This is a genomic window from Rhodococcus sp. NPDC058521, from assembly GCF_042719695.1.
Taxonomy (GTDB): Bacteria; Actinomycetota; Actinomycetes; order Mycobacteriales; family Mycobacteriaceae; genus Rhodococcus_F.
Genome location: NZ_JBHXNL010000002.1, coordinates 227731 through 283801 on the forward strand (window position 1 = coordinate 227731; position 56071 = coordinate 283801).

A 56071-nucleotide genomic window follows, 5' to 3' on the forward strand; every position below is an offset into this window, starting at 1 on the left:
GAAGTCCGTTCTTCTGGGCAGCCCCGATCGTTGCGGTCGGCTTCATCATGTCGCTCCTGGCCGGTCTGTACCTCGGGGGCATGCTCGACCCGGTGAACAATCTCAACAAGTTCCCGATCGCACTCATCAACCAGGACGAGGGCGATACGCTCCCCAATTCCGATCCGCCCGAACACCAGAACTTCGGTGACGAAATCGAAGCCGGACTACTCGACGGGCTGGACCCCGAGCAGTTCGACATCAGACAGATCGGCATCGCAGAAGCCCGATCGGAACTGAGCAAGGGCAACCTGTACGGGACGATCGTGATCCCCAGCGATTTCACCAAACGCACGATGATCCTCGCCCAGGGCGGTGTGATCCCCGGTGACATCGAGCAACCCATCATCACCGTGCAGACCAATCCGCGCGCGGGAACCGTCGCGGCCAACATCGTCGACCAGGTCGGCGAACGGGCGCTCGGCCAGGTGAACACCACGATGGGCGAAAAGCTCACCAAGATGGTGACGGACGAACTCGCCGCCACGGCGCCCGATCTCGAACTGTCCGGTGCGACGAGCATTCTGTTCGAGAATCCGATAGAGGTGCGCACCGTGCAGTACGACCCCCTGCCGGACGGCACCGGATTCGGTCTGTCCGCCTTCTACTACGCGCTACTCATCATTCTCGCCGGTTTCACCGGAGCCACGATCATCAATGTACTGGTGGACGGCATGCTCGGCTTCCTGCCCACCGAAGTGGGCCCGCTCTACATTCATCGAGAGCGGGCCGATTACACGCGCTTCCAGACTCTGCTCATCAAGTGGGCGATCATCACCGTCATGGCGCTCATTGTGTCCGCGCTGTATCTGTGGATCGGCACGGCTCTCGGTATGCCCGTGAGCAATCCGCTTGCGCTGTGGGAGTTCGGCGCGTTGGCGATCACGGCCGTCGGAGTCACGTCGATCTCCGTCATGGCCGTGTTCGGCAACCTCGGTCTGCTCATCAACCTCTTGGTGTTCATCGTGCTGGGTCTACCTTCGTCCGGCGGAACGATCCCGATCGAGGCATCTCCACCACTGTTCGGCTTCCTCGCCGAATTCGAGCCCATGCATCAGGTCTACATCGGGGCCCGCGCGATCCTGTTCTTCGGTGCGCAGGGCGACGCAGGGCTGATTCACGCCGTGTGGGTGACACTGCTCGGCCTACTCGTCGGACTGCTCGTCGGTGGTATCACCACGATGGTGTACGACCGTCGCGGACTGCACCGCAGAATCCTGACGAAGGAATCTGCCGACGCGTGAGAATCGTCGTCGTGCCCGCCAATGGGGAAGGCACCGAGGCGGTCACCGTCCGCTGCAAAGACGACGGCACGGCGGTCGAGGCACCGAGGCAGCACTCGGACCTCGCCGGCACGGTACGACGGTGGGAAGCGGCCGAAAGCCCTCGCTGGGTGTGGTCCTCGACCGGGTCGATCTACCCACGCCTGCTCGACCGAGGTGTGCGTGTACTGCGGTGTCACGACCTCGCATCCACGCGCTCGGTTCTGAACATGCGCGACGGCATCACCACCGAACCCACACCCGAACCGGTCGATCGACGCGAGGGGCTCTTCGACGCCACTCCCGAGGAGAACCCCGAGGACGTTCTCACCGAGTTCACTGCACAACGACGTACCATCGGTGCTCTTCCCGAATCCGACAGGCGCAGAATCGAACTGCTCCTCGCTGCGGAATCTGCAGGAGCCCTCGCTGCCGCCGAGATGAGTCACGACGGACTCCCGTTCTCGTCCGCAACGCATCTCGCCTTCCTCGAAGAGACGCTGGGACGTCGTCCGACCGGGTACGAACTGCCCTCACGAATCCAGAGCGCCGTCGATCGGATCGGGTCGGCGTTCGGCCGGCGGATCAATCCGGCGTCCCATGCGGAGGTCATCGACGCGTTCCGGCGGGAGGGCATCGAACTCGAGTCGACCCGCGCTCACCTTCTCCGCGAGATCGATCACCCGGCAGTCCCGCTGTTGCTCGAGCACCGGGACCTCTCGAAGCTGTACAGCACGAACGGTTGGAACTGGCTCGAGGATTGGGTGCGCGACAACCGGTTTCGGCCTGTCTACGTACCGAGCGGAGTTGTATCCGGACGGTGGGCGAGCCGTGGTGGTGGAGCATTGCAGATCCCGAAGGCCCTACGGAAGAGCGTTGTTGCCGACCCAGACCATACGTTCGTCATCGCCGATGCGGGGCAGCTCGAACCCCGCATCCTCGCAGCAATGTCCGGCGATCCCCGCATGGTGACGGCCGCCGGCGCAGACGATCTGTACGCACCGGTCGCCGCCGAAGCATTCGGTGGTGACCGCGCCAAGGCGAAAGTGGCCATCCTCGGCGTCCTCTACGGCGCCACGTCCGGCGACGCCAAGCACCTTCTCGCCTTGTTGCGCCGAAGGTTCCCGCAGGCAGTGCAGTACGTCGAACGTGCCGCGTCGGCGGGAGAGCGTGGCGAAGTCGTCCATTCGTGGCTCGGGCGTGCCTGCCCACCTGTGGCGGACTCGTGGTGGTCACACGGTGACGCCCGGGCCCGTGGCCGCTTCACCCGAAACTTCGTCGTGCAAGCCACCGCCTCCGAATGGGCCGGCTGCCTTCTCGCGGACCTGCGCCGAAGACTCGCAACCGAGTCCGACAGCGAACTCGTCTTCTTCCAGCACGACGAGGTCGTTGTGCACACCCGCAGTCCCGAAACTGCTGCCGTGCACGTGTCCGAGGCTGCGGAGAGCGCAACGAGACTATTGTTCGGCGAGACGAAAGTGCGGTTTCCCATGGAAACCATCGAGCGCGAGTGTTACGCCGAGCCGATCAGACCCGACGCCGAGCCGTCCACGTCCTGATCCAGATGAATCGAGTCCGCAGGACCAGCCTGGAGTAGCCACTCTCTTCTTGACTCAGCGCCCGGTCCATTTCGGCTCTCGCTTCTCCGCGAATGCGGTGGGTCCTTCGATTGCGTCCTGGCTGCCGAATACGATTCCAGCAGCGGACTTGTTGAGCTCTTCCCAGATCGGAGCGTCCCATTCGGATCCGTAAGCGGCCGAACGATGAATCACCCGCTTGCTCTGCTGCACCGACAGCGGAGCGTTCGCGGCGATGGTTTCGGCAAGTTGGACCGCCACATCCACCGACGTGCCGGAGGGTGCGACACGGTTGACCAAACCCCACTGCAACGCGGTGTCCGCCGACATGTGCTCGCCGGTCAGCGCCGCTTCGAGTGCGATCTTGAGCGGAACCTGACGAGGCAGTCGCATGACTCCACCCGCGGCGGCGAAGAGCCCCCGCTTGACCTCGGGCAGCCCGAGCTTCGCGTTCTCGTCGATCACGGCAAGGTCGCTCGCGAGCACCAGTTCGGTCCCGCCACCCAATGCGAATCCGTTGACCGCGGCGATCACCGGTGTGTCGACGTAGTGGCGCACCATCCCACCGAAGCCCCATTCCGGATGACCCACGGGGTTGATGTCCTGGCCGGCGGCGATCGCCTTGAGATCGGCGCCCGCGCAGAAGCCACGACCGCTGCCGGTCAGGACGATGGCGCGAACGTCGGGGTCCTGGTCGCATTCGTCCAGACGGTTGCCGAGCGCAGTTGCCAGGTCCGAGTTCATCGCGTTCATGGCCTGTGGGCGGTTGAGCGTGATGATCGCGATGTTGCCGTGTCGCTCGACCAACGTGACGTCGTTCTGATCTCCCATGACTGTTCCTTCTGTTTGCCGAATGTCGTTACCCCGCCATTCTGACCACGGTGGGGAGTCAGGGCTGGAAAACGATACGACCCACCGTCGAGCCTTCGCCGAGACGGCCGACGCCGTCCGGCAGATCGGCGAAGGCCAACCGTTCACTCACGAGCGGCTTCAGTCCTCCCGCGTCGGCAAGCCTCGTCAACTCGGCGTGGCAATCGTGGATGGCCTGCTGGTTGTACTGCTTGTACAGGCCCCAGTGCAGGCCGATGATCGAATAGTTCTTGATCAGCGCGTGATTGAGGCCGGGCGTAGGGATCGTTCCTCCCGCAAAACCGATCACCAGGATGCGTCCCTCGAACGCGACGCACTTGGTCGACTTCGCGTACGCGTCACCACCGACCGGGTCGTAGATCACGTCGGCGCCGCGACCCCCGGTGAACTCCTTGACGATCGGAACGAAATCCTCGCTGTGGCGGTCGATCACGAGGTCCGCGCCGAGCCTCTTGCAATACTCGGCCTTCTCGGGCCCACCGACGACACCGATCACCTTTGTGCCGGCAGCTTTGCCCAACTGCACGGCGGAACTTCCCACTCCGCCTGCAGCCGCATGTACCAGCAACGTCTCGCCCGGGAGCAGCTTCGTCCGGCGATGCAGCGCGAACCAGCTCGTCTGGTAGCCGATGCTCAGCGTCGACGCTTCCGCGTCGTCCAGGGAGGCCGGCGCATGAAATACGTTCTCCTCGTCGAGCACCGTCATCTCGGCGAACCCGCCGAGTGGCAGATTGGGATTACCGATCACCCTGTCACCCACCACGAACCGACGCCGTCACCGACCGCTAGTACCTCGCCGCACAGTTCGACTCCGGGAGTGAACGGCAGCGGCGGCGTGATCTGGTATTTGCCCCTGCACAGCAACACATCTGGGAAGTTGGCCGGCGTTGCCAACACCTTCACCAGAATTTGTCCCGCTTCCGGAGCCGGATCTGCAAGCTCTTCCAGGTGCAGTGCGGTGCGTGGTTCACCGAGTTCGTGGACGCGCCATGCCTTCACATTCATCAATCCTTCGGTCCACCGGCGACATATACGACCTGGCCGGACACGAAGCCCGCTCCTTCACTCGCGAAGAACGATGCGGTGTGGGCGATGTCCTCGGGCTGCCCGACCCTGTTGACCGGAATCTGCGACGCAGCCATGGCCTTGAAGTCCTCGAAATTCGCGCCCACACCTTCGGCAGTTGCCGCGGTCATCTCGGTTTCGATGAACCCCGGTGCAATGGCGTTGGCGGTCACGCCGAACTTGCCGAGCTCGAACGCGAGCGTCTTGGTGAATCCCTGCATTCCGGCCTTCGCAGCGGAGTAGTTGACCTGGCCACGGTTGCCGAGCGCAGAGGTGCTCGACATGTTGACGATGCGGCCGAACTTGGCGTCCACCATGTACTTCTGCACCGCCCGTGACATGAGGAAAGCGCCCCGCAGGTGCACACCGAGCACCTGGTCCCAGTCGTCCACGGACATCTTGAAGAGCAAATTGTCCCGCAGGATTCCGGCATTGTTGACCAGAATTGTCGGAGCTCCGAGTTCTGTGGCAACTCGTTCCACCGCAGCGGCGACGGACGTCTCGTCGGCAACGTTCGCGCCGACGGCGAGGGCTTCACCACCTGCCGTCTTGATTGCGTCCACTGTTGCCGCACAAGCGGCTTCGTCGAGGTCGAGTACGGCCACGGCATACCCGTCGGCAGCGAAGCGCTTCGCAACAGCCGCACCGATTCCGCGCGCCGATCCGGTCACGATCGCGGTCCTACGTTCCTGGCTCACAAGTCCTCCTGAAATGTTCTCGGTTGGAAATCGGTCTAGATTCCTGCTTCGTCGGCAATCTCTCGCGCCGTGCGAACCAGAGCGTCGATCCTCTCGACAGTCGGTGTGCCCGCTGCCGCCTTGTTCTGCGTTTCGTCCATGCCGCGGCGCAGGACGCCCTCGGCGATCACTGCGATCTTCCACAGTCCAAGCGCATGCCAATACTTCGATGCCTGTGGGTCTCGGCTCGTCTCGTCCAGATAGATCCGAGCCCGTTCGGCGCGGTCCGGCCGGTGAGATCCGAAACAGTCATGTCAGTTCACCGCAGGCTTCTGCCCGTTCTGCGAAGCCGACGTGTCTCGATACTTGCGCAACTCCTGACGTGCGATGGCGCGTTTGTGCACCTCGTCGGGACCGTCGGCCAGACGCAGCGTACGAATGTGTGCGTACGCCATAGCCAACGGGAAGTCGTCCGTGACACCGGCGCCACCGTGTACTTGGATCGCCCGGTCGATGATCCGCAAAGCTACGTTGGGGGCCGCAATCTTGATCGCAGCTATCTCTGTGCGGGCCTCCTTGTTGCCCACGGTGTCCATCATGTGCGCAGCCTTCAGAGTCAGCAGCCGCACCATTTCGATATCGATGCGCGCCTCGGCGATCCAGTCCTGAATGTTGGCACGCTCGCTGAGCGGGTGACCGAAAGTCACCCGCGAGCTCGCACGTCGGCACATCAACTCGAGCGCTCGCTCCGCCATGCCGATGATGCGCATGCAGTGGTGTATACGGCCCGGCCCGAGGCGTGCCTGACTGATCGCGAATCCTTCGCCCTCTCCTGCCAGCACATCCGTGGAGGGAACACGCACGTCCTCGAAGGTGATCTCGGCATGACCCTCACGGTCGACATACCCGAACACGGGTAGGTTACGAACGATCGTGACGCCGGGAGCATCGACCGGCACCACCATCATCGACTGCTGCCGGTGCGGTGCGGCCTCTGGATCCGTCTTCCCCATCACGATGAGGACTTTGCAGTTCTTGTGCAAAGCATTGGAAGCGAACCACTTACGACCGTTGAGTACGTAATCGTCGCCATCGCGGACCATCCGCAGTTCGATGTTCGTTGCGTCCGAGCTGGCGACGGCGGGCTCGGTCATCGCGAATGCCGAAGCCATCGTTCCTTCGAGGAGTGGCTCGAGGTACTTCTTCTTGTGCTCGTCGGTGCCGAACAGGGTCAGCACCTCCATGTTTCCGGTGTCGGGCGCATTGCAATTGCATGCCTCGGACGCAATGAAGCTACGGCCCATGATCTCGGCGAGAGGCGCGTAATCGAGGTTGCTCAGGCCCGGTCCCCATTCTTTGTGGGGGTGAAAGAGATTCCACAGTCCGCGCCGACGGGCCTCGGCCTTGAGATCCTCGAGAATCGGCGGATGGAAGTGTGGGTCGCCCGACTCGTGCATCTGCTGCTCGTACACGGCTTCCGCCGGGTAGACGTGAGTGTCCATGAAATCGAGCAGTTCCTTCTGGTACTGCAGTGCACGATCGGAGAATTCGAACTGAGACATCGTTACTCCCGGTGGCTAGTGAAGGAAAGTTCGGTCTTCAGATCGTCGAGGTCGACGCCCGCGCAGAAGCCTCGGCCAGCACCCGTCACGACGACGGCCTGCACCCGTGCATCGACGATATCGCCGGCTCCGCCCATCATGCGCCTGCCGTCAACGACGCCTGGTACCTCCGCATGCCCCGAATCCACCGGTCGTAGTCGGAGCCCTTCTGCCGGTTCATCTCCCGCACCTGCTCGTGCGGCAGAATCAGGAATTGCTCGGCATCCATTGCCGCCAACACGATCTCGGCGACTTCTGGCGGTTCGAGAACGGCGCCTGCAGTGGTGACCGCCCGCGTGGCGGCGGCTCCGAGTTCGTCGCCGGAGTCACGGCCTTCGTACAGCAACTTGGTGTTGACGCCCATGGGACACAGGCAACTGACCCGAATCCCGCGATCTCCGTAGGTGACGGACAGCCATTCTGCGAATCCCACGGCGGCATGCTTGGTGGTGGCGTAGGTAGCCGAGCCGATCTGCGTGAGCAGGCCGGCCGCGGATGCAGTGCTCACGAAGTAGCCCTCGCCACGCTCTTCCCACTGCGGTATCAGCAATTGTGCCGCCCGGATGTGTGCGCGGAGGTTCACGTCGATCGACCGGTCCCATGCGTCCTCGTCGGCATCGAGCCCTGGCTTTCCTCCGATGCCCGCATTGGCGAAATACAGGTCGACAGGCCCGAATTCGGACTCCGCCCGCTCGACCGCTGCACGAATGTGTTCGGAACTCGATGCGTCTCCACTCATTGCCACGGCAGCGCCGGGGTGTGCGGCGACGATCGCGGCAACGACGACCTCGGCCGCGGTGGCATCCAGATCCGTGACCACGACCTTCGCACCCTCCTCGGCGAGACGCCGGGCGATCGCCCCGCCGATTCCGCCGCCACCACCGGTGACCACGGCGACCCTTCCTTCAACCTTCACGGAGTTCCTTTCGGTGGTGATCCAGGTCTCACACTATGTATAGTTGAATCCGGCGTCAGATTCAATCGTTCCAGAAGCTCCGAACGTTCCAGAAGCTCCGAAACAGAGGAGAACCATGACCGACACCGCTACCGCAGCCCCCGCGACGTACGACGATCTGCGAGCACTGATCGGCAAGGTACTCGGCCCGACCGACTGGCACGACGTGACCCAGGAACGCATCGACGCGTTTGCCGATGCAACCGGCGATCACCAGTGGATTCACGTCGATCCGGCGCGTGCGGCCGCGACCGCGCTCGGCGGAACGATCGCCCACGGTCTCTACAGTTTGTCGCTCACACCGGCTCTTTCGGCAGAGCTTCTCAGGTTCGACGGATTCGCCCACAGCCTCAACTACGGCTACGGCAAGGTGCGGTTCCCCGCGCCGGTTCCGGTCGGTTCACGCATGCGCTTGCGGGCCACCGTCACGTCGGCGGACAAGCTGCCCGGCGGGATCCAGGTGACCATGTCCCAGGTGATCGAACGCGAAGGCGCGGACAAGCCTGTGATGGTCGCCGAATCGATGGTGCGAGTAGTCGAGCACGACTGAGCGTCAAACGATTTCCCGGACGGCACTCGGCGACTGCCCGGAGATCGTAGGCGTTGACTTTGGCGCAATCACCAGCAAGCTCGTGCTGCGGATGAACGACGAATCATACTGATTCACTTACTGATCGGTACGTCGATCCCGAATCGCTGCGCCGAAGTCCACCAGAACGGCAGTGCGCGTGGGATCCCCCGCATACCCCCGTGAGTGGTCTGCGAGTCCCTGCACTCGCAGACCACTCACGGGTGGAGCCTGAGGGCGTTGACCCAGAGTCGGGTGGCGGTGAAGACAAGATCCTCGAACGAGCTGGGCTCTTCACCTTCTCGCACACTCGGTTCGGTGACGAAGTACGAGAACCCGAGTCGGCTGATCATGCCGGACAGTGCCCTGGACGCAAGAAGCGGATCCAGTTGGGGATCCGCGAGACCGCTCCGCTGCAATTCCGCAATGCTTCGCGCGTTTCTTCGGACGAACGCGTCGGCCCGGTTCTGCCGGAGCTTCCGGAACCGAGGATCGATATTCGCGACCTGCTCGAGCAACCCCATCAACTTGGCGTTGCGCTGATACGCCGAGAAGTACGCGCGGTTGCTCGCTTCGATGACGGCCACCGGATCGTCGTCCGCAGCCACGTGCGGCATACCGGGATGCATCATGTCTTCCTGCGCGGTTTCGAGCACCGCCGCGAAGATCTCTTCCTTGCTCGCGAAGTACGTGTAGAACGTGCCTGCCGAGCAGCTCGCCTCCTTGGTGATGTCGATCAGCCTCGAGTCGAGGTAGCCGGACCGCTCGAACACGGTTCGCGCAGCTGCAACCAGGGCCGCCCTGGTCCGCAGGCCGCGCCCGGTTGTCGGCAGATCGCGCAGCAGCGAGGTATCCGCCATCGACGGCGGATCCTCGCTCGCCTCTCCTGGTGCGGAAGCAGACATGGGCTATTTATACGTGACCCGAGCTGCACCACGACAATTGCCGCCGCAATCAGTGCAGGTGCGTTCCAGGAACGGACGTCATCCGATGAGAAAGGTCGTCGCGCCCATCAGCATGAGACAGGTGACCGGCCTATCACCGTGAGGTCGGCAGAAATCGCAGCCGGATCCGTCACACGGTGCGCCAGGAAATCGACAACGATATAGATATATGCCGGTGGTATAGCCCAGACGGCGAATACACCGCAGCGGAACTCGAAAGTATCAACGCCGACCTCGTATTGCAGGTGCTGCGTGCAGATCGAACCTCCCGCAATCGGGGTATCGCGGTCACTTCACCGTGATCTACTGGACGCCGTTGGTGGGCCCATCACGGGACCGATGATGGGTTCGGCGTCGCGCGTCGGAGGAGTACCCATGAGCACGGTGGATTCACCCGAGAAGAATGAGCGTCCCACCCGTGCGCGCCGCGGATGGCCCGTCTTCACCATCATCGCGCTGGCGATCATCGCGTTCTTCGCGGGTGGCGTCGGTGGAACGTTTCAGGGCAAACTCACCGAGGTTCAGAAGAACGACAACGCCTCCTACCTGTCGAGTTCCGCCGAGTCCACCGTCGTCACCAACGAATCCGCACAGTTCATCCAGGTCGAGACGATCCCAGGATTCGTGCTGTTCCACCGCGACACGGCGCTCACCGACGAAGACAAAACAGCTATAGCCGGCGCCCGGACCGCCATAACGGGAGTCTCGGGTGTGGACGCCACGTCGGTCACCGAACCCGAGTACTCGAGCGATGGCACCACGGCCTCGATCTACGTGCCCCTGGTGTCTCAGACGGACGGTGAAGCGGTCACCGGCGACGTGATGGCCACGACCGAGCAGGAAGTGCTCGACGCGGCGAAGGGGGCGGTGTCCGATCTCGAAGTGCTACCCGCAGGACCCGGTGGCCTGCTCGTCGCATTCATCGATGCGTTCGAGGGTCTCGACGGCACACTGCTGGGTGCGGCACTCCTCGTCGTGGTGCTGATCCTCCTCGTCGTCTACCGCTCACCGGTCCTGTGGTTCTTCCCGCTGTTCTCTGCACTCCTCGCGCTCGGTCTGGCGTCCATGGTGATCTACCTGCTCGCCGACGCCGAACTTCTCACACTGACCGGACAGAGCCAGGGCATTCTGTTCGTTCTCGTCATCGGCGCCGGAACCGACTACGCCCTGTTGCTGATTGCTCGATATCGGGAAGAACTCCACTTCCACGAGAACCGGTTCGACGCGATGATCACCGCGTGGCGCGAATCCGCACCCGCGATCACGGCATCGGCCGTCACGGTCGTACTCGGGCTCCTGTGCCTGATGTTTTCGGAACTCAACTCGAACAAGAGCCTCGGCCCGGTCGCCGCCATCGGAATCGTCTGCACCTACCTCGTGATGATGACGTTCCTGCCCGTTGCACTGGCCGCTGCCGGACGCTGGGTGTTCTGGCCCCGCAAGCCGAAGGTCGACAATGCCGCCGACCTCACCACCCACGGCATGTGGGGCAAGATCGCCGCGGCCGTGGGCAGCAAGGACCGGCCGTTCTGGATCGGAGCCACCGCCCTTCTCGCGGTGCTCTTCCTCGTCGGGTTCGGCAGTCTGAAGACTGACGGACTTTCGTCCACCGAGAACTTCACCAACAAGCCGGACGCCGTTGCCGGGCAGGAACTCTACGACTCGAAGTTCGACCCCGGAGCCGGTGCACCGGCAGTAATCGTTACCAACGTCGACGCTCTCGATGCGGTCACGGAAGCGGTGAAGGGCGTCGAGGGTGTCTCGTCCGACGCCGGTGCCGTGTGCCCGCAAGTCGACGTCGCGAAGCTCGCCGAACTGATCAAGACCAATCCCGAGGCCGTCGCGACGGCATCCGGATCCGGTTGTGCACCAGGCCCTCTGACGGTTGCTCCCATCGACGGACGCACGATCCTGAACGTCACTCTCGCCGATTCGTACGATTCACCTGAGGCGCTGGACACCGTTCAACGACTGCGCGACGCCGCGCACGCTGTTCCCGGAGCCGACGCGCTGGTCGGTGGCACCACTGCGACGACGCTCGACGTGCAGCAGGCATCCGTGCACGACCGAAACCTGATCATCCCGATCGTTCTCGTGGTCATCTTCATCGTGCTGGCAGTGCTCCTGCGTGCGCTCCTCGCACCGGTCATCCTGATCGCCACCGTGGTGTTGTCCTTCGCCGCGACGCTCGGGGTATGCGGCCTGTTCTTCACGCACATCTTTCATTTCGCGAACGCAGATCCCGCATTCCCTCTGTACGCGTTCGTGTTCCTCGTCGCATTGGGCATCGACTACAACATCTTCCTCATGACGAGGGTGCGGGAGGAGACCGAGGAGCACGGCACGAGGTCCGGGGTCCTGCGCGGTCTCGCCGTGACGGGCGGGGTGATCACGTCGGCGGGCATCGTCCTGGCAGCGACGTTCGCGGTACTCGGCGTGCTGCCGCTGGTGTTCCTCGCCGAAGTCGGATTCGCGGTGTCCTTCGGCGTTCTCCTCGACACGATCATCGTGCGCAGCATCCTGGTTCCGGCGATGTCACACGACACCGGCAAGAAGATCTGGTGGCCATCGGCTCTTGCCCGAGCAAAAGACTGACTGCTCTCGGGGTCCAGTACGAACGACGACTACCCGTAGACCGCTTCGGTCCACAGATGAAAGAGGGCGTAGGCGCGCCACGGTCGCCAGCTCTCCGCGAGGTCGGCGGCTTCGCCGGCGCTGTCGACGTTCAACGCGCGCTTCAATACCAGATCACCCGGCACGAATGCATCAGCGTCGCCCAGAATCCGAACGGTCAGGTAATCGACCGTCCACGGCCCGATCCCCGGCACCGAAAGCAGTTCGCTTCGAAATTGTTCCGGCACAGCACGATGATCCAGCGACAAGCCTTCGGAGACCGCCGTGGCCAGAGCGGTGACGGTGCGGGCACGGGCGTTTGTCAGCCCGACAACCGCACGCAGCCGATCGGTGGACTCCGCAGCGAGATCACCGGGCTGCGGGAACAGTCGAAACCGTCCGTGATCACCACCGTATTCGGAGACCAGACGTGATCCGAAAGTCCTTGCTGCTCCCAGAGATACCTGCTGACCCAAGATTGTGAGAACGGCCGTCTCGAACCCGTCGACCGAGCCGAGTCGGCGCAAACCCGGCCGCTTCGACACGAGCGGGGCCATGATCGAGTCACGCGCCAACGCTGCGTCGACGACTGTGGGGTCCGCTTCGAGGTCGAGCCAGCGTCTCACCACCTCGACGACATCGTCCATATCCGCCGCAGAGGCCGGCTCGATATCGACTTCCATATGTTCTTCGCCCGGCCGCACCCGCACGGTGACCGTCGCCGGCCCGGTCGGGCCGGCGATCGTCCTGCTGTGTGCGCCGGTGGTCGGGTTTCGTTCGTCGAGTCCGGGAACCGAATGTGCGGCAAGCGAATTCCACAGCGGTCCGTACGTGAAGGGCGGTCTGTAGGGCAAGCGTACGATCATGCAGGCCGCTGTTCTCGATCGAGCAGGAACTGCTTACGTTCGAGTCCACCCGCATACCCGGTGAGTGAGCCGTCCGACCCGATCACGCGGTGGCACGGGACGACGATGCTGATCGGGTTCTTACCGTTGGCGGCCGCAACGGCCCGCACCGCCGTCGGCTGCCCGACTGCTGCCGCCAGGTCCCGGTACGTCCAGGTCTGTCCATACGGAATCGTTCGCAGTGACTCCCACACGCGGCGTTGAAACGGGGTTCCCCGCAGTGCCAACGGCACGGTGAACTCGGTTCGCCGACCTGCGAAGTACTCGCCCAACTGCACGATCACGTCGTCGAGACTCTGCGAGCTCTGCGGACCGAACGTGGCCGGGTCCGGCCGGTGCCGATGTTGCGCCATGTAGACGCCACCGAGCGCACCGCCACGATCGACCAAGGTGAGCGGGCCGATCGGCGATTCGATCACACGATGGGTATTTCTCTCGACGTTCACTGTCTCCATCCTTCCACCAGGACCACGAGGCATCTTGCCTCGCTGAGAAGTAGACGCCGAGACACCCGACAATGTGAGGTACCGAACCGCTGGACCCGAAGTAGGAAACAATTACCCCGGCAGCATAAGTACACCTTCTTTCACGCGGATTGCGGGCGCACAACCGAGCCGGGACATGAGACTCCTCACGATCCAACCGAAACCCTGCGTGTGTTCGCGGTCGAAGGGCCGTATCCGTGATGATGGAACGCATGGAACTCTTGCCGATGGCACCACGCGACCTCGTCCGCACCACGGCGGGTGTTGCACGCTGGTCGGTCGGCACTGCCGTATTCGTAGCCGGCCTACCTGCACGAATAGACGCGCTACTCCTTCGGACAGAGCTGCTGATAGCCCGAGTCGAGGAGGTCACCGAGGGTGCCGCCGTCGTAGCTGCCAGAGCGAACGCCGTCGCGGACGGCGCTGGAGCCGTCGTCACCAACGCCGGCGAGACCTCGGAGACTGCGCAGAACCTCCTCGCCGTGTACGAGCCGATGGCGCTGCATGCGGCGCCGTTGGCGCGCACGTTCCTGGACGAGCTCAGCGGGGAGGAGATCCATGCCGCGATCCGTCTGGTGAACAACCTCCCCGAACTTGCCGACCGGCTGACGTCACTGATGCCCATCCTGGCCACCCTCGACACCGTGTCGCCCGAGATTCACGAACTGCTCGAGGTCGTCAAGGACGTGCGGCAGGCGATACAGGGCGTGCCGGGTTTCAAGTTCCTCCGCAAGCGTGGCGAGTCGAAGGAAAACGGGGAGGACTGAGCGTCACACTGCGCGTTCTCTGCCCTTGATCGCGGACAGACCCGCAGCGACGAACTCGGGCACGGCATCGCCCGACTTGTCGAACCCCTCGCCCACCGTCGCACCGGCGCGGTATCGATGGTCGATTCCTGCGGCGATCACGGCGAGCTTGAAGTTGGCGAGCGCCATGTAGAAGTTCCAATGCGCCAGTTCCCGACCGGAAGCCACCGCATATCGCTGAGCGAGATCGTCCGCAGAGGGCAGGCGCGGGCTGGTCCACGCCGCGTCCTCGCCCAGTACGAGGTCGAGGGCAGGGTTGCGGTACACGCCCATGAGCGCAACATCGGTCAGAGGATCACCGAGAGTAGAGAGCTCCCAATCCACCACTGCAGCAACACTTCCAGCGTCGGAGGCGCTCAGGATCGTGTTGTCGATTCGGTAGTCGCCGTGAACGATGGTGGAGTCGTGCTCACTTGGAATCGCCACCCGAAGAGCCACGTACAGTCTGTCGACGTCCGACAGATCGTCCGACTTCACTCGTTCCCACTGGCCGGCCCACAGCCGCACCTGCCGGTTCAAATACCCTTCGGGTCGCCCGAATTCACCGAGCCCCTTTGCCTCGTAATCCACCGAGTGCAACGCAGCCAGCACGCGGACCAACTCGTCGACACACCGGTCCATGTCGTTGTCCGACAAGGCATCCAAGTCCCGCGACGACCTGATCACGCGACCGTCGACGTGCTCCACGACAGCGAACGGGGCGCCCATCACGGAGGCGTCCTCACACAATGCGACCGTACGTGCGACGGGAACTCCACTACCTTGCAGGGCGTCGACCACCCGATATTCGCGGGCGACGTCGTGCGCCGAAGGTGTGAGCCCCCCGGTGGGCGGCCTTCGCAGCACCCACCGGGAGGAGTCGTCGAGGATCCGGTAGGTGAGATTCGATTTGCCACCGGAGATCAGTTCGGCGCGGAGTTCGCCCGCGGTGTCGATCCCGTTCGCATCGAGAAACTGCCGCAGGGCCGCGAGATCGAGCCCCTCGCGCTGCTTCACCATGACCTCCTCGAGATACCAACCGATCGATCGCTCGGTTCGAGATTCTCACATGCGAATGAGCAGGTCAACAGTCAAGCATCGACCGCGCTCCGGGCGATGGAGAGATAGCGTTCGACCAGCTCCTGGGGCGAGAGTGCCCCATCGGGCCGGTACCACGTCGACACCGCCACACACATGGTCGTCACCGCACGGCTCGCATCCTCCGGGAACTTCGCACCGAACTCCCCGGAGGCAACACCGTCACGAACGATGTCGTCGAGCAATTTCTGCTGCTCATCGCGCAATGCGATGTACGCGTTGCGTGCCTCCAGCTCCATGCTTCGCGTCTCCCGAGAGGCAACGAAGGCTTGCTCACGTCGGTGCATGTGGAACAAGAGCAGAGATTCGACGACGGCATCGAACCGCTCGCTCGCACTTGGCCCCGCGTCGGCGATGGCGGCCTTGCTGCGGTTCAGAAGGTCGACCATCACCGCGTTGGTCAGCCCGACCAGCAGAGCCTGCTTCGACGAATAATGGTGATACACGCCCGGGACCGACAATCCGGCACGGGCCGCGATCTCTCGGATCGACGCCCCGTCGTATCCGCGTTCGACGAAGGCCGAAAGGGCAGCGGAGAGCACCTTCGACAGCCCCTGGTCCGGATACTGCCGCCATCCCCCACGTTCCATGCCCATGCCGTTCACCGTATAACCGCACGCCAAGATGCACGTGCCGGTTCGGTGGCGTCCATTACAGTCGGCCCAGCACGATCTCCGAGACGAAGGCGGACCCGACGATGATCCACATACGACATGCCGGAGTCGCACGGGTTCCGATCTATGTCGCATTCGCGTACATCGACGACTACCAGACCGTCCCGGATTGGATGTTCGGTATATCCGAGTTCACGCCGGTCGGTGAGTTCACGCAGGGCCTGGGCGCAACCTTCGACACCGTGATGCACATCGGGCCGAAGCAGCTGCGTTCACGCGTCGAGATCAGCGAGTGGGTGGAGAACGAGGTCATCACCGTCTCCTCACTCGACGGAATAACCAACACATCCACCTGGCGGTTCAAAGCGCAGGACGACGACCACACCGAGTTGAGCGTGGACTTCGCCTACCAACTGCCCGGTGGCCTCGCGGGGAAGGCGCTCGGCCGTCTCGTCGAGCCCATCGTCGAGACGGCCATCACCAGCACCGAGAACAAGCTGCGCCGAAACCTCGAACGGATCTAGGTGACGGTGATTCCGCCGTCCACCGGGATGGTCTGACCTGTCACGTACGCAGCCGCGTCGGATGCGAGCCACACGACAGTTGCCGCCAGCTCTTCCGGATCACCGAGCCGGCCGAGCAGAAGACGCGGGGTCATGCTCTCGAGGTATCCCTCGTGGTACTGGTCGGTCATCTCGGTGGCAAAGAATCCGGGTGCAATTGCGTTGACACGTATGCCCTTTCGGGTTCCCCACTGCTGCGCCAGGTCACGGGTGAGGCCGATGACGCCGGCCTTGCTCGCCGCGTATGCCGCTTGCGGAAGCCCGGCCGTAGTCAGGCCCAGAACACTCGAGATGTTCACGATCGCACTGCCCGGCTTCATCACCTTGCCTGCCGCTTGAGCCGCCCAGTACGAACCGTTGAGGTTGACGTCGATGACCTGACGGAACTGTTCGGGGGTTTCCCTGGTGGCCGGGAAGGCCGTTCCGATTCCGGCGTTGTTGATCAGCACGTCGACCTTGCCGAACTTTTCCATCGCAGCGTCGATCATGCGCTGGGCCTGCTCCGGCTCGGCGATGTCCGTGGCAACCGTGAGTGCTTCTCGACCGGCCGCGCGGACCAGTTCCGCCGTGTTCTCCAGCTTGTCGGTGCGGCGGGCGGCAAGCACCACATCGGCACCGGCCTCGGCGGCTCCCTTGGCGAAGGCAACCCCCAACCCCGACGACGCGCCGGTCACCACCACAACCTTGTCCTTCAACGTGAACTTGTCGAGAACGGACACATGCACTCCTTCGTCGTCGGGGTGATTCGCTCAGAGACCGAGGTCGCGGCCGATGAGTTCCTTCATGATCTCGTTGGAGCCTGCCCAGATCTTGGTGACACGCGCGTCCATCCACGCACGCGCGGCACGGTATTCGGTCATGAATCCGTATCCGCCGTGCAGCTGCACGCAGTGGTCGAGAACTTCGTTCTGAACCTGAGCCGACCACCACTTGGCCTTGGCTGCGTCGATCGCGGTGAGTTCACCAGCGGCATGTGCGGCAACGCAGTTGTCGACGTATGCCTGGGTGACTTCCACGCGGGTGACGAGATCGGCGAGCAGGAATTTGTTCCACTGCAACGATCCGATCGGCTGACCGAATGCCTTGCGGTCCTTCGCGTATTGCAGTGTCTCCTCGAGGATCGCGGCAACGTGTGCGATGTTGGAGACAGCAGCGCCGATCCGCTCCTGTGGCAGCATTTCCATCATGTGAATGAAGCCGCGGTCGAGTTCACCGATCATGTTGGCGGACGGCACCCGCACGTTCTCGAAGAACAGTTCTGCGGTGTCGGATTCGTGCTGGCCGACCTTGTCGAGCTTGCGGCCGCGTTCGAATCCTTCCATCCCGGTTTCGACGGCGAACAACGTGATGCCCTTCGCCTTCTTCTCGGGGCTGGTCCGCGCTGCAACGATGACGAGGTCGGCGTTGTAGCCGTTGGTGATGAACGTCTTGGAGCCGTTGATGATCCAATCGTCGCCGTCGCGAACGGCAGTCGTCTTGAGAGCGGCGAGATCCGATCCGCCCGACGGCTCGGTCATGCCGATGCCGGTGAGGAGTTCGCCGGTGCAGAACTTGGGGAGCCAGCGTTCCTTCTGCTCTTCGGTGGTGAGCTGAACCATGTATGGCGCAACGATGTCCGCGTGAATGCCGAAGCTCGACGAGATCGCGGCGCTGGCCCGTGAGAGTTCCTCGCCCAGGACGGCGTTGAACCGGTAGTCCCCGGCTTCGCTGCCGCCGTACTGCTCCGGAACCTCGAGCCCGAGGAACCCGTTGCGTCCCGCTTCGAGCCAGATCTCGCGATCGATGAAGCGCTGGTCGATGAGCTTGTCCGCAACCGGCGTGATGTTGCGGCTCACGAACTCGCGAACCGATTCGCGGAAAGCCTCGTGGTCGGGTCCGTACAGAGTGCGTCGCATCACCGCTCCATTTCAGATTCTAAGCGTTCGCTTATTTTCTAAGCGCCCGCTTATACTGCTGGTGTCGGTCGATAATGTCAACGGCCGGACGACAGGGAAGGCGGTGACCGGATGAGTGAGACGTCGGATGTCGTCATCACCACGTCGAAGGCTGCCGCCCGGATCCGCGCCGCTGCCATCGATGCCTTCGCCGCAGGCGGGTACGGCGGCACCACCACGCGCGACATCGCTGCGCGATTGGACCTGAGTCCGGCGGCTATGTACCCGCACTACCGCTCCAAGGAAGAGTTGCTGTTCGCGATCAGCTACGAGGGACACCAGCTGGCCCACGAATTCGTCGCTGCCGCCGACCCCACCGACGCTGCTCCCATCGAGCGCCTCCGCACCGTTGTTGCCGCTTTCGCGAGTTGGCAGGCTCGCCACCACGCGCAGGCCCGAGTCATCCAGTACGAACTCACGGCCCTCACCCGCGACCACTATCGCGTCCTGGTGCGGATGCGACGCGAAACAACGGCGATCGTCCGCTCGGTGGTGGACGCCGGAATCGAGTCGGGCGAGTTCACCGTCCCGGATGCCGAGGGCGTCACGCTGGCACTCATGTCGTTGTGCGTGGACGTGTGCCGATGGTTCCCCGCCGGTGCCTACACCGACCCGCTGGCCGTGGGTGACCTGTATGCCGACCTTGCCACCCGGATGGTCGGCGCACACCGGACCCCATGATCGCGGTGCGGTAACATCGCGCCACGAAGGCGCCACCAGCACCGAACCGGGGGATTCAGATGACGGAACCGTTGTACTTGGACGACGACGCCGCCGCACAGTGCGTGGCCATCTGCGACCGCATCATCGAGAAGTTCGACGACGCGATAGACGAGACGGTCAAGTTCGAGAAGATCTCCGGGTTTGGTGGTTTCGATTCGGCACAACAACTCGAGCGCGGTTTCGCTGAGAAACTAATCCACTCACCGGCTTCGGTAAAAAACCGCCTGGTTCAACATCGCGACGCCGTGAAACTGCTGCGGTCCACCTTCGAGGCAAACGGCCGAGGCTTCGAAGACACCGAGAGCGAGTTCTATCAGAAGCTCCAGACGATCGTTTCGGGTGAGAACCTATGAATCGTGCATCGGCAACCTGTGCGCTCGCGTTGAGCATTGCGGTACTGAGCGGTTGCGGAACCACCGACTCAGATTCCGAATCGGCAACCTCCAGCGCGGAGTCGACTACCCGGGTACCTCGCCTCACCGATGATTCCGAGAGGCCGCCCGTCGCCTTCGACCCGTGCCTGGACATTCCCGACGAAATCCTCTCGGGAGCTGGTTACGACCCGTCGTCCAAGAAGGTGTCTGACTACCCCATGGGGGACTACACGTTCCTGGGCTGCGACTTCAAAACACCGGTACGGCAATACGGCTTGAGCTTCCTGTCCAGCAACATTTCGTTCGCAGAGGAAGAGCAGAAGACGGCAGCATACGCCCAACCGATCACTGTAAACGGGCGCCGCGCTCTCCTTGAAGTTCAGGAAACCAACCGCGAAACCTGCGCGATTTCCCTCGAAACCTCCTACGGAATTCTGATTGTCATTCGCAACCTGCACCACAATGAGATCGGGATCGCACCTCAAGAGCAATGGTGCGCTGGCCTGGAAGACACAGTTCGGCAGATCGAGCCCCTTCTTCCGAAGGATTGACCGGGTAGCCACGAGCACTTCACGCTTCACAAGCCGAACGAGGGGGAAATAGATATGGGACCGACACCACCGCAACCGTCCGCTGACCAACCTGTGCCGCTACCGTTCGGTGTTCAGACGCACCCGGTAGGCGAGACCCCTGCATCGCCGCTTCCCTTCCCGTTGTCCGGCACCACATCGCCGACCACGACGGCTCCATCGATACCGATCACTACCGACCCGACTTCGGACAACCCGTTCGCAGCGATCCTGGACCTGCTCCAGGACCCCGATGCAATCGAGGCGAAGCTCGACGAACTCGGCGGCAAGGTCAGCGATTCGATCGCCAATAACGACATCGTCGACCCCCACTACATCAACGGTCCCGAAGACTTCGAGAGCGCCGCGTCGTACAACGCTCTTGCCGGCAAGGTCCAGGAAATGAACCCGGCGAACATCACCCCCTTGGCCGAAGCCTGCAAAGGCATCGGGGACATGGGCCTGGACGCGGAGTTCCAGGAACTGAGCAACGTGATCGGCGCCAAGTGGACCGGCACGGCAGCTACCGCAGCTGCGGGAGCGGTCCAAGCACTCACCGGATCCACGACCGAACTGTCCACCGGCATCACGGATATCGGAACCCGGCTCGAATCCGTCTCGAGTACCGCCGAACTGATCCGCGTGAAGATTCCCAATCGTCCGTTCGGAACACCACTGACCATGCTGACCACCGGAACGGGTGCAGCGGCTAGGGCGAAAGCCGAGGCGGAAGAAGAAAACGCCCGACGCGAAGCAATTACCGCCCTCCAGACCATCTACTCCCCCGGCTACACCAACGCGGGAACCGGCGTACCCGTCCTTCCCGAACCTCGCGTCGTACAAGGTGGCGACGGATCCGGGAGCGGCGGTTACGGCAGCCCCACCGGCGGACCGGGCACCGGCCAGGGAGGCGGCACAGGCAGCGGTGGCGGCGCCCCCGGCACCGGGGAGAACGCACCCGCCGGACAGCCCGGCAACGAGAACCCCGCCGGCACCGATCCCGCAGCTCAACAGCCCGGCACGGGACAACCCGGCGCCCCCGGTTCCGCAGGACCGGCGAACACCAATGCGGCCGCAACGATGAACCCGAACGCCAGCGGAACTCAGGGCCATCTCGGAAGCCCCTCCGGCCGTGACGGATTGGTCGGGCCCGGAACAGGATCGAGCACCGGCGCAGGTGGTGCCGCCGCATACGGTGGTGCCGGTGCGTACGGCGCAGGTGGTGGCGCGGGCTCTCGCCGCGGCAGCGACCGCAAACGAGACGAAAGCCAGTCCGGTGCAGTGGGAATGGTTCCCGGTGTCCCGCCTGGCGCCGCAGCACTCGGCGCTGGAGCCGGGGCGGGCGCAGGTGCCGCCGCCGGCGTTGCGGCCCAGACAAGTCTCGCCCGACCAGGCATGGGCATGGGCGGCGGAGCAATGATGGCGCCACGCGGCGCGGGCGCCGGCGGAGACGACGACAAGGAACACAAGACCCCCAGCTACCTGGTGAACGTCGACAACGGCAACGACCTGATCGGCCCGATCGATCCCGTGGCCCCACCGGTGATCGGCGCATGACCTGGGAGCTCAGCTCCGATCAGTTCGCAACCCTTTGGGAAGCAACCGATCTCGACCGGTTGCCATACCCGCTGAGGCACCGTTCGTCCACGACCACCCTGGACGAACGCGCGATCGTGGACCGATACCTCCGCGATTGGTACGCGACATTGGACGATCGGAAACTGAGCTCCTGCGTCCAGGCTCTCAGCCACCCCGAATACTCGGTGACCGTCTTCGTCCCGGACGAAGCAGCGGACGACACGAACTCGATCCGTCGTCGTGGATGCGTGCGAGGCAGAATCGCAGTCGTGGCCGAACAGCATCCGGGTCCGATCGGGCGCGGCAACGTGACCATCTCCGTAAACCACGGCACCGACATCGAGAATCGGCGCTGGCTGGCCACCCAGCTGACAACAGGACTTCCCGACACACCCGCCGGGAGCATCCGCGCCCTGTCCAGCCCTCCAGAAGGACTCGAACGCCGCCAGGCCGGATCGACCGCGGTCCTGCACGACATTGCTGTTCCCGACGGAGACCGCATCCGCCGCCTGCTCACCCAGACCCACACCGCAGAGGGATACGTCTGCCTTCTCGGTCCCCGTCGCGGGCTCGACGAGGCGTTGCTGGACGAGATGACCTGGTTCGACGCGGCTGGAGACGGCCGCTACCTGCACTTCGTCGACCACCAGGTGCACCTGCGCGCGATCACCCTCGACGAACTCCGAAGGGAGTTCGAGCAGAGGTTCGAGAAGCTCGCGAAGGGTCCTTCAACGGAGCGTGTGTCACCGCTAATGTGAACCCCATGGCCGAACGCGAGAGGGACAGGACGGGCAAACCGCTCAATGCGCGCCCGCGCGACGGGCTGGGGAGACCGTTGGCACGCGGCGCCGAGGGGGTACCGCGTATCCCCGACGATGTGCAGCTTCCCCCGGACGAGTCGCTCACCGAAGCGCAGCGGCTTCTGGACCACAACATGCCGTTCCACGCGCACGAGATTCTCGAAGGAACGTGGAAGATCGCGGACGAAGACGAGCGCGAATTGTGGCAAGGTCTGGCTCAGCTCGCGGTCGGACTCACTCATCTGCTGCGGGGAAACAACAGTGGCGCAATCACTCTCCTGCAGCGTGGGCACGATCGGATTCGCCACTACGAGCAGCAACCGCCCCACCTGATCGACGTGTCCGGCTTGATGACGTGGGCCGATCACTTGGTGCTCGAAGTAGAGCGCGGCGCAGACCTTTCCACAGTTCCCATCCCTCGGTTACGGATTCCCTGATGACCATTGTCGACACCTTCGAACTCCCGATGTTTCCGCTGGGCACCGCGGTCCTACCCGGTCAGAAGCTCCCGTTGCACGTGTTCGAGCCCCGGTATCGTGATCTTGTGCACGACTGCCTCGCTGCGCCCGAGCCGCGCTTCGGCGTGGTGCTGATCGCGCGGGGGCACGAGGTCGGCGGTGGCGACGTCCGATACGACGTCGGGACGATCGCGAACATCGACACGCACGCTGCGATCGGGGACGGAAGATTCGAACTACTATGCCGCACAACCGATCGCATTCGAATTGTCGATTGGCTCGAGGACGACCCGTATCCGCGCGCCGTCGTGGAGAAGTGGCCCGACGAGAACGACGGCGCGCCGATCACCGAATACGAATACAGCACTCTCGGTGAACGCATCGACCTGCTGTACGGCCTACTGGGGAAGCTCGCCGCCCAGGCCAACGACCCGCGCCCTACCCCACCGATCCTCGCTGCCTTCCAGGGTTCACTCGGAAGTCGCCTGTTCGAAGTGGCCGCCCACGTCCCGATGGGGGATGCCGACAAGCTGGCCCTGCTGGCAGCACCGGGAGCGGACGAACGAATCCGCGCGTTGGCCGAGACCATCGAGAATGCAATCGAGATGGTTCAGTTCAAGCTGCTGTGAGCAGCACGTTTTCGTAGTACCTGCGCGGATGTGTACAGTGGGAATCGCAACGCGGGGTGGAGCAGCTCGGTAGCTCGCTGGGCTCATAACCCAGAGGTCGCAGGTTCAAATCCTGTCCCCGCTACGAAAGTGGCCCGCAGCCATGGCGATCCAATCGCAGGCTGCGGGCCACAGCTTTTTCTGCCAGGCTGAAGTCATGAGGTCCGTCGACGCAGTCGTCATCGGTTCCGGCCCGAACGGCCTGGTCGCAGCAACCGTACTGGCCGATGCGGGCTGGGACGTTGCGATCGTCGAGGCCCAACCCGATCCGGGCGGCGCAATCCGCAGCGCCGAGCTGTTTCCGGGATTCGTCACCGACCTTTTCAGTGCGTTCTATCCCCTCGCAGCTGTGTCCCCTGCCCTCGCCGCCATGAATCTCGACCAGCACGGCCTCGAGTGGAGCCATGCCCCGTACGCCGTCGGGCATGCTCGCGAGCCGCAGGATGCAGACGCGCCTGTCGTCCGGCCCGACCCGCGAGACACCGCTGCAGACCTGGATGCACGGCACCGCGGGGACGGACGTGCGTGGCTCGATCTCGTGGAGCGTTGGCACCTGGTCAAAGAGCCGTTCCTGCAGTCGCTCTTCGGCCCGTTTCCCCCGGTCAAAGGACCTGTCGGTCTGGTCCGAACCCTCGGCACGGGCGATGCCCTCCGCCTTGCCCGGTTTCTGGCTCTGCCGGCGCGCAGGATGGCACACGAACTGTTCGGTGGTGATGCCGCGCGGGTGCTTCTTCTCGGCAATGCCATGCATGCGGACGCTCCCCCGGATGCACCGGGTAGCGGGGTCATGGGGTTCATTCTGACGATGCTGGCTCAGGACAGTGGCTACCCAGTCCCCGTGGGAGGCTCGGGTGCGTTGTCCGAATCCATGGTGCACCGAGCGACCCTGGCTGGGGCACAACTCTATTGCGGCGACGAGGTCGTTTCCGTCGATGTGAGGCATGGGCGCGCTGTTGGCGTCACGACCGCTTCGGGTGTCCGCTTCCATGCACGTCACGCGGTGATCGCGGATGTGTCTGCGCCGTCGCTGTTCGGGTCTCTCCTTGCAGCCGAACATGTTTCGGCCGGCATTCGACGTGATCTGAGCGCCTTCGAATGGGATACTCCGGTCGTCAAAGTCAATTACGCACTGGATCGCAAGATTCCCTGGCGCTCCACGAATCTGTCCGAAGCGGGAACCGTTCATATGGGCGCTGACGACGACGGTCTCGTGCACTGGATGGCGGACCTGACCACCGGACGGTTACCCGCTTCACCGTTTCTGCTTTTCGGGCAGATGACCACCGCCGACCCGGCTCGTTCGCCGGAGGGGACCGAGAGCGCGTGGGCCTACACCCATCTGCCGCGGGGCATCACCGACGATGATTCGGCTCGCGTCGTTGCCGAACGAGTCGACCAGCTACTCGAGGCACACGCTCCGGGATTCGTGGAGTCGATAGTCGGTCGTCACGTGCAAAGGCCGTCCGACCTCGAAGCCGCGAACGCGAACCTCGTGGGCGGGGCGGTCAACGGCGGCACTGCGCAACTGCACCAACAGTTGTTGTTTCGTCCGGGACCCGGTCTCGGACGGACCGAGACCACGATCGACGGATTGTTTCTCGGCAGCGCATCCGCGCATCCTGGCGGCGGCGTGCACGGTGTCAGCGGGTTGAACGCGGCCACAGCAGCACTCCGACAGCGGGGGCCTCTGGGATGGCTTCGCCGGCGTGCGACGACGCAGCTGACCGAGTTGGTCACCCGCAGCCGTTACTGAGCGGTCTGGCCCATGCCGTATTTCTCGTCCACGTCGCGGTAGACCTGGACACTACGAACCGCGAGCTCGCGAAAGGCGTCGAGGTCGATGTCGGCCAGCTTGTTCACATAGACGCAGCCCTTACCGAGCTTGACCTTGCCGAGGCGGGCAAGGAGCTCGTCGTGGCCTTCTCCGAAGTCGGCCATCATGTAGACGGTGTGGTGGCGCCCGCTGGTAGCGAAACCGATCAGGGGCGCAACCCCTTCCCAGCCCGTCGCATAGCGATATCGGTACGCGCCGAAGCCGATGATTCGGGACGCCCACACGACGGCATCCTCACCCGTGATCTCCTGCATCATGGCGCGCAGTCGGTGCGCATCCTCCTGTCGCCCCTCGGGAAGGGCGGCGATCAGTTGGTCGACCGATTCACCCGAAGGCGACATCGCGGGTTTCTTGGGCACACCCGGATCATAGACCCGCGCGGTTGCGGGCCGTGGCCACCGCCGCACCGATCTCGCCCCGGTGAAGCGGCCCGTGGCCGGGGAGCACCAGGTCCGCATCCACGTCTGCGATCGCGTCGAGCGATCTCAGCGTCTCGGCACGGTCGTGGTGGTACATCGGCAACAGCAACTGTGGCCCGGTGATCCTGGACGTGCCGTGCCCCGTGACGAGCGCATCGCCGGTGACGACAGCGCCCGCAGAGGGAAGGTGGTATCCGCAGTGACCGCTGGTGTGTCCAGGCAGCGGAACTGGGACAGGACCGCCAGGCAGGTCGAGCGGACCGTCCACAGGGAACGGTTGCGCGCCCGGAACGGATACGTGCTTGGTACCGCCCAGGCGCAGGATGCGCAGGCTCCACGGAATGACGCCGGGCCGCCACGAGTTCGCCGCCACCTCCGGTATCGACACCTGCTGGAGGTACTCGCGATGGGCGTGGCGCGTCTCTTCTTCCGAGGTGTAGACCGGAAAGCCGTACTGCGCGCACAGTTCGGGCAGGGTGCCGATGTGGTCGACGTGGGCATGGGTGACCAGGGCAGCAACGATGTCCTCCGGTCGCCGTCCGATCTCACTCAGCGAGTGTTCCAGTGCCGCACGACTTCCCGGATAACCGGCATCGATCAGGGTGACCGAGCCGGAGTCCTCGACGAGGGTCCAGTTGGCGTCACGACTCGTCACCAGGTAGATGCCTGATCCGACCTCGATCACCTGTGGTGCGTTCACATCAAGAAACCCTACGTGACCTCGAGAAAGGGCGCCGAGATCAGTGTGCCCGAGATTTGTTGTATCAGCATCGGATTGACCGAATTTGACCTAACCTATCGGTGTGACGGTGTAAGCCGCCCATGAGTACAGGGTCCAGAGTCGGGATTCCAGCCTTCACAAGGGGATAATCATGGAAAGTGTGCTTTTCGGTCTGAACAGTGCTTTGAACAGCGGGGTCACGCTGGGCCTCGCGAACACGATCATCACTCTCGGCGGTCTGATATTCAATTTGGATCTCGACGTCAACATGGTGGGATAACACCTCTGCAGGAGTGCCGGAGGGGCCGATCGTGATCGGCGAACCGACAGCGTGAGGCCTTGCCGCGTGCAATGATCTGGGCGCACCGCAACCGGATCAGAGGTGACTTGCCATGCAACACGAAGAATCGAGTTTCTCCGGTGTCTCCGGTACCCGAATCGTGTACGACGTGTGGACACCAGAAGACCGTCCCCGCGGAGTGTTGGTGCTGTGCCACGGATTGGGCGAGCATGCCCGCCGCTACGACCACGTGGTCTCGCGCCTGGTCGAACTCGGATTGGTCGTGTACGCGCCCGACCATCGTGGCCACGGCAGGTCGGGAGGCAAACGAGTTCACTTGCGCGCGTGGAACGAATTCACCGACGATCTGCATCAGCTGTTCGGAATCGTCTCGCAGGACCATCGCGGGCTCGACAAATTCTTGCTGGGCCACAGCATGGGCGGCGCCATCGCATTGTCGTATGCGCTCGATCATCAACAGGACCTGAAAGCACTGATGCTGTCGGGGCCGGCGGTGGACGTCACCACGGGGACTCCGAAACCCGTCGTGGAACTGGGAAAGATCGTGGGCCGATTTCTGCCGGACATCCCCGTCCAGACCCTCGACCCGAGCAAGGTTTCACGCGACCCCGACGTGGTCGCCGCCTACGAGAACGACCCTCTGGTCCATCACGGCAAGGTCCCGGCAGGAATTGCACGCGGAATGATCGTCAACGCGGAGAGCCTGCCGCGGCGGCTGCCTTCGCTCCGCCTGCCGCTCCTACTTCAGCACGGCAGCGAGGACGGTCTCGCGAATGTGAACGGCACCAGGATGATTGCCGAACTGGCCGGTTCTTCGGACCTCACCGTGAAGATCTACGACGGGTTCTTCCACGAGGTTTTCAACGAACCGGAGCAGCAACAGGTCCTCGACGATCTCGTCGGCTGGCTGCGTCCCCGTATCGACGGGTGAGCGTTCAGCCGACCGAAGCGGACGCGGGAGCCAGGTGCTCGGCGAGGACCGCAGCCTGAACCATCTTCGCCTCCGCGTGAACTGCGCGCCCCCGTTCGGTCACGTCGACGAACACACCACGCCGGTCTACCTGGCACATTGCGCGCTCCACAAGACCTGCCTTCTCGAGCCGCGCGACGGTGCGTGACAGCGCGCTGGGGCTCAAGTACATCTCGGAGGCCAGGTCCTGCATCCGGGCGCGCTCACACGTCGCGTCGATCAGACGATCGAGGGCTTCGAAGTCGCTCATGCTCAGGCCGTGCGCGTGTTGCATCTCACGATCCAGCTCACACGCGACGGTGTTGTAGCGGACCAACAACGCCCGCCAATCAGCGCGAAGTTCCGCCTCTGAGCTCATGACCCGCACCCTAGTGCCGTTCCGCGATACGTGCAAGTGAATTAAATGCAAACGGAATTAATGCTTGCGTAATGATTGCATATGCACTTACATTCTCCCTGTGACTATCAGTGAGAGCGCTGCGAAGCGCGCAACCACGCCGGAAATCACCAGCCCACAAACCGATCAGGTCTGGACGCCCCGACTCTGGGGGCTTCTGGCCGTGCTCTGCCTCGTGATGTTCCTGGACGGGCTCGACGTATCGATGGTCGGAGTCGCACTCCCCTCCATCGGCTCCGAACTCGACCTGTCCACGACCTCGCTGCAATGGATCATCAACGGATACGTCCTCGGCTTCGGCGGCCTGCTGCTGCTCGGAGGACGCACGGCCGACCTTCTGGGCCGTCGCCGGGTCTTCCTCATCGCCCTCAGCGTGTTCGCGATCGCCTCACTTGTCGGCGGCCTGGTCGACAACGGCACCCTGCTCATCGTCAGCCGCTTCGTGAAGGGTCTCGCGGCAGCCTTCACAGCTCCCACGGCGATGTCGATCCTCACGACAACGTTCAAGGAAGGCCCTGCTCGTAACCGCGCACTGTCGATCTTCTCGGTGTTCGGAGCGAGCGGCTACTCGTCCGGCCTGATCCTGGGCGGCCTGCTTACCAGCGCAGGGTGGCGTTGGACCTTCCTGATGCCGGTGCCTTTCGCGGTCCTCGCGCTCGTGGCCGGTGCACTGCTCGTGCCTCGCGACCGCCCTGCCGACTCGGGTGGACACGATCTGGTCGGCGCAGTCACCCTCGTCGGCGGCATGATGCTGACGGTCTACACAGTGGTCTCCGCACCCGCGCGCGGGTGGACCGATCCGCTGACGCTGTTGTCGTTCGTGGTGGCCGCTGCGCTGCTCGTCGCCTTCTTCGTGACCGAGCAGCGGATTGCCCATCCGCTCGTCCGCCTAGGGCTGCTTCGCGTCGGATCGATCGTCCGCGCCAACCTCAGCATCGTGGCGCTGTTCGGCAGCTACCTGAGCTTCCAGTTCATGATGACGATCTTCCTGCAGTCCGTACTCGGCTGGTCGCCGCTGAAGATGGCCATGGCGCTACTGCCGGCGGGCCTGATCGTCGCGATCGGCTCACCCTTCGTCGGCAGGCTCATCGACCGCTACGGCACGTCGCGGGTAATCATCGCTGCACTCAGCTCACTGAGCGTCGGCTACCTGTGGTTCCTGTTCGTCGGCAGTGACACGCCCTCGTACACGACCGCGATTCTGCCGAGCGTGATCCTGCTCGGTGTCGGGTTCGCCCTGGGATTCACCTCGATCATGGCCCAGGCGACGTCGGGCGTCGACGACTCGGAACAGGGTCTCGCATCCGGGCTGGTGCAGACGTCCGCGCAGGTGGGTGCCGCGCTGGTGCTCGCACTGACGACTGCGCTGGTGACCGCCGGTTCGCATTCCGCAGAAGGGGCAATCACCACCGGATTCCACCAGTTCCATCCCGGGCTCGCACTCGTCACGGGAGTGGCACTCGTCGGGCTGGCCATCACGGCATCTCCGCTGGTTCGCAGGCCCTGAATCCTGCACCTTCACATACGAGTGCCCCGCACACTCTTCAACGTGCGGGGCACTCGCCGTGTTCGGGGTCAGGCCGAACGGCGCACCTGAGTGGCGAGTGAACGCTCCGCGAAGGCAACTGCCGCTCGGATGATCTCGCGACTCTCGCGCAGCGACTTTCCGATCACCGGGAACGCATGAATCTGCCCGCTCCAGATGTGTGTCTCGATCGGCTGCCCCACGCGGTCGAAATTCTCGGTGGTGATCTCCACGTCCGGGCGCATGATCTCGTATTCGGCGGCAGAGAAGAACACCGGCGGGAAGAGCTTGGGGTCGGCTCGCACCGGCGACTGAGCGCCGACGATCGAGTCGGAACCTTCGAGCCAACGATCCTTCAGCTTCGCGACCTGCGACATCGGCAGGTACGCATCCAGCTTCATGAAATCGGGATCATGGTCCTCCATATCGAGGTTGAGCAGCGGCGAGAAGCCGATCACCGCGGCCGGAGGGGTCAGATCGGTGAGCGCCGCGATCTCCGCGACCTTCATCGCCAGGTAGCCACCGGCCGAATCACCGGCGACGATGATCTTCGCGGGGTCCTCACACGTCTCCAGCAACTCTTCGTACGCCGAGAGGGCATCCGACAGCGAAACCCCGATCGGCCCTTCCGGCAGCTGCCGGTAGGCGACGGAGACGACCGGCACACCTGTCTGAGCTGCCAGAAGCCCGCACATCGGACGGTGCGTGGCCAACCCACAGAACACGAAGCCGCCGCCGTGCAGGTAGAGCACCGTGGCCCCCGCAAGGGAACCGTCCGCGACGTGCGTGTGGGTGATCCGCTCGCTCGGCACCCCACCCAGGGTGAACTTCTCGACGTCGAGTCCCTTGGGAACGGGAAGTCGGCCGACGATCCGGTCGAGCCACGCCAGCAACTCGATGCCTTTGTCGGTCAACGGCCACAAGGTGAACAGTGGCTTCACAAGCAGTCGGACAAATCGAAAGATCGCCCGCGCACGCAAGCTGACGTTCCAGTGCCACACCACCGAATCATGGGAACGCATCGTGCAACTTCCTCCACTCGTCTTTGGGCGAGATACTCGCCACCGGAGACCTGCCTGTTGGACACTATGACATCGACCGTTGTCGGGGCGTGAGGACAGCGCTTCCGCCCGGTCACCAAGGAGGTGTCGTCGTGTTCGTAGATCCCGGACTCCCCGATTGGCTCGAGTACTTTCTCGGGCTACTCGGATATCGCTGGTGAATCGGCAAATTTCACCTGCCCGTTTCGACCCCGGACAGCCTCGATCAGTGCCAGAGTCGGAACATGACTTCGCGACAGACTCACGGCAGCAAAGGTGATCGGTGATGTCCCGGCCGGTTCAGCTCGTGGTACTCGGCGCGGGCTCCTGGGGTACTACTGTTGCCGGCCTCGCGGCCCGGAACACGCCCACGCTTCTGTGGGCCCGCTCCTCGGACACCAGGGACGAGATCAACACCCAGCGCCGCAACTCGAAGTATCTGGGTGATCGCCCGTTACCCGAATCCATGCGCGCGACTTCCGATCTGATCGAGGCGGCACGCGAAGCGGACGTGCTCGTCGTGGGAGTGCCCTCCCACGCGGTGCGAGCCACCCTCGGCGAGATCAGTAACGAAGTACGGGCCTGGGTGCCCGTTCTCTCGTTGTCGAAAGGGCTCGAACCGGGTACGCGAGCGCGCCCGACCGAGGTCATCGCGGAGTGCCTGCCCGGCCATCCCGTCGGCCTGCTGGCCGGACCCAACATCGCGCGAGAGATTGCGGACGGGCTGGCCGCCGCATCCGTCGTGGCCACTCAGGACGACCGCGTGGCCTCGGCACTGCAACCGCTGTTCGCTTCCCCTGTTTTCCGGGTATATCGCAACACCGACGTTCTCGGCTGTGAACTGGGTGGGATCCTCAAGAACATCGTCGCCATCGCTTCGGGCATGGCGGACGGGCTCGGCGTCGGAGACAACACGCGCGCAATGGTGTTGGCGCGCGGGCTGGCCGAGATGACCCGTCTCGGTGAAGCGATGGGCGCGAATCCTCGGACCTTCGCAGGACTCACAGGCATGGGAGATCTGATCGCGACGTGCACCAGCCCCAGCTCGCGCAACCGGCGAGTTGGCGAAGCGCTCGCACGTGGGCTGTCGGTCGACGAGGCCGTCGCCGAACTCGGGCAGGTGGCGGAGGGCGTGAAGACGGCACCGACAGTGATGGAGTTGGCTCGCGACCATGGGGTGGACATGCCGATCGCGGCTGAGGTCGAGGCAGTGGTGGCCGGCCGGCAGACCGCGGAGGGTGCATACCGCGGGCTACGGAAGGTGTCGGCCGGCGGCGAGGACGAGGCGGTCTGAACTGCGGGTACACGAAAGACAGGAACTTCTACATGTTTCTAGTGTCAGTTCTAGAAATAGTTAGAAATGCCTGACGAACGCAGGTTCCACGATCCACCAGCCACCGAGTACCAGACAGACGGCCGTCACCGCGAACGCCAGCGCAACCCAGAAGAGAGCCGGGACTCGAGTGAGTCTGGCGAGTTGGTCGGCGTCGGAATCCGGCGCCCGCCGCCGCATCCTCGCCCGCTGCAGTTCGAGGACCGGCTTCGGCGCCGCGATCAGCATGAACAGGGTGACGAAGTACGCCGCGAACACCTGCTGCTCCTGCGTCCCGAACCACACCAGAACGAACAGCAGCGCACCCACCGCAGTCAGGGACAGCAAGCCGTACAGGTTGCGAACGAAAAGCAGCATCAGCGCAATCGAGACGACCCCGATCCACAGGACGGCAACCGCGTGACCCGTCCCCAGGACCCAGGCGGCGCCCAACCCGAGTATCGCCGGTCCGACGTAACCGGCGAACGTCATCAGGACCACGCCGAGTCCGGTGGGCTTACCGGAGGAGACCGCGACCCCCGATGTGTCCGAGTGCAAGCGCACACTCTGCAGACGCCTGCCCACCAGGAAGGCCACCAGAAGGTGTGCGCCCTCGTGGACGATGGTCACGACATTGCGAGCAACCCGCCACACGTGGGGCTCGAGAACGACGACGAGGGCCGCCAGCGTCGCGATCCACACCGTTGCAGCACTGGGCGCGGGGCTGATCGCGGCCATCCGCTCCCAAGTCGACTGGACATCGTCTGCGGCAACACTGGTCTCGTTCATCCGCGCCGAGTGTACGGCGTGGTCGGGGTGTCACTGCCGTCGTGCCAATTGAGGAATCAGCCCACCAGCCAGAACGTCGTCCACCTGTCGAGCGGACAGCCGGTGCACCAGCGGAATCTCGACGTCTCGCGTGGAGTCGACGAGGGTGAGGCGGTTCCCCGAACGAACTGCTTCTCGAACTCCATCGAGTACCAGGGTGTCGCCCTGCTCCACCTGCTCGAAGTCGTCGGGATTCTCGAACTCGAGTGCGAGCACCCCGAAGTTCGCCAGATTCTGCCAGTGAATCCGAGCGAACGACTTGGCGATCACTGCACGTAGGCCGAGGTAGCGCGGGGTGATCGCAGCGTGCTCACGGGACGAACCCTGACCGTAATTGTCACCACCGACGACGAAATGCCCTGTGGTACCGGATATTTCCTCTGCGCGTGCGGGGTACGTCTCGTCCACCTGCGTGAACGTGAACTGTGCCAGCTTGGAAATGTTCGATCGGAACGGCAATGCTCGTGCGCCCGCCGGTGAGATCTCGTCCGTGGAGATGTTGTCGCCCACCTTCAGCAATACCGGCGCCTGCATTCGATCGGGCAACTCCGGAAAATCGGGAAGCGACGAGATGTTCGGCCCCTTCACCAGTTCCACCGATCGCGCTTCCACCTCGGGCAGCGGGGCGACGAGCATCGCCGTGTTCACAGAAGCCATTTCGGGAAGATCGAGACTGGGGTAATCCATCCCGACGTTCTCGGCCCAGTCTCGTGGATCGGTGACGACACCGGTCAACGCGGACGCCGCAGCAGTCTCCGGCGAGCACAGCCAGACCGAATCCTCCTTGGTGCCGGAACGCCCCGGAAAGTTACGGGGCATGGTCCGTAACGAGTTTCGGCCGGCGGCCGGAGCCTGACCCATCCCGATGCAGCCCATACATCCGGCCTGATGGATGCGCGCACCCGCGGTGATCAGTTCCACGGTCGCACCCATCCTGGTCAGATCCGAGAAGATTTCTCGTGAGGTCGGGTTGACGTCGAAACTCACGCTCGGGACGGTCTGTCGGCCACTCACCATTGCTGCAGCGATCGCGAAGTCACGCAGGCCGGGATTCGCGGAGGATCCAATGACCACCTGACTGATGCTCTCACCGGCAACCTCCCGAACCGGGACCACGTTTCCAGGCGAGGAAGGCTTGGCGACGAGAGGCTCGATCTTCGAGAGATCGATGGATTCGTCCACGTCGTAAGCGGCGTTCTCGCCGGCCAGCAGTTCGACGTAGTCGTCACCGCGTCCCTCGAATTCGAGGAACTCGCGTACGGCCGAATCGGCTGGGAACACAGATGTCGTCGCGCCCAGCTCGGCACCCATGTTCGCGATGACGTGCCGATCCATCGCCGTCAATGTGTCGAGCCCCGGCCCGTGGTACTCGACGATTCGATCGAGACCACCCTTGACGCCGTGTCTGCGCAAGAGTTCGAGAATCACATCCTTCGCCGAACACCATTCGGGCAGTTGACCGGTGAGCTCGACTCCCCATATTTGTGGCATCCGCAGGTTCAACGGTTGACCGGCGATCGCCATGGCAACTTCGAGCCCGCCGACACCGATCGCCAACATGCCGAGTGCACCCGACGCCGGAGTGTGGGAGTCGGAACCCACCATCGTCCTGCCCGGAATCCCGAAGCGCTGCATGTGAGTCGGGTGTGACACTCCGTTGCCCGGCTTCGAGAACCACAGGCCGTAGCGCTGCGCAGCGGTGCGGAGAAACTCGTGGTCTTCGGCGTTCTTCTCGTCCGTCTGCAGTAGGTTGTGATCGACGTACTGGACGCTCAGCTCGGTTTTGATCCGATCGAGATTCAACGCCTCGAGTTCTTGCATCACCAGGGTGCCCGTGGCGTCCTGCGTGAGCGTCTGGTCGATCCTGATCGCGATCTCTTCGCCCGGTTCCATTCGCCCGGAAAGAAGGTGCGATTCGATGAGCTGGTGGGCAACCGTGTCCGACATGGCCGATCCTCGATTCTGTGGAAACACGCGCCTACAGGGAGCGCCTCACAGCCCGGCTGGGGCCGTACCCCAGCATGCGCCGACACGGAGCATTACTCAATCTTCCAGAATCTAGCCAGGACTCTAGATTTCGGTAGATTCGCCTAGTCGTGCTGACTACGCAGGTAGCGACCGAAATGCGGGACGGTGAATCCGATCGATCCACGCTCGGCCGAGTAGATGAGCCCCTTCTTGATCAGACCGTCGCGAGCCGGCGACAACGAAGCCGGCTTGCGGCCGAGTTCGGTCGCGATCGACGACGTGGCCACCGGCCCGTCGTCTCCTGACAGGTCGGCCATGGCCCGCATGTACTCACGCTCTGCCGGAGTGGCCCGCTCGTAGCGGGAGCCGAAGAAGCCGACCGCCAACTCCTCTTCCGCAGTCGGCGCTCCGACCCTGACGTCCTCCGCGGTTATCGGACTGATGGCCGCCACATCCCAAGTCGCCTTGCCGTAGGCCTGCACGAAATACGGATAACCGTCGGCAGCCGTGTACAGGGCGTCGAGAGCCTCTTCGGTGAACTTGACCTCTTCTCGTTCCGCCGGAGCGATCAGAGCACGGTCCGCGGCCTCGCGTTCGAGCCGATCGATGCGGTGATAACTGAACAACCTTTCGGAGTAACTCTTGGATGCGGACAGCACGGCGGGAAGGTGCGGCAGACCCGCACCGACGACGATGAGCGGGGCGGCGTCCTGACTCAACTCGTGGCAGGCGCCGCAGATGGCCGACACGTCGGCGGGCCCGAGGTCTTGCATCTCGTCGATGAACACAGCGATGCCGACACCGACATCCCTGGCCAGCGAGGAGGCGTCGAGAAGCAGTTCGACCAGATCGATCTCGATGTCCCCCGAATCGGCCCGTCCCTTCTTTGCGGGAGCGTCGATACCCGGCTGCCAACGTTCACGCATCCCCTTGTCCGCGGTGGCCCGCAACGCGAACGATTTGAGAACGCCGAGAAATTCCTCGACCCGTTCTGGATCGCGGTGGGCGGGAGCAATCTCCCGCACCGCCATGTGGAGGGCGGAAGACAGCGGCCGCCGAAGATCCTGGTCGGGACGTGCCTCGATCTTGCCCGTCCCCCACCCGCGCGAAATCGCCGCGGATCTCAACTGGTTGAGCAACACGGTCTTGCCCACACCGCGCAAGCCGGTCAGAACGACGCTGCGTTCGGGTCGCCCTCGGGCGATGCGCTCGAGCACCACGTCGAATGCGTCGATCTGTTTGGTCCTGCCGGCCAGCTCGGGCGGACGCTGGCCTGCACCTGGAGCGTATGGGTTGCGGACGGGATCCATGCGCTCGAAGGTAACAATGAGAATCGGGATCTATGCGGTGATCTAGTGCGTGTCCTAGACATCACTATCAATCGCAACAGAACCCGATACAGCCATGCCCAGCACGAGCGCGGTGATGGTTGTCACGAGGGTTTCGTGACCAAATCTTGATCAGTAGCCTCGTGGCCGTGGATGAACAACTAGCTTTCCGACTGACGGACACTGGCCAGGAGTGGCTCATCGACAAGCCCGTGAGCATCGCGATCTACATCGCGCTCGCTTTGGTGGTGCGATTCGTACTGCACCGGGCGATCGATCGGCTCACTCGACGCCAGAGCGGCGAAGGTACGCCCTCACGCTTCGCGCGTTGGCGGGAGAACAAAGCTGCCGAGCGCGCGGCCGCCGAGTATGCTGCCGAGTCCAGCAACGGCGACCGAACCTCACTCCGCGTCGACGAGGGCAGCGGACTGACCGCCGCGATCTTGAAGAAGGCGGCACGCAAACGCAGTGCCGAAGAACTGCGCGCGGAACAGCAGCGCGACGAGCGGCGTGCGCAGCGGATGGCCACCATCGGCTCCGTTCTCAAGTCCCTGGTGTCGTTCCTCGTGCTGATCTGGGTGATTCTGCAGTCGCTCGGCCTCCTCGGGGTCAATGTGGCGCCGTTCATCGCCTCCGCCGGCATCATCGGCGTCGCATTGGGCTTCGGCGCCCAAGCGCTGGTGAAGGACTTCCTGTCCGGTTTGTTCATGCTGTTCGAGAACCAGTACGGCGTAGGCGACTGGGTGGATCTCGGCGAAGCCTCCGGCACGGTCGAGCACGTCGGCCTGCGTGTGACCTCGGTGCGCGACCTGCACGGAACCATCTGGTACTGCCGCAACGGCGAGATCTTGCGAGTCGGCAACTACAGCCAGGACTTCGGTGTCGCCTTCCTGGAGTTCCCGATTTCCTACGAATCCGACATGGACGTGGCTTGCCGAGTGGCGCTCGACGCCGCTCGCGCCGCGGTGGCGGAGGAGCCGATGAAATCCAACGTGCTCTCCGCACCGGAACTTCAGGGCGTCAACGCGATGGACGCCGATTCGTGGACACTTCGCATGACGGTGGCAACCCGCGCGAACATGCAGTGGGCAACCGAGCGCGAACTTCGTCGCCGCATCCGCATCGCATTCTCCGACGCGGGAGTGACCGCGCCGTACCCGGGCGGACTGCCGGTCACACCACTGCAGAACCTCGTTCCGGCGGAGTCGGCTACATAGGACTCCGGGCATCGTCGGACGCGAGGAACAGGACGGCTTTCGCGATCTCCTCGGGCATTGTTGGTGTCCGAACTCATACCAGGAGAGGCCACACCGGTCGGGTGAACGGTGTTGACGTGGATCCCGCGACGAGCCAGTTCGTTGGAGAACGAGCGCATGAGGCCGACGACGGCATGCTTGGCCGCGACGTAGTGGGCGTAGGGAACGTGTCCACGCAAGCCGGCAGCCGAACTGGTGAGAACGATCGATCCGCCACGCTTGTTCTCGATCATGCGCGGAGCGGTGCATTGGATGGTGTTCCAGCAACCGCGCGCGTTCGTGTCCATGATGAAGTCGTACTCTTCCTCGGACACGTCGAACGGTGACTTCGGGAAGGTTGCCGACACCGGTGTTACCGATCACGATGTCGATCTCACCGAGCTCGGAGATTCCCTTGTCGACGGCCGCCTGAACCTCGTCGCGCTTACGGACATCGGCCACCGCTGTGACCATCTTGCCGCCCACACCTCGGCCACCGCTGTGACCATCTTGCCGCCCACACCCTCGAACAGCTGCTTGGTTTCGGCGAGCAGATCGGGATTGGCGGGCTTGTAGTTCATCAAGTCCGGCTAATAGTCGGAGTCGAGGTCGACCCCGATGATGTTCGCACCCTCGGCAGCAAGCGCGAGTGCGTGTGCACGTCCCTGCCCTGCGCCTGTGATGAATGCGACCTTGCCCGCTACGCGTCCCATGAATCCTCTACTTCTCGCAACGACGGCCGCACCGACCCGGTCATTCCACCTTCGCGTGCATCATGAACACGTTGTAGTCGGACCACGTCGAGATGTTGAAGTACAGATCGTCGTCGGTCGACCACGGGTGGATGAAGCCGCCGTACAGCTCCGGGTAGTCCTTCACTTCCACCATCCGGGCGCTGTCCGACCACAGCCCTTGCGGCGAATCGGACTCGCGGAGAACGATTCCGAGCTTCGCGGTGTCCAGGTACGCCATCTGCCACTTGCCGGTCTTCTCGTTGAATCGAACCGACAGTTCCCCTGCAGGGCCGTTCACGATCGTCGACGCCTCGGAAGCACCGCCGACCGGCGTCCACGAGCCGTTCTGCCAGTACTGGTACGCCGACTTGTTCAGCACGTCGTCCTTGGGGACGCGGGCCACGCCCACCGCGCCGAGACGGGTATTGGGTGTGCCGAACATGTAGACGAAGTCTCCGGCCGGGACCATCGAAGCCACCTGAAACTTGGCAAGACCGAAGATGTTCTCCCACTTGGCGTGCGGGGCCTTCGTCCAGGTGGATCCACCGTCGTCCGAGTACGCGATGCCGCCGTGATTGGTCCACCAGGTGGCCGGGATGCTGTTCCAGGTACGGATCGACATGTAGCTCATGTACTGACGGTCGCCGATGGCGAATCCGGACGTCGGAATTGTGGTGATCTCGACGTTGTCGAGCTTGCGGCTGCTCAGAACCTCCGCGGCGTGGCAGCGGCTGTCCTGCACCATGCTGTCGAAGCTGGCACCGTCCGAGAGGTCACGGTCGCTACTGAAGGCGAGAACATTGCTCCGCCAGTCACCGCCCTGACCGCCCGGCGGGTGGAACCCCTTGCCCACGGTGTCACCGAAGGCCATCGCGACCTGACCGGGCTTTGTCTCCCAGGTGATTCCGAGGTCGGTGCCGTACACCTGCCAGCGCTTGTCCGAACGCGTCACCGAACCCGCACCGGTCTGCTTGGCCACCCGGGTGACCTCGCCGATACGCGGGGTGGGCGGCTTTGGGCTGACCGAATCCGGTTCGGTCGCCGGGTGCGCCTCCGGCGGTGGAGGCGGCACGGGATCCCCCTCACCCGGTACGGGAATCCCGAAGTAGAAGGGATTGAACTTCAGCCCCAAACGCGGGATGTCGACGGCGCTGGACAGGTTGTCCGGCCGCTCGTCGTCGTCCGTCAGGTCCGGGCACGGATCCATGCAGGGGTCCGTGGGAAGCTCCTGCTGAGGAACACGCGGCTGCGCGGGCTCGGGTGCCGGATACGGCACCGTGGTGATCGCGGGATAGGGAACCGGAAGGTCCAACTCCTCGGGGATGATCGAGCCGACCTCGTTCGACACCTCCGACGCGCACGGACCGATGTTCGGTGGCTGACTCGGCTGGGCGACGGCCTCGGATGTGTTGGAGTACACGATCGTCGCCGATCCGAACGTGAGAGCAGCGGCAGTTGCGAGCAGCCTTCGAGACATCGATACCTCAGCCGAGTCGTTCCCTGGCCACTCGTCCCGAGCGGCATTTCACGAGGGAGGTTAACACCGAACCGACCGCCCAGTCGGTAGTGCCACAGGATTACTGGGCAGTAACCGGTCAGCCGGCTCCGCCGGTACCGAACAGCATGCCGAGCAGGTAGGTCGCAGCGGCCGCGCCGTACCCGATGGCCAACTGCCGCAGTGCCCGCCGGAACGGAGGACCACCGGACAACAGGCCCGTCACCGCACCCGTTCCGAGCAGTGCGATCCCGACCAGAACCGCAGCTACCAGCAATGCTGTCCACCCGGACAGGCCGAAAAGGTAGGGAAGCACCGGAACGATCGCGCCGGAAGCAAAGAAGAAGAAGCTTGCCGTCGCGGCACCCAGACCCGTCCCGACCGACTCGTGTTCGTCCGCGGGGCCGTCTTCGGTGGCCGGAGTGCTCCGCTTGGGCTCGACACCGATCCGCAACACTTCTGCAGCACGCGCCTCGGCAGTCTCTTCCGACATTCCTCGCGCCCGGTAGACGAGCGCGAGTTCGTTCGCGTCCACGTCCAGCAGCGGAACCGCCTCACGCGCAGACTCCGCCGGGACCGACGCCTCCAACAGTTCCCGTTGCGAACGCACCGACACGTATTCGCCGGCGCCCATCGACAGGGCACCCGCCAGCAGGCCGGCGAGACCGGTGACGAGGACGATGTGTTGAGAAACCCCGCTGCCGCTGATTCCGAGCACCAGGGCGAGATTGCTGACGAGGCCGTCGTTCGCCCCGAACACCGCGGCCCTGAAGTTGCCGGACAACCGGTTTCTCCCCCGCGCGGCAAGACCGCGGACCACTTCTTCGTGTATCTGCTCGTCCGCTGCCATCGCCGCGGTCGCGTCCTCGTCCGTCGAGTACGGCGAGCGTGTCTCGGCACGTTGAGCCAGTGCCAGCACGAACACGGATCCGAAACGACGGGCCAGTACTCCCAGCAACCGAGTCCGAACATCGCTACGGAGCGGTTTGCCCACCTGGTCGCCGAGCAGATCGAGCCAATGCGACTCGTGACGCCCCTCCGCCTCCGCCAACGCGAGGAGGATCTCGCGCTCCTCTCCTCGCCGGCGCTGCGCCAAGTCGCGGTAGACGGCAGCCTCGGCCCGCTCGTTCGCGAGATAGCGACGCCAGCGTCGAAGATCGCGCGAGGTGGGCTCGCGCCGAGATCCGGTGGACGGTTCTGTCGACACGCCGAAGACGCTACTCGCCGAGCAACGCTGTCACCGAGTTCTCGCGCGGAGACACGACTGCCGGATCTCTGTTCGAGAACAGGTCGTACAGGGTCCATCGCGGCACAGCGCCACGGCACGTGCAACGTGTAGCCCCTAGGTAACGAACAACGCGTGCGTCACGCCGTAGGTATGCACGGCGCGGGCGCAGGTGTCGTAGGTGTCCTACCCGTACCCGTCCTCGATGATCGTGCGCCGGTCCACACCCTTGCCGGCGAGGTAGTCGGTCATGACCGCCGCTTCGTCGCCCGTATCGCTGACGCCGTTGCCCGACACCAGAACTGCTTTCGCGCGGCCGTCATCCACCAGTTCGGCTGCTGCCACATCGAGACGACCCTTCAGAAAGGATTTCGACTCTCCGTCAACAACTTTCGATCCGAGAACGATCACCGTCGGCACTGGCGCCGATCGCCGCCCAGGCAAGTCCGCGACGAACGAGAACTGGCCGAGGACGTCGACTCGCGGATGTGGACATGAACCCCATCCAAGCACGAGACGCACCCGATGCGCCTGCCGCTCAGGAACGGGCCCCACTCGGTTCGGACCGGTTGCGCATCGCCGCAACGACACACAACCCCACGCCGACCACGATCCACGTCGCGAGCACCACAAGCGAATGACCGGCCCCATGACCGTCGAAGTACACGATCGAACGGATGGCAGTACCTGCCGCGCCGGGCGGCAACAGCTGGCCGAGCGCGCCCCAACCCGAGGGCAGCCATGCCGACGTTGTAGCCATGCCCGACAACGGGTTTGCGATGAACATCATCGTCACGGCACCGATTCCGAGCCCGGCGTATCCGAGCAGTGACTCGAGCCCCAGAATCGTCAGTGAAATTGCGGCGATGCCTATCGCGACACCGCCGGCCGCCATGAGGTAGTTGTCGTCGAAGCTGCCGATGCCGAACTGCATGATCGCTGCCACGACGAGGCCGGCGAGAACGGCAAAGGACACGGCTCCGACGATGCGCCGAGAAAGGCTGCGCGGGAACAGCGAAACCAGGGCGATGGCAGGAACCATTCCGCCGAACACGAGCGGGAATGCGAGCATCCCCAAACCGACTCCGGCCGGATCCCCTTCGGGTAGCGGAACCACGTCTTCGACCGGCACCGGCGCACCCGTCTGTTGGCCGAGGCCGGTGGCGACCCCGGTCAGCACCTGGGCGATCTGCTGCCCGCCGGCCGACGCGGTGAGCATGGTCGGCCCCTGCTCGGTGACGACGATGCCGCCGACGATGTCACGATGTTCGATGGCCGTCCGCACGGCGGCTTCGTCGTCGTACGACTGGACGTCGAACGCGTCGGGTTGCGCCGCGGTGAGTCCGTTCTCGATCTGTTCCACGGCAGGACCCGGACCTGCCACACCGAACTTCAGCTCGTGCGGTCCGCTGTTGATACTCGGCAGCACGAAGGCGAGCAGCATCAAGGAAATGACCACGGTGAGCCCCAGAACCACGGCAATCAGCTTGACGTTGTCCGGTGGACCCTTGCGCGTGTCCTGATCGACTGGGACCTTATTGACGGTCGTCGTCATCTCTACCTCTCCAAGCTTTCCCGCAAGCGGAGCAATTTCCTCCACTTGTATGTGGAAGATAATCCTCCGGTTATGCTCGGGTGTCAATCCAGTTCGGAAATCCAGCAGGTTTCGGGGATACAGGAGGTGAGGTCATGCGCGCAGACGCCCGCCGACGCCGCGACACGCTGATCCACGCAGCACGCGACGTGTTCGTCGAACGTGGACACGACGCGCCGCTCGATGCGATCGCCGCACGCGCCGACGTCGGGATCGCGACGCTCTACCGCAACTTCCCTTCACGGGAAGAGTTGGCTCACGCAGTCGCGGAGACCACGCTGAGCGAGGTCGGCGCCCTCGCGCGCGATGCACTCGCCCGATTCGACGCCGATCCCACCACTGCCTGGACGCAGTACATCGACTCGGTCGTCGAACTACGTATGGGCGCACTGGTTCCGGCGATCATCAGGTCGAGCCTCGACGAACTTCCACCGCACGTTCTCGACGTTCGCGAAGAGACCAAGACGTCGGTGAGCGAACTGGTCTTCCGTGCGCAGCACAGCGGTCTGGTCCGAGAAGACCTCGACCCACTCGAGATCGTCCTGGCGCTCGCCACCATCACGCGACCTCTAGTGCCGTTCGCAGAAGCCCCCCACCCGAACTTCACGAGGAGACTGGTGGCGATCTACCTTGCGGGCATCCGGCCGGGCGCCGCGGATCTGCCCGACTGATCGCCGACACGCGTGTGATCGAATGGTCTCGTGAGCCTTGCCCTGGATACGAAGGTCCTGGTCCTACTGTCGGGACTCATCTTGCTCTGGGGCATGGCACTGGGGACGTGGAAGTACCGCCAGATGTCGGTATCCGACAGCGGTCTCGCGCACCCGTACGTCGACATCGCCCACCGCGCAGCGCTCATGTACTCGTTCGCAACGCTGGTCCTCGCAGCTCTCGCGCAGTTCAGTGGCTGGCCGGTCGCGGTGGACCTGACGGCCGGCCTGATCGTCGTCGCCTTCTTCGTCGGTGCCATCGCGAGCTACGTCGTGCACGGATTTCTCGCCGACACCGACAACCAGTTCGTGAAGCCGGTCCGGGGCACCACGGCGTTCATGTTCGCGCTGATCATCGGCGAGTTGGGCGGCACCGCCGTACTCGTCGCCGGATTCGTGCAGAAGCAGTTTCTCTGAGCATCCCTGAACAGCAATTTACGTTGCGGTGCTAACGGATTCGACGGTTCCGACGACACATCGTGCACACGCACGTCCGCGAAGCATGAGGAGCCAGTCATGACCCCCAGCTCGAAAGCACCCCGAATCACGGCGATGAGCAAGGTCCTGGCAGTGATCGGTGGCGCGACACTCGCGGCCTCACTCGCCTCCGGCGTCGCCGGAGCACAGCCGCCGGATACCGGACTCGACGCGTACACACCCGTCGACTGGACCGAGTACCTGGTGGACGACATGAACTACTACGGCAGCGTCTTCTTCCAGATCCCAGACGGCCGCATGTGTGGCATGTACACCAACAGCGGACACGTCGGCTGTGACGCGGTTCCGATTGATGCACCGGAGGGCACCAACCAGGTGCGCGCCGCCGTTTTCGAGCCGGGGAACTACAGGTACGCGGAAGCACCCGGTTTCACCGTTCCCGGCGGACAGAAAGTGCTGCCGGAGGGCCACAAGATCACCCTGCAGAACAACACATGCGGAGTCGGCTACCAGGGCGCCGTCGCCTGCGAGTCGAGCGAGCACGGCTTCGTGATCGCGTCCACCTACGGCGTCATCTGGTAATTCTCAGGGAATCTCCATCGTCTCCGCTCGGGCGATCTCCCCGACCGACCTTCGGATGACTTCCACGGCCGGGACGCGGACGGCCCGCAGCAGATCCACGATCACCACGGTCGCTGCGGCGACATAGGCGCCCGGTTCGGCAACCTGTGGATTCGCGTCGACGTCGGCCACTCCGAGCGCGCCGGTAAGCACTTCTACGAGAACCTGTACATCCAGGCGGGCACACCACGCAGCGGTGGAGCGAATACACCGCTGCAACACCTCCTGCACGTCCTCACCCACAAGACCGTCGGGATGAGCCATTTCGAGCAATTCCCGCACGATCCCGGACTGCACCGAGACCACCTGCTCGAACGGCAGCGCCTCGAGCTCCTCGAACGCCTCGTCTGCGTGCGACGCCGACTCCGACTGCACGGCCGTGACCGCGGCCAGCACCGCTCCTGCAATCTCGCGGGCCACGAACGGCCAGTATTCCGGCCACCTGACATCAGCGCACATTCTCACGATTCCCCTACTCGATCCGAACGACTACCAGCCCAGCATCCCATGCCGCGCCCACACGATCGGTTCACGCGCTTTGCAGTGCGCTACCACACCCGGCCCAGCACCGAGTCCTTGTCCGCAGCCGATTGGGCCATGGCAGGGCCGTGCAGTAGCACCTCACTGCGCCCGTGGTTTCACCGACTCCTCGGTGACCGACACCTCGTGCACCCCGGAGGATTCTTCTTCGTGTCCTGGCTGAACCAGCTATAGGCGGAATCAGGCGGACCCGCTCGCTGTTGCACCACCTGTGACTGCAGACACCGATTCGACCTCGACCCCCGACCTCGGACAGTTCGGAATCTGGCGTGGCGGGTTCCTGAAATCCGATGCCGCGAGATCCATCGAAGAACTCGGCTACGGAACGATCTGGATCGGCGGTTCGCCGCCGGCCGACCTCGAAGCCGTCGAGAAGGTCCTGGACGCCACCGAGACGATCACCGTGGCCACGGGCATCGTGAACATCTGGACTGCCACCGCCCACGACATCGCGGACACCTATCACCGGTTCGAGCAGAAGTACCCCGGCCGTTTCCTGCTCGGTATCGGCGTCGGCCACCCCGAGCAACCCGGGCTGGACTACAGCAAGCCGTACAGCGCCCTCGTCGAGTATCTGGAAGTTCTGGACGAACGAGGGGTGCCTGCTGAGCGGCGGGTACTCGCGGCGCTGGGGCCCAAGGTTCTCGAACTCTCGGCGGCGAGGTCGGCGGGCGCCCACCCGTATCTGACCACACCGGAACACACCCGTCAGGCCCGTGAACACCTCGGACGCGCACTTCTGGCGCCCGAGCAGAAGGTCGTTCTCGACGACGACGCCGCGCGGGCGCGGAGTATCGGCCGGGACGCCGTCGACAACCCCTACCTGCATCTGAAGAACTACGTGAACAATCTGAAGCGACTCGGCTACACCGAGGCGGAGATCGCCGGCGGTGGTAGTGACCGCCTGATCGACGACCTGGTCGCGCACGGCACCGCACAGCAGGTCGCGGCGCGGTTGAACGAGCATGTGCGAGCCGGGGCCGATCACGTGGCCATTCAGATACTGCCTGCCTCGGACGACCCGGTTCCGGTGCTACGTGAGCTGGCTACGGTTCTGAACCTCTGACCTGGTTGGATCACGTCAACGCCGATCGACTGTTCCCCCTCGCCGGAATTGTTGGCAGTATGGCGTGACGCGAAGTACCAGATAGTCAGGACAGAAGGCCGTGCACGCTTCCACACCACATCCCGTCGGCCCGTATGCGGCGGGACCACCGGCTTCGGCGCTCGTTGTCGACATGCCGGAGCTCGGTCGATTCCGGCTGCCCGAACTCTGGCGCAGCACGATCATCGTCGCGGTACTCACGATGTGCGTGATCGTGTCCCTGCTGAAGTGGCCCTTCGCGCGCGAACGCCGCCTCGTGGACACTGCCAGCGAAGGTGTCGTGAACGGTTTCGAAATCCTCGGACCGACGTTCGTGAAGTTGGGCCAGTTGATGGCGTCGTCCTCCGGAGTGTTCCCCGGACCACTCGCCGACGCGTGCCTGCGATGTCTCGACGACGTTCCACCCTTTCCGGCATCCGTTGCGCGTTCGCGAATCGAGGAGGACCTCGGACACACCATCGACGTCCTGTTCACCGAGTTCGAAGATCGGCCCCTCGCGGCTGCGTCGGTCGCTCAGGTCCACGCCTGTACGTTGCGGGACGGCCGCCGCGCAGTCATCAAGGTGCAGCGGCCCCACATCGCCGAACGGATGCTCGTTGACCTCCGCGCCGCGTACTGGGGTGCCGGAATCCTCGAGACGTTCGAGTTCTTTCGTATTGCCAACGCAACGGCCATCATTCGCGATCTGCACGCCGCCACGGTGACAGAACTCAACAGCGCGGTGGAGGCGGACAGGCAGACCCGATTCCGTGACAACATCTCGGCGTTCGGCGACAACAAGCACGTCACCACACCCGAGGTGTACTGGGACTACTGCGGTCCGCATGTCATCTGCATGGAACGGATGTCCGGCGACCCTCTGGACCGGTGGGTGCCCGGCGAGGACGAACACAATCGACTGCTGATTCGCCGGGGAGTGAAGGTGTGGATCGAATCGGTGGTGATGCACGGGCCGTTTCACGGCGATGTCCACGCCGGCAACCTGTGGGTACTCGACGACGGACGCATCTCCTTCCTCGATTTCGGCATCGTGGGCGTCCTACCGGCCGAGTGGCGACAGATCATCAAGGACATGTTCTACGCAACCGTCATCGACGGCGATTTCTCGCGCGTGGCTCGCGGGGTCAGGAAGCTCGGCTACGTCACAGAGATCGATGCCACGGACGAGGAGATCGGCGCGCAGGTGGCGACGGTTCTCGCCCCGATCCTCGGCCAGGACCTCGGCGAGCTGAAGCTCAGCACCCTGATCGTCGGACTCATCCAGGTGGGTAAGCAGTGGGGGGTGACCAGCCCGGAAGAGCTCGTTCTGTTCGGCAAGCAGCTGGGATACTTCGAGCGCTACGCCACCCAATTGGCACCCGGCTGGGTACTGGGACAGGACCTCTACCTGTTCCGGAATCTGTTTCCCGAGGCTGTGGCGGCGCGCACACGCGAACTGGGCATCACCCTGCCGGAGGACTGAGCACCCTCACCGGGCTGTACCGTCACGGGGCACAATTCTCCATCGGAAAGGCCGCGGCACGTGGTTCTGCGAATATTCGGTATCTCGTTCGTGGTGACGCTGGTCGCCCTGATCGTCGCGGCCCTGTACGGCGGCCCGCAAGCTGTTCTCCTCGTCGCCGTTCTCGCGATCCTCGAGATCTCGCTGTCGTTCGACAATGCCGTCATCAACGCGACCGTCCTCCAGCGGATGAGCGAGTTCTGGCAGAAGATCTTCCTCACCGTCGGCATCGTGATCGCAGTATTCGGAATGCGGTTGGTATTCCCCCTCGTCATCGTGTGGCTGGCTTCCGGTCTGGGCCCGATCGCCGCCATGGATCTGGCGCTCAATCCGCCGGCGGCCGGGGCAAGTCACTTCCCCAACGGCGATCCGAGCTACGAGACGCTGTTGACCGACGCGCACCCGCAGATCGCGGCTTTCGGCGGCATGTTCCTGCTGATGCTGTTCCTGGGCTTCGTTCTCGAGGAACGGGAGATCACCTGGCTGTCCTGGATCGAGAAGCCGTTGGCCAAGCTCGGTCGACTCGATCAGCTCTCCGTCGTCGTCGCAGGTGGGCTACTGCTCCTCACCGCCGGCTTCGTGGCAGCCGAGGACAAGGTGTCCACGGTGATGATCTCCGGCGTCCTCGGCATGATCACGTATATCTCGGTGAACGGGTTGGGTGAACTCTTCAACACCTCGGACGAGTCGACCGGCCCATCGGACCTCGCGAAGGCGACCGGCAAAGCAGGCTTCTTCCTCTTCCTCTACCTGGAGGTACTGGACGCGTCCTTCTCGTTCGACGGAGTCATCGGCGCGTTCGCCATCACCTCGGATCCGATCATCATCGCTCTGGGGCTCGGCTTCGTCGGTGCGATGTTCGTGCGGTCCCTCACCGTGTACCTCGTCCGGAAGGGCACGCTGTCCGAGTACGTGTACCTCGAGCACGGCGCGCACTGGGCGATCGGAGCGCTCGCCGTCATCTTGCTCGTCTCGATCGGCTACCACGTGAACGAGAACGTCACCGGACTCGTCGGGGTGGTTCTGATCGGTGCCGCATTCGTCTCGAGTGTTCGACGTAATCGGAAGCTCGACACCGACATCCGAAACGACGAGGATGCTCCGGTTCCAGTCGGCTGATAGCGGCGGCTAACCTACCGGATCGGTGAGAGCCTTTGCTGTTCCGGCGAACTGACGGACTCGGCCATCGCACCACACCGTGGCGGGCACTCCGCCGCCCAGGAGCTTCCTGGCCAGGGCGGGGTCGTCGGCGATCGGAACGTCACTCCCTGCGATCACGATGTTTCCGTACCGTCGCCCCTTGAGCATTGCCGGATCGGCGATGATCGCCAAGTGTTCGAACAGCGAGCCGATCGTTGCCGCTTCACGTTTCGCTCCGACAAGGTCCCGTGTGTCACCGCAATTGACCACGTAGATGCCGCCAGGCGCCAGCACTCGGCGAACATGCTCGGTGAACTCCACCGTCGTCAGTGCGGAAGGTGTGGTGTTGCCTGCGAAGACGTCACGGATGATCAGATCGCGTGAAGACTCGGTCAAGGTTTCGGTTACCGCACGCGCTTCTCCCACCCGAATTCTCAGAAGCGGCGCTCGCGGCAGATCGAACCATTCACGAACGAGCTCTGCGAGTTTGCCGTCCAGTTCGACCACCACCTGCCGGGCATCGGGGTATCCCGCCCACAGGTGTCGGGCCAGTGAGCACGCCCCACCGCCGAGGTGTAGAGCGCGTAGCCGGAAACTCGCTTCCCAGTGGGAACGAACAAGTTGCGCAATCCATCTCATGTATTCGAAGTCGAGACGTTCGGGATCGTCGGGGTCGATGTGCGAACTCTCGACACCGTTCACCTTCACGACCCAACTCCCCGGCGCGTATGGATCGCCGACCAGTTCGCAAGTGCCGGTATCGATGTCGTACACCCCGGCCACAGGGCCACCGCGACCGGCAGAGGCCACCGCGGACTTGCGCTTCTTCGCCACCGAACTGCCTCAGGTGGCGCGATCGAAAACGAGATCGAGCGGAATACCGGAAGTGTCGACGAGAAGGTCGTTCTCGAGCGTCCGACGAAGGTCTTCCACGCTCTCGAGCTGACGACGTTCGCTCGGACCGCCCAGATGATGAACGGTCAGACGTAACCCGTTGAGGGCGTACCGCCTGTCCGAGGACGGCCGGGCAACGGTCAGGCCGGTGACGAACCGCGAGTGCGGCCACGTCGACAGATACCAGTTGGACGCTTCGTAATCGACGGGATGCTGCGGGGTGAGATCGAACCGGTAGATCGAGCGCCACACCCCATCGAGTTTCGCCTGCAGCGCGAAGTCGTTCCCGAGTGTGGTCAACCGGAACGGCTCGAGCGGGGTGGACTGCTCCACGTCGGACTCGAACCTGATCGAGGACGTCATCGTCATACCGCCGAATCCGACGTCGACGACACGAGCCCCGTCTTCGAGCGTCACCGCCAACAGCATGTGCGAGCGCTGCGTGATCGCGTAGTCGTCCGCGCCCCAGAGCACACGAGCGGCGAGGGCGGTGACGTCGAACCCAAGCGACATCAGCACGGACCGCAGCAACAGGTTCTGCTCGTAGCAGTAGCCGCCGCGGCGGGAGTCGATCAGCTTGTGCTGCAGCGAGACGAGGTCGATTCTGTTGGGTCGCGACATGAACGGATCGAGATTCTCGAACGGAATCGCGGTGGCGTGGCGGCCGATGATGGCATCGAGTGTACGCAGTGTCGGAGTACGGTCGCCGGCGTAACCGATCCGCTGGAAGTACCTGTCGACGTCGACGGAGTCCTCACTGGCGGTCATGACCCTCCTTCGCTTGCGCGGGTACTCACCTTACGCTGCGCCGGAAGCCTTCTGTCAGCTCACCAGCCCTCGTCCCGTCACCAGCGGGAGATCCAGCGCGGTGGCGATCCCCGGTTCTGCGGCGACAACCGCGGGCACCGAGTTCACCAGACGCATGGCCGTGGTGATCATCCCGGAGTCGTTGTGGTCACCGTTCTCACCGTGGTGCGAGAAGTCGACGGTCATCGACGGCTCACCCTTGATCTCGACCCGATAGGAACCGTCCCCGCCGACAGGGTGCGGCCAGTCGGGCATCTGGTCACGGTGCGTACGGGTGACGTGCTCGAGAACCACCTTCGGCACTCCGTCCACCGTGCCGATCACCTCGAATCGCAATGCTGCGGCGGTACCTTTCGCAATGCGGCACGACGCGATGTCCAGGTCCACCTCGGTCGTTCCCCGTTCGTACTTCTCCACCAGCGGTTCGTCCAGCGTCACGCCGAGCCCGGCGGCGATCTGCCTGACCACGCTTCCCCACGCCAACGACAGAACTCCGGGCTGCAGCAGCGCCGGTGTCTCGTCGACGGGTTTGCCGAATCCGAAGATGTCCTGCATGACAACCGGCTGGTAGTAGGTGGAGTAGTCGGCGATCTCGGAGCACCGGACTTCGTCGATGCGCTGCGAGAGACTGGTCATCGCCAGCGGCAGAACGTCGTTCGCGAATCCGGGGTCGATGCCGTTGACGTGCAGGGTGGACCCGTTGTCCTTGCCCGCCTTGGTGATCCGCGCGACCAGCTCTTCGGGGAGCACCCCGTGTGGGTACTGCAACACCACGGGACCGGACGACACCACGTCGATCCCTGCCTCGAGGAAGGAGATCAGGTCTTCGATCCCCTCGAAGATGCGGTCGTCCGTCATGGCGGTGTGAACGATGCAATCGGGTTTCAGAGCGAGCATCTCGTTCTTGTCGCCGGACGCCGCCACGCCGAGCTCACGACCCAGACCGGCCAGCTCACCTGCATCCTTGCCGACCTTGTCCGGGTTCGATACCCACACACCGACCAGCTCGAGGTCCGGGTGCTTGTCGATACCGGCGAGAACGTGCCTACCGACCGTGCCGGTGGACCACCCCACTACGCGATGCACCATTGCTGAGCTCCTGTCGTTGCCGGCCGGTTCGGAAAAATGTAACAGGTTCCATTTTCTGCGGGGATGGTTTCGGGGCAACGCTCAATCGAGAGAGGCCGGCGGCATGTAGTCCCCGACCAGCTCCCTGTGCCACCACGCGCCGGTCGCCCGATGTTCTTCCCTGGTCGTGAACCGATATCGGTAATACCGCGCCCGCACGAAGCGTGGTGCTCGCCCCGAGAACGGGTCCTCCCGCAGCAACACCAACACCTGCGGATCGGCCGCGAGCAACCTGTCGACCAATCCCGGGAACCAAGACCGCGCATAAGACGGGGACAGCGCCGCAAACCACATCAGCCAATCGAGGCGCAGGTGGTACGGCGCGAACTGGCGAGGTCTGCGATACACATTGCCGGGCTTACCCCTGAACTCGTACTCCCACCATCCGGTACTCGGCGACAACTCCGAGTCCGCTGTGCCTTCCAGCACGATCTCGTGCCTGATCCTGGTGACGGTCCCGAACGCACCGTAGGTGTTGACCAGATGCCACTTGTCGAAGGACGCGTTCATCACCTGACTCGCCGAAATCAGATTCCGCACGGGTCGATAGCTGAGGAGCACCACCAGAACCGTCACCGCGACTACTGCGACGACGAAGGGTAACGGCGCGACAGCGAAACCCACACCCGCCGCCAGCGGTAAGACCGGTTCGAGCACCGAATCGGGCAACACCGAGACGGCGAGAACGATGGTCACCCAGTTCAGCCACGCAAAGTTTCCACTCGCCACCAGCCACAGCTGCGTCAGGATCATGATCCCCGCAGCGATACCCGCGACCGGCTGGGGCAAGAAGAGTGCGAACGGCACGACGAGCTGCGTCACGTGATTCCCGGCCGCTTCCACCTTGTGAACAGGCGCCGGGAGGTGGTGAAACGCCCTACTGAACGGGCCGGGTATGGGCTGCGTTTCGTGGTGATAGCAGAGACAGGTCAGATCCCGCCAGCAGCGGTCACCACGCATCTTGATCAGACCTGCACCGAACTCGAGCCGGAACAGCACCCAGCGCAACAGGACCAACACCAGGACCGGTGGCGCCGTGTCCGCGTTACCCAGAAACACCGCGAGGAAGCCGACCTCCAGGAGCAGGGATTCCCAACCGAACGCATACCAGGCCTGGCCCACGTTGACGATCGACAAGTACAGACACCAGAGGACGAACCACACGAGCATGCACGCAGCCAGTGGCAATCGCATCGTCACACCCGCGAGCGTCAGCCCCGACAATCCCGCACCGCACCACGCCACCACCGCGAAGAACCGATCGGAATAGTGCAGGTGGAAGATGCTCGGCGAACCGGCGAACGACACGTCGCGTACGAAATCGGGCACCGGAAGTATTCCGTTCGTGCCGATGAGAGACCGGAACTGCCGGGCAGCCGCCACGAACGCAACGAGATAGAGAGCCGCCAGTCCTTCGGTGAACAGCAGACGACCCAACGAATAGTTCTCTGCCGCGAACCATCCCATCTCTTCCACCCGCCAACAGGCCCGGGCCGCCGCGCACGAACGAGCACCGGCCGCTGTGTCGAACGATACGCCCGCCCCGAAGGCGGGGTCATGACCCTTAAACTCGTCCGATACGGACAAGGGAGGTGACCGTGGACTCACAGGACGTCGACTTCGCACACACCGAGCAGGCCGACAAGAATCGCCGGGAGAAGGCCGTCGGGATCGCTCGCTACGTGTGGGATCGCGACATCAGCGGTGACGAACTCCTGAATCTGACGGATGCCCAGCTCAAGAAGCTGGCCCGCGCAGCCGGAGCGCATCCACCCAGGACCATCGAAACCTGGACACGCGTCGCCCAGCTGCTTCGCGAGAAGGCGGACTGGGCCACGAAGAACCCCGATCATCCCAGCGCATCGAAGCAGCACCCGGAGGAGAAGATCATGTGGGTGAAGCCGGCAGTGCCGCGCTGGTTGTGAGTCAGCCGATCTGTCGCGTGATCTGATCCGCGACCGCACTCATTCCTGCCGCATTCGGGTGGTAGAAGACCGCGCCACCACTGTTGCGCTGGATGATCTCGAAGCCGGCGACCCAAGGATCCTTCGAGCAGGCACCGTGTCCCTTCCCGAGATCCGAAGCCCGGACCAGCTGCGATCCGGTCTTCGCGGCGGCCCGCCCCGTCGCTTCCGCGACCGCGCGATGCACCCGCACCGTCGACGCCGCACGTTCCGGTGTCAGAGGAACCACATCGCACAGCGCGCCGTTCGCGGCAACCACCGGCAGATAGTCGACGAAAACGATGCGTGCCATCGGCGACCGGGCTTTGATCGCGTCGACGATTGCCACTGCCGAATCCTCGACCTTGTCGTAGTCGGCGGGGCTCGGTTCCGATGACGGCGGTGCGCCTGCCCGTCCGCAGAACTTCACGTATGCCCCTTCCGGTGGCCGAGGATGAGCACGCTCGAAGACAGTCGCACAACTGTTCGCGACGAGCCGGCCCATGTAGTCGACATCGTTGCCGCCGATCGTGACCGTCACGAGATCGGTCTCCGGGGTGACGGAATCGATCTGCGGAGGCACCGGGGCGCCCAAACCGAAATTCGGAACATGGGGTGTGTCCAGGATGCTCGCCGACGTTGCGCCGGAGCAGCTTCGATCCGTCAGGCGATAATTCAGCCGCTCGGCGACCTGATGGGGGTAGTTGGCACCCGACCGAGTGCAGTTCGCGTCGACCACGGGGGCGATCACCGGACCGGCGGCGTACGAGCTCCCCAACGCCACGTAGTCGAGAGGAGGTGGCGCCGTGCGGACAGGTTTCGTATCCGCGTGGGTCGTCGCAGAATGCGTGGTTGCCACACACGACACGGCTACCGTCATGACCACCGTGGCAACCATCGCCACGAATACGGCACTGCGCATCCGACGGTCACGACTCGCCTCGAAAAGACACGACCCGAAAACGCTTGTACGCAAGTGCACTCCTCTCCTACGCCCCCACAGTAAAGGAATCCCGCGTCAGCAGCCCGGGTCCGGTGCATCCTCCGCAAACGGATCGCCGGGCGGTTCCACATATGCGGCGAGCAACACCAGAGCGCCCGGCCCGCCGTTGACACCTTCGTGCGGGCGGTCACTTCCCACGTCCTCCTCGACGAGCCCACCCGGCCCGGTCGTTTCCACCGAGCAATCGTGCAGAACCCGTGTCAACGTGCCGGTTTCGACGTAGGCGTACACGGGTCCGTCGTGATAATGCCAGCCTGTGGTTCCCCCGGGTTCGATCTCGATTCGGCGCACCGTGAAATCGGTTCCTTCGAGCTCCGTACTTCCGAGACCGATCGGGAACGAAGCGTGAAAGAGGTTCTCGGCGGTGACGCCGGACGGTGGCGTCGCCACCGCGGTTCCCGCCGAAAGGGCTGCGGTTCCCCCCCGAAAGGGCTGCGGTTCCCGCCGAAAGGAAGGGCAGCGTGCAGAGAGCAGCCAGGCCGACAACGGTCGATCGTGTGCGCATGATCCCGCCCTTCGACGTCCCTTCGTCAAGAATATGGCGCGCGCACGACCCACCACTGCCGAAACGGCGAACATGTTGACACCCGGCGCCGAGGCGGGGTGAGCTGGGGCTGTGACGAACCCCGGGCAACTTCTTCGCATCGCACTGGACGAAGCACGGGCCGGCCTTGCGGAAGGTGGCATTCCGATCGGCGCCGCCCTCTTCACCAAAGATGGAGTACTTCTGGGCCGCGGTCACAATCGACGGGTCCAGGACGACGACCCGTCCGTGCACGCGGAGACCGCCGCCTTCCGTGACGCCGGACGACTGCGTGACTATCGGGACACGATCATGGTGACCACGCTGTCGCCGTGCTGGTATTGCAGCGGACTCGTCCGACAGTTCGGCATCGGCAGCCTGATCGTCGGCGAGAGTGTCACCTTCACCGGCGGCCACGATTGGCTGGCAGAGAACGGGGTGGACGTGGCCGTGCTCGCGGACCGGGACTGCATCGACATGATGACCGACTTCGTTCGCGATCGGCCCGACCTGTGGAACGAGGACATCGGCGTGGCCGATTGATCACGAGGTGATCGTGGACTCCCCGATCACCTCGGAGTTCTCGAACCTGCGTTCGGTGAGGGTGAACGAGCCGTCCGCCCGCATCCGTACGACCGTGCAGGCGCGGGTGCCATAATCACCGAAGTCCACGAACAAGGGCGAGAGCACCTTCTCCATGTCCTCACCGATGCCGGTGTGTGGCAGCAGCTCCGTCGGTGCCTGCGTCTTGTCGAACAGCAGGTGCAGGTACGCCTCGGTGGTCGCCGTGCTGCCGTCGTCCGTCGCGGCGAGCTCGGCGAATGCGGCAGTACCGGCCGTGACCTTCGGCCACGCCGTGTCCAGAGCACTGTTGGACAGACCGTGAACACCAGGACCGACCTCTTCTGCGCCGAATCTGTTGGACGTCCACCACAGTTGGTCCAGATCGCACGCGAGGAGATTGAATCCGTCGTACCGATCGCCATCGAGCTCGCCGACGTGAGCCTCGGGCGACGTGGGTACCGTCAGGAAGTCCGTAGGCAACAGTCCACGCGAACGCGGTGCGG

At 63.9% G+C, this 56071-nt stretch carries 58 protein-coding genes, 1 tRNA gene and 4 pseudogenes (2 of these 63 running past the window's edge); 29 read left to right on the forward strand and 34 right to left on the reverse strand.

Going from position 1 to position 56071, the window contains the following annotated elements; genetic code table 11:
- Positions 1–1283, forward strand: partial view of a YhgE/Pip domain-containing protein gene (locus ACFWO3_RS05255; RefSeq protein ID WP_378574513.1) — the 3' portion only. Its footprint begins 37 nt before the window's first position; the window shows 1283 of its 1320 coding nt (coding positions 38–1320); its start codon lies beyond the left edge, outside the window; the stop codon is at positions 1281–1283.
- Entirely contained in the window at positions 1280–2860 is a 1581-nt protein-coding gene (locus ACFWO3_RS05260; protein WP_378574515.1) for a bifunctional 3'-5' exonuclease/DNA polymerase, read from the forward strand. The genes ACFWO3_RS05255 and ACFWO3_RS05260 overlap by 4 nt, the downstream gene beginning before the upstream one ends.
- A 54-nt stretch (positions 2861–2914) precedes the next feature.
- Here ACFWO3_RS05260 and ACFWO3_RS05265 read toward each other — a convergent pair whose 3' ends face one another.
- The 6 genes and pseudogenes from ACFWO3_RS05265 to ACFWO3_RS05290 all read right to left on the reverse strand — a co-directional run bounded on the left by ACFWO3_RS05265 (position 2915) and on the right by ACFWO3_RS05290 (position 8007).
- Positions 2915–3709 (reverse strand): crotonase/enoyl-CoA hydratase family protein, encoded by a 795-nt coding sequence (locus tag ACFWO3_RS05265; protein WP_378574517.1) that lies wholly within the window; start codon positions 3707–3709, stop codon positions 2915–2917.
- 58 nt (positions 3710–3767) lie between these two features.
- Positions 3768–4747, reverse strand: a pseudogene (locus ACFWO3_RS05270) (NADPH:quinone oxidoreductase family protein).
- A 5-nt stretch (positions 4748–4752) separates the two neighbouring features.
- A complete protein-coding gene (gene fabG / locus ACFWO3_RS05275) occupies positions 4753–5511 on the reverse strand; it encodes a 3-oxoacyl-ACP reductase FabG (protein WP_378574519.1) in 759 nt (252 codons plus the stop codon).
- A 35-nt stretch (positions 5512–5546) separates the two neighbouring features.
- A pseudogene (locus tag ACFWO3_RS05280) lies at positions 5547–5780 on the reverse strand (phosphotransferase family protein); the annotation flags it as partial.
- A gap of 24 nt (positions 5781–5804) precedes the next feature.
- Positions 5805–7052, reverse strand: a complete 1248-nt coding sequence (locus ACFWO3_RS05285; RefSeq protein ID WP_378574521.1) for an acyl-CoA dehydrogenase family protein — start codon at positions 7050–7052, stop codon at positions 5805–5807.
- Between the two features lie 136 nt (positions 7053–7188).
- On the reverse strand, positions 7189–8007 hold the full coding sequence (locus ACFWO3_RS05290) for an SDR family oxidoreductase (RefSeq protein ID WP_378574524.1): 819 nt from the start codon (positions 8005–8007) through the stop codon (positions 7189–7191).
- Between the two features lie 115 nt (positions 8008–8122).
- Here ACFWO3_RS05290 and ACFWO3_RS05295 point away from each other — a divergent pair, with 115 nt between their 5' ends.
- On the forward strand, positions 8123–8596 hold the full coding sequence (locus ACFWO3_RS05295; RefSeq protein WP_378574526.1) for a MaoC family dehydratase: 474 nt from the start codon (positions 8123–8125) through the stop codon (positions 8594–8596).
- 236 nt (positions 8597–8832) lie between these two features.
- Here ACFWO3_RS05295 and ACFWO3_RS05300 read toward each other — a convergent pair whose 3' ends face one another.
- Complete coding sequence (locus ACFWO3_RS05300) at positions 8833–9519, reverse strand: TetR/AcrR family transcriptional regulator (RefSeq protein ID WP_378574528.1); 687 nt, start codon at positions 9517–9519, stop codon at positions 8833–8835.
- A gap of 414 nt (positions 9520–9933) precedes the next feature.
- Between ACFWO3_RS05300 and ACFWO3_RS05305 the strand changes: the two genes are divergently transcribed.
- Entirely contained in the window at positions 9934–12153 is a 2220-nt protein-coding gene (locus ACFWO3_RS05305) for an MMPL family transporter (protein WP_378574530.1), read from the forward strand.
- A 29-nt stretch (positions 12154–12182) separates the two neighbouring features.
- Here the strand turns inward: ACFWO3_RS05305 and ACFWO3_RS05310 are convergent, their stop codons facing one another.
- Both ACFWO3_RS05310 and ACFWO3_RS05315 read right to left on the reverse strand, forming a co-directional pair.
- Positions 12183–13037, reverse strand: coding sequence for a DNA-3-methyladenine glycosylase family protein (locus tag ACFWO3_RS05310; RefSeq protein WP_378574532.1), 855 nt, complete (start codon positions 13035–13037; stop codon positions 12183–12185).
- The gene (locus tag ACFWO3_RS05315) at positions 13034–13522 is read right to left on the reverse strand and encodes a methylated-DNA--[protein]-cysteine S-methyltransferase (protein ID WP_378574534.1); all 489 of its coding nucleotides are present in this window, start codon (positions 13520–13522) and stop codon (positions 13034–13036) included. Before ACFWO3_RS05315 ends, ACFWO3_RS05310 begins: the two co-directional genes overlap by 4 nt.
- Positions 13523–13773: 251 nt before the next feature.
- Between ACFWO3_RS05315 and ACFWO3_RS05320 the strand changes: the two genes are divergently transcribed.
- Positions 13774–14328: a ribulose 1,5-bisphosphate carboxylase large subunit gene (locus ACFWO3_RS05320; protein ID WP_378574536.1), complete on the forward strand. Its 555-nt coding sequence runs from the start codon at positions 13774–13776 to the stop codon at positions 14326–14328.
- 3 nt (positions 14329–14331) lie between these two features.
- Here the strand turns inward: ACFWO3_RS05320 and ACFWO3_RS05325 are convergent, their stop codons facing one another.
- Together ACFWO3_RS05325 and ACFWO3_RS05330 are read right to left on the reverse strand one after the other, a co-directional pair.
- A complete protein-coding gene (locus ACFWO3_RS05325) occupies positions 14332–15366 on the reverse strand; it encodes a phosphotransferase family protein (protein WP_378574538.1) in 1035 nt (344 codons plus the stop codon).
- 71 nt (positions 15367–15437) lie between these two features.
- The gene (locus tag ACFWO3_RS05330) at positions 15438–16040 is read right to left on the reverse strand and encodes a TetR/AcrR family transcriptional regulator (protein ID WP_378574540.1); all 603 of its coding nucleotides are present in this window, start codon (positions 16038–16040) and stop codon (positions 15438–15440) included.
- A gap of 101 nt (positions 16041–16141) precedes the next feature.
- Between ACFWO3_RS05330 and ACFWO3_RS05335 the strand changes: the two genes are divergently transcribed.
- Positions 16142–16582, forward strand: a complete 441-nt coding sequence (locus ACFWO3_RS05335) for an SRPBCC family protein (RefSeq protein WP_378574542.1) — start codon at positions 16142–16144, stop codon at positions 16580–16582.
- On the opposite strand, the gene ACFWO3_RS05340 is transcribed toward ACFWO3_RS05335, so the two are convergent.
- Together ACFWO3_RS05340 and ACFWO3_RS05345 are read right to left on the reverse strand one after the other, a co-directional pair.
- On the reverse strand, positions 16579–17340 hold the full coding sequence (locus ACFWO3_RS05340; RefSeq protein WP_378574544.1) for an SDR family NAD(P)-dependent oxidoreductase: 762 nt from the start codon (positions 17338–17340) through the stop codon (positions 16579–16581). The two genes, ACFWO3_RS05335 and ACFWO3_RS05340, sit on opposite strands and share 4 nt — an antisense overlap.
- A 30-nt stretch (positions 17341–17370) precedes the next feature.
- Positions 17371–18516, reverse strand: coding sequence for an acyl-CoA dehydrogenase family protein (locus ACFWO3_RS05345; RefSeq protein ID WP_378574546.1), 1146 nt, complete (start codon positions 18514–18516; stop codon positions 17371–17373).
- A gap of 111 nt (positions 18517–18627) precedes the next feature.
- Between ACFWO3_RS05345 and ACFWO3_RS05350 the strand changes: the two genes are divergently transcribed.
- From ACFWO3_RS05350 to ACFWO3_RS05390, 9 genes are all read left to right on the forward strand, one after another.
- Positions 18628–19236 (forward strand): TetR/AcrR family transcriptional regulator, encoded by a 609-nt coding sequence (locus tag ACFWO3_RS05350; RefSeq protein WP_378574548.1) that lies wholly within the window; start codon positions 18628–18630, stop codon positions 19234–19236.
- Positions 19237–19313: 77 nt separating this feature from the next.
- Entirely contained in the window at positions 19314–19631 is a 318-nt protein-coding gene (locus ACFWO3_RS05355; protein WP_378574550.1) for a hypothetical protein, read from the forward strand.
- Entirely contained in the window at positions 19628–20203 is a 576-nt protein-coding gene (locus ACFWO3_RS05360) for a DUF3558 domain-containing protein (protein WP_378574552.1), read from the forward strand. The genes ACFWO3_RS05355 and ACFWO3_RS05360 overlap by 4 nt, the downstream gene beginning before the upstream one ends.
- 54 nt (positions 20204–20257) lie before the next feature.
- Complete coding sequence (locus ACFWO3_RS05365) at positions 20258–21778, forward strand: hypothetical protein (protein ID WP_378574554.1); 1521 nt, start codon at positions 20258–20260, stop codon at positions 21776–21778.
- Complete coding sequence (locus ACFWO3_RS05370; protein WP_378574556.1) at positions 21775–22557, forward strand: ESX secretion-associated protein EspG; 783 nt, start codon at positions 21775–21777, stop codon at positions 22555–22557. The genes ACFWO3_RS05365 and ACFWO3_RS05370 overlap by 4 nt, the downstream gene beginning before the upstream one ends.
- 5 nt (positions 22558–22562) lie before the next feature.
- Positions 22563–23036, forward strand: coding sequence for a DUF309 domain-containing protein (locus tag ACFWO3_RS05375; protein ID WP_378574558.1), 474 nt, complete (start codon positions 22563–22565; stop codon positions 23034–23036).
- A complete protein-coding gene (locus tag ACFWO3_RS05380) occupies positions 23036–23686 on the forward strand; it encodes an LON peptidase substrate-binding domain-containing protein (RefSeq protein WP_378574560.1) in 651 nt (216 codons plus the stop codon). Before ACFWO3_RS05375 ends, ACFWO3_RS05380 begins: the two co-directional genes overlap by 1 nt.
- Before the next feature lie 50 nt (positions 23687–23736).
- Positions 23737–23810, forward strand: a tRNA-Met gene (locus ACFWO3_RS05385).
- Positions 23811–23882: 72 nt separating this feature from the next.
- A complete protein-coding gene (locus ACFWO3_RS05390; RefSeq protein ID WP_378574561.1) occupies positions 23883–25478 on the forward strand; it encodes a phytoene desaturase family protein in 1596 nt (531 codons plus the stop codon).
- On the opposite strand, the gene ACFWO3_RS05395 is transcribed toward ACFWO3_RS05390, so the two are convergent.
- Positions 25472–25918, reverse strand: a complete 447-nt coding sequence (locus tag ACFWO3_RS05395) for a DUF1801 domain-containing protein (RefSeq protein WP_378574562.1) — start codon at positions 25916–25918, stop codon at positions 25472–25474. The genes ACFWO3_RS05390 and ACFWO3_RS05395 overlap by 7 nt on opposite strands.
- 7 nt (positions 25919–25925) lie before the next feature.
- On the reverse strand, positions 25926–26678 hold the full coding sequence (locus ACFWO3_RS05400) for an MBL fold metallo-hydrolase (protein WP_378574564.1): 753 nt from the start codon (positions 26676–26678) through the stop codon (positions 25926–25928).
- A 172-nt stretch (positions 26679–26850) separates the two neighbouring features.
- On the opposite strand from ACFWO3_RS05400, the gene ACFWO3_RS05405 reads away from it, so the two are divergent.
- Both ACFWO3_RS05405 and ACFWO3_RS05410 read left to right on the forward strand, forming a co-directional pair.
- On the forward strand, positions 26851–26979 hold the full coding sequence (locus tag ACFWO3_RS05405; RefSeq protein WP_378574566.1) for a hypothetical protein: 129 nt from the start codon (positions 26851–26853) through the stop codon (positions 26977–26979).
- Between the two features lie 112 nt (positions 26980–27091).
- Positions 27092–27931 carry an alpha/beta hydrolase gene (locus ACFWO3_RS05410; protein WP_378574568.1) on the forward strand — a complete coding sequence of 280 codons (840 nt, stop codon included), beginning with the start codon at positions 27092–27094 and terminating at the stop codon, positions 27929–27931.
- Between the two features lie 4 nt (positions 27932–27935).
- Here the strand turns inward: ACFWO3_RS05410 and ACFWO3_RS05415 are convergent, their stop codons facing one another.
- The gene (locus tag ACFWO3_RS05415; RefSeq protein ID WP_378574571.1) at positions 27936–28328 is read right to left on the reverse strand and encodes a MarR family transcriptional regulator; all 393 of its coding nucleotides are present in this window, start codon (positions 28326–28328) and stop codon (positions 27936–27938) included.
- A gap of 64 nt (positions 28329–28392) precedes the next feature.
- On the opposite strand from ACFWO3_RS05415, the pseudogene ACFWO3_RS05420 reads away from it, so the two are divergent.
- A pseudogene (locus ACFWO3_RS05420) lies at positions 28393–29975 on the forward strand (MFS transporter).
- On the opposite strand, the gene ACFWO3_RS05425 reads toward ACFWO3_RS05420, so the two are convergent.
- Positions 29943–30914: an alpha/beta hydrolase gene (locus ACFWO3_RS05425; RefSeq protein ID WP_378574573.1), complete on the reverse strand. Its 972-nt coding sequence runs from the start codon at positions 30912–30914 to the stop codon at positions 29943–29945. The pseudogene ACFWO3_RS05420 and the gene ACFWO3_RS05425 overlap by 33 nt on opposite strands.
- Positions 30915–31218: 304 nt before the next feature.
- Between ACFWO3_RS05425 and ACFWO3_RS05430 the strand changes: the two genes are divergently transcribed.
- Entirely contained in the window at positions 31219–32226 is a 1008-nt protein-coding gene (locus tag ACFWO3_RS05430; RefSeq protein WP_378574575.1) for an NAD(P)H-dependent glycerol-3-phosphate dehydrogenase, read from the forward strand.
- Between the two features lie 60 nt (positions 32227–32286).
- Here the strand turns inward: ACFWO3_RS05430 and ACFWO3_RS05435 are convergent, their stop codons facing one another.
- From ACFWO3_RS05435 to ACFWO3_RS05445, 3 genes are all read right to left on the reverse strand, one after another.
- Positions 32287–32982 (reverse strand): M50 family metallopeptidase, encoded by a 696-nt coding sequence (locus ACFWO3_RS05435; RefSeq protein WP_378574999.1) that lies wholly within the window; start codon positions 32980–32982, stop codon positions 32287–32289.
- Positions 32983–33063: 81 nt separating this feature from the next.
- Positions 33064–35019 carry an aconitate hydratase gene (locus tag ACFWO3_RS05440; protein ID WP_378574577.1) on the reverse strand — a complete coding sequence of 652 codons (1956 nt, stop codon included), beginning with the start codon at positions 35017–35019 and terminating at the stop codon, positions 33064–33066.
- 143 nt (positions 35020–35162) lie between these two features.
- Positions 35163–36350: an AAA family ATPase gene (locus tag ACFWO3_RS05445; RefSeq protein WP_378574579.1), complete on the reverse strand. Its 1188-nt coding sequence runs from the start codon at positions 36348–36350 to the stop codon at positions 35163–35165.
- 167 nt (positions 36351–36517) lie between these two features.
- Between ACFWO3_RS05445 and ACFWO3_RS05450 the strand changes: the two genes are divergently transcribed.
- On the forward strand, positions 36518–37585 hold the full coding sequence (locus ACFWO3_RS05450) for a mechanosensitive ion channel family protein (RefSeq protein ID WP_378574581.1): 1068 nt from the start codon (positions 36518–36520) through the stop codon (positions 37583–37585).
- Positions 37586–37704: 119 nt separating this feature from the next.
- Here ACFWO3_RS05450 and ACFWO3_RS05455 read toward each other — a convergent pair.
- Positions 37705–37911, reverse strand: a pseudogene (locus ACFWO3_RS05455) (SDR family NAD(P)-dependent oxidoreductase); the annotation flags it as partial.
- On the opposite strand from ACFWO3_RS05455, the gene ACFWO3_RS05460 reads away from it, so the two are divergent.
- Positions 37820–38179 carry a hypothetical protein gene (locus tag ACFWO3_RS05460; protein ID WP_378575043.1) on the forward strand — a complete coding sequence of 120 codons (360 nt, stop codon included), beginning with the start codon at positions 37820–37822 and terminating at the stop codon, positions 38177–38179. The pseudogene ACFWO3_RS05455 and the gene ACFWO3_RS05460 sit on opposite strands and share 92 nt — an antisense overlap.
- A gap of 14 nt (positions 38180–38193) precedes the next feature.
- Here ACFWO3_RS05460 and ACFWO3_RS05465 read toward each other — a convergent pair whose 3' ends face one another.
- The 5 genes from ACFWO3_RS05465 to ACFWO3_RS05485 all read right to left on the reverse strand — a co-directional run bounded on the left by ACFWO3_RS05465 (position 38194) and on the right by ACFWO3_RS05485 (position 42612).
- Complete coding sequence (locus ACFWO3_RS05465; protein WP_378574583.1) at positions 38194–38316, reverse strand: hypothetical protein; 123 nt, start codon at positions 38314–38316, stop codon at positions 38194–38196.
- A gap of 40 nt (positions 38317–38356) precedes the next feature.
- Positions 38357–39814 carry a DUF4185 domain-containing protein gene (locus ACFWO3_RS05470; protein ID WP_378574585.1) on the reverse strand — a complete coding sequence of 486 codons (1458 nt, stop codon included), beginning with the start codon at positions 39812–39814 and terminating at the stop codon, positions 38357–38359.
- Between the two features lie 118 nt (positions 39815–39932).
- On the reverse strand, positions 39933–41039 hold the full coding sequence (locus ACFWO3_RS05475; RefSeq protein WP_378574587.1) for a VIT1/CCC1 family protein: 1107 nt from the start codon (positions 41037–41039) through the stop codon (positions 39933–39935).
- A gap of 204 nt (positions 41040–41243) precedes the next feature.
- Positions 41244–41708 carry an ElyC/SanA/YdcF family protein gene (locus tag ACFWO3_RS05480; protein WP_378574589.1) on the reverse strand — a complete coding sequence of 155 codons (465 nt, stop codon included), beginning with the start codon at positions 41706–41708 and terminating at the stop codon, positions 41244–41246.
- On the reverse strand, positions 41596–42612 hold the full coding sequence (locus tag ACFWO3_RS05485) for an ABC transporter permease (protein ID WP_378574591.1): 1017 nt from the start codon (positions 42610–42612) through the stop codon (positions 41596–41598). Before ACFWO3_RS05485 ends, ACFWO3_RS05480 begins: the two co-directional genes overlap by 113 nt.
- 134 nt (positions 42613–42746) lie before the next feature.
- Here ACFWO3_RS05485 and ACFWO3_RS05490 point away from each other — a divergent pair, with 134 nt between their 5' ends.
- The 3 genes from ACFWO3_RS05490 (at position 42747) to ACFWO3_RS05500 (ending at position 44381) form a co-directional block, all read left to right on the forward strand.
- The gene (locus ACFWO3_RS05490) at positions 42747–43322 is read left to right on the forward strand and encodes a TetR/AcrR family transcriptional regulator (protein WP_378574593.1); all 576 of its coding nucleotides are present in this window, start codon (positions 42747–42749) and stop codon (positions 43320–43322) included.
- Positions 43323–43352: 30 nt separating this feature from the next.
- Positions 43353–43778, forward strand: a complete 426-nt coding sequence (locus tag ACFWO3_RS05495; protein ID WP_378574595.1) for a hypothetical protein — start codon at positions 43353–43355, stop codon at positions 43776–43778.
- A gap of 99 nt (positions 43779–43877) precedes the next feature.
- Entirely contained in the window at positions 43878–44381 is a 504-nt protein-coding gene (locus ACFWO3_RS05500; RefSeq protein WP_378574597.1) for a hypothetical protein, read from the forward strand.
- A gap of 3 nt (positions 44382–44384) precedes the next feature.
- Here the strand turns inward: ACFWO3_RS05500 and ACFWO3_RS05505 are convergent, their stop codons facing one another.
- Entirely contained in the window at positions 44385–44840 is a 456-nt protein-coding gene (locus ACFWO3_RS05505) for a hypothetical protein (protein ID WP_378574599.1), read from the reverse strand.
- A 331-nt stretch (positions 44841–45171) separates the two neighbouring features.
- Between ACFWO3_RS05505 and ACFWO3_RS05510 the strand changes: the two genes are divergently transcribed.
- The 3 genes from ACFWO3_RS05510 (at position 45172) to ACFWO3_RS05520 (ending at position 48685) form a co-directional block, all read left to right on the forward strand.
- Entirely contained in the window at positions 45172–46026 is an 855-nt protein-coding gene (locus tag ACFWO3_RS05510) for an LLM class F420-dependent oxidoreductase (RefSeq protein WP_378574601.1), read from the forward strand.
- A gap of 172 nt (positions 46027–46198) precedes the next feature.
- Positions 46199–47527: an ABC1 kinase family protein gene (locus tag ACFWO3_RS05515; protein WP_378575003.1), complete on the forward strand. Its 1329-nt coding sequence runs from the start codon at positions 46199–46201 to the stop codon at positions 47525–47527.
- 60 nt (positions 47528–47587) lie between these two features.
- Positions 47588–48685 (forward strand): DUF475 domain-containing protein, encoded by a 1098-nt coding sequence (locus tag ACFWO3_RS05520; RefSeq protein ID WP_378574603.1) that lies wholly within the window; start codon positions 47588–47590, stop codon positions 48683–48685.
- A 9-nt stretch (positions 48686–48694) separates the two neighbouring features.
- Here the strand turns inward: ACFWO3_RS05520 and ACFWO3_RS05525 are convergent, their stop codons facing one another.
- The 4 genes from ACFWO3_RS05525 to ACFWO3_RS05540 all read right to left on the reverse strand — a co-directional run bounded on the left by ACFWO3_RS05525 (position 48695) and on the right by ACFWO3_RS05540 (position 53002).
- Positions 48695–49540 (reverse strand): spermidine synthase, encoded by an 846-nt coding sequence (locus ACFWO3_RS05525; protein ID WP_378574605.1) that lies wholly within the window; start codon positions 49538–49540, stop codon positions 48695–48697.
- Positions 49541–49549: 9 nt separating this feature from the next.
- Positions 49550–50368 carry an arylamine N-acetyltransferase gene (locus ACFWO3_RS05530; RefSeq protein WP_378574607.1) on the reverse strand — a complete coding sequence of 273 codons (819 nt, stop codon included), beginning with the start codon at positions 50366–50368 and terminating at the stop codon, positions 49550–49552.
- 54 nt (positions 50369–50422) lie between these two features.
- On the reverse strand, positions 50423–51496 hold the full coding sequence (locus ACFWO3_RS05535; protein ID WP_378574609.1) for a diacylglycerol kinase: 1074 nt from the start codon (positions 51494–51496) through the stop codon (positions 50423–50425).
- Positions 51497–51577: 81 nt separating this feature from the next.
- Positions 51578–53002 carry a lipase maturation factor family protein gene (locus ACFWO3_RS05540; protein ID WP_378574611.1) on the reverse strand — a complete coding sequence of 475 codons (1425 nt, stop codon included), beginning with the start codon at positions 53000–53002 and terminating at the stop codon, positions 51578–51580.
- A 131-nt stretch (positions 53003–53133) separates the two neighbouring features.
- Here ACFWO3_RS05540 and ACFWO3_RS05545 point away from each other — a divergent pair, with 131 nt between their 5' ends.
- The gene (locus tag ACFWO3_RS05545; protein WP_378574613.1) at positions 53134–53460 is read left to right on the forward strand and encodes a hypothetical protein; all 327 of its coding nucleotides are present in this window, start codon (positions 53134–53136) and stop codon (positions 53458–53460) included.
- Between the two features lies 1 nt (position 53461).
- On the opposite strand, the gene ACFWO3_RS05550 is transcribed toward ACFWO3_RS05545, so the two are convergent.
- The gene (locus ACFWO3_RS05550; RefSeq protein WP_378574615.1) at positions 53462–54454 is read right to left on the reverse strand and encodes an SGNH/GDSL hydrolase family protein; all 993 of its coding nucleotides are present in this window, start codon (positions 54452–54454) and stop codon (positions 53462–53464) included.
- Between the two features lie 42 nt (positions 54455–54496).
- Positions 54497–54871, reverse strand: a complete 375-nt coding sequence (locus tag ACFWO3_RS05555) for a cupin domain-containing protein (protein WP_378574617.1) — start codon at positions 54869–54871, stop codon at positions 54497–54499.
- A gap of 226 nt (positions 54872–55097) precedes the next feature.
- Between ACFWO3_RS05555 and ACFWO3_RS05560 the strand changes: the two genes are divergently transcribed.
- Positions 55098–55547, forward strand: coding sequence for a nucleoside deaminase (locus ACFWO3_RS05560; protein ID WP_378574619.1), 450 nt, complete (start codon positions 55098–55100; stop codon positions 55545–55547).
- Here the strand turns inward: ACFWO3_RS05560 and ACFWO3_RS05565 are convergent, their stop codons facing one another.
- Positions 55548–56071, reverse strand: the 3' portion of a protein-coding gene (locus ACFWO3_RS05565; RefSeq protein ID WP_378574621.1) for an NRDE family protein. It continues 172 nt past the right edge of the window; 524 of the gene's 696 nt are visible here — the last part of the coding sequence; the start codon falls outside the window, past its right edge; the stop codon is at positions 55548–55550.

Coding starts and splice junctions, on each gene's coding strand:
- ACFWO3_RS05265 (WP_378574517.1), bottom strand. CDS start 3,709: ATGGGAGATCAGAACGACGTCACGTTGGTCGAGCGACACGGCAACATC.
- ACFWO3_RS05285 (WP_378574521.1), bottom strand. CDS start 7,052: ATGTCTCAGTTCGAATTCTCCGATCGTGCACTGCAGTACCAGAAGGAA.
- ACFWO3_RS05295 (WP_378574526.1), top strand. CDS start 8,123: ATGACCGACACCGCTACCGCAGCCCCCGCGACGTACGACGATCTGCGA.
- ACFWO3_RS05300 (WP_378574528.1), bottom strand. CDS start 9,519: ATGTCTGCTTCCGCACCAGGAGAGGCGAGCGAGGATCCGCCGTCGATG.
- ACFWO3_RS05305 (WP_378574530.1), top strand. CDS start 9,934: ATGAGCACGGTGGATTCACCCGAGAAGAATGAGCGTCCCACCCGTGCG.
- ACFWO3_RS05310 (WP_378574532.1), bottom strand. CDS start 13,037: ATGATCGTACGCTTGCCCTACAGACCGCCCTTCACGTACGGACCGCTG.
- ACFWO3_RS05320 (WP_378574536.1), top strand. CDS start 13,774: ATGGAACTCTTGCCGATGGCACCACGCGACCTCGTCCGCACCACGGCG.
- ACFWO3_RS05325 (WP_378574538.1), bottom strand. CDS start 15,366: ATGGTGAAGCAGCGCGAGGGGCTCGATCTCGCGGCCCTGCGGCAGTTT.
- ACFWO3_RS05330 (WP_378574540.1), bottom strand. CDS start 16,040: ATGGGCATGGAACGTGGGGGATGGCGGCAGTATCCGGACCAGGGGCTG.
- ACFWO3_RS05335 (WP_378574542.1), top strand. CDS start 16,142: ATGATCCACATACGACATGCCGGAGTCGCACGGGTTCCGATCTATGTC.
- ACFWO3_RS05345 (WP_378574546.1), bottom strand. CDS start 18,516: ATGCGACGCACTCTGTACGGACCCGACCACGAGGCTTTCCGCGAATCG.
- ACFWO3_RS05350 (WP_378574548.1), top strand. CDS start 18,628: ATGAGTGAGACGTCGGATGTCGTCATCACCACGTCGAAGGCTGCCGCC.
- ACFWO3_RS05360 (WP_378574552.1), top strand. CDS start 19,628: ATGAATCGTGCATCGGCAACCTGTGCGCTCGCGTTGAGCATTGCGGTA.
- ACFWO3_RS05365 (WP_378574554.1), top strand. CDS start 20,258: ATGGGACCGACACCACCGCAACCGTCCGCTGACCAACCTGTGCCGCTA.
- ACFWO3_RS05370 (WP_378574556.1), top strand. CDS start 21,775: ATGACCTGGGAGCTCAGCTCCGATCAGTTCGCAACCCTTTGGGAAGCA.
- ACFWO3_RS05375 (WP_378574558.1), top strand. CDS start 22,563: ATGGCCGAACGCGAGAGGGACAGGACGGGCAAACCGCTCAATGCGCGC.
- ACFWO3_RS05380 (WP_378574560.1), top strand. CDS start 23,036: ATGACCATTGTCGACACCTTCGAACTCCCGATGTTTCCGCTGGGCACC.
- ACFWO3_RS05390 (WP_378574561.1), top strand. CDS start 23,883: ATGAGGTCCGTCGACGCAGTCGTCATCGGTTCCGGCCCGAACGGCCTG.
- ACFWO3_RS05405 (WP_378574566.1), top strand. CDS start 26,851: ATGGAAAGTGTGCTTTTCGGTCTGAACAGTGCTTTGAACAGCGGGGTC.
- ACFWO3_RS05410 (WP_378574568.1), top strand. CDS start 27,092: ATGCAACACGAAGAATCGAGTTTCTCCGGTGTCTCCGGTACCCGAATC.
- ACFWO3_RS05415 (WP_378574571.1), bottom strand. CDS start 28,328: ATGAGCTCAGAGGCGGAACTTCGCGCTGATTGGCGGGCGTTGTTGGTC.
- ACFWO3_RS05425 (WP_378574573.1), bottom strand. CDS start 30,914: ATGCGTTCCCATGATTCGGTGGTGTGGCACTGGAACGTCAGCTTGCGT.
- ACFWO3_RS05430 (WP_378574575.1), top strand. CDS start 31,219: ATGTCCCGGCCGGTTCAGCTCGTGGTACTCGGCGCGGGCTCCTGGGGT.
- ACFWO3_RS05435 (WP_378574999.1), bottom strand. CDS start 32,982: ATGGCCGCGATCAGCCCCGCGCCCAGTGCTGCAACGGTGTGGATCGCG.
- ACFWO3_RS05440 (WP_378574577.1), bottom strand. CDS start 35,019: ATGTCGGACACGGTTGCCCACCAGCTCATCGAATCGCACCTTCTTTCC.
- ACFWO3_RS05445 (WP_378574579.1), bottom strand. CDS start 36,350: ATGGATCCCGTCCGCAACCCATACGCTCCAGGTGCAGGCCAGCGTCCG.
- ACFWO3_RS05465 (WP_378574583.1), bottom strand. CDS start 38,316: ATGGGACGCGTAGCGGGCAAGGTCGCATTCATCACAGGCGCAGGGCAG.
- ACFWO3_RS05470 (WP_378574585.1), bottom strand. CDS start 39,814: ATGTCTCGAAGGCTGCTCGCAACTGCCGCTGCTCTCACGTTCGGATCG.
- ACFWO3_RS05480 (WP_378574589.1), bottom strand. CDS start 41,708: ATGGGGCCGGTCATTCGCTTGTGGTGCTCGCGACGTGGATCGTGGTCG.
- ACFWO3_RS05485 (WP_378574591.1), bottom strand. CDS start 42,612: ATGACGACGACCGTCAATAAGGTCCCAGTCGATCAGGACACGCGCAAG.
- ACFWO3_RS05490 (WP_378574593.1), top strand. CDS start 42,747: ATGCGCGCAGACGCCCGCCGACGCCGCGACACGCTGATCCACGCAGCA.
- ACFWO3_RS05500 (WP_378574597.1), top strand. CDS start 43,878: ATGACCCCCAGCTCGAAAGCACCCCGAATCACGGCGATGAGCAAGGTC.
- ACFWO3_RS05515 (WP_378575003.1), top strand. CDS start 46,199: ATGCCGGAGCTCGGTCGATTCCGGCTGCCCGAACTCTGGCGCAGCACG.
- ACFWO3_RS05530 (WP_378574607.1), bottom strand. CDS start 50,368: ATGACCGCCAGTGAGGACTCCGTCGACGTCGACAGGTACTTCCAGCGG.
- ACFWO3_RS05535 (WP_378574609.1), bottom strand. CDS start 51,496: ATGGTGCATCGCGTAGTGGGGTGGTCCACCGGCACGGTCGGTAGGCAC.
- ACFWO3_RS05540 (WP_378574611.1), bottom strand. CDS start 53,002: ATGGGATGGTTCGCGGCAGAGAACTATTCGTTGGGTCGTCTGCTGTTC.